Source organism: Sulfurimonas sp. (assembly GCF_028694605.1).
GTDB lineage: Bacteria > Campylobacterota > Campylobacteria > Campylobacterales > Sulfurimonadaceae > Sulfurimonas.
Genome location: NZ_JAQVKP010000013.1, coordinates 1 through 57,671, shown reverse-complemented (window position 1 = coordinate 57,671; position 57,671 = coordinate 1). Strand labels below are relative to the sequence as shown.

At 39.8% G+C, this 57,671-nt stretch carries 57 protein-coding genes and 1 tRNA gene (1 of these 58 running past the window's edge); 43 read left to right on the top strand and 15 right to left on the bottom strand.

Annotation, left to right across the window (positions count from 1 at the left end; genetic code table 11):
• Nucleotides 1-444, bottom strand: the start of a protein-coding gene (locus tag PHY84_RS08970) for a hypothetical protein (RefSeq protein WP_299859044.1). Its footprint begins 603 nt before the window's first position; 444 of the gene's 1,047 nt are visible here — the first part of the coding sequence; its start codon is at nt 442-444; its stop codon lies beyond the left edge, outside the window.
• Between the two features lie 57 nt (nt 445-501).
• Between PHY84_RS08970 and PHY84_RS08965 the strand changes: the two genes are divergently transcribed.
• The 8 genes from PHY84_RS08965 to recG all read left to right on the top strand — a co-directional run bounded on the left by PHY84_RS08965 (nt 502) and on the right by recG (nt 8,383).
• Nucleotides 502-1,389 (top strand): DMT family transporter, encoded by an 888-nt coding sequence (locus PHY84_RS08965; RefSeq protein WP_299859043.1) that lies wholly within the window; start codon nt 502-504, stop codon nt 1,387-1,389.
• A 21-nt stretch (nt 1,390-1,410) separates the two neighbouring features.
• Nucleotides 1,411-2,232, top strand: coding sequence for a 3-deoxy-8-phosphooctulonate synthase (gene kdsA / locus PHY84_RS08960; protein ID WP_299859073.1), 822 nt, complete (start codon nt 1,411-1,413; stop codon nt 2,230-2,232).
• 3 nt (nt 2,233-2,235) lie between these two features.
• A complete protein-coding gene (locus PHY84_RS08955) occupies nt 2,236-2,484 on the top strand; it encodes a hypothetical protein (protein ID WP_299859042.1) in 249 nt (82 codons plus the stop codon).
• A 558-nt stretch (nt 2,485-3,042) separates the two neighbouring features.
• The gene (gene ribH / locus PHY84_RS08950) at nt 3,043-3,507 is read left to right on the top strand and encodes a 6,7-dimethyl-8-ribityllumazine synthase (protein WP_299859041.1); all 465 of its coding nucleotides are present in this window, start codon (nt 3,043-3,045) and stop codon (nt 3,505-3,507) included.
• Nucleotides 3,507-3,905 (top strand): transcription antitermination factor NusB, encoded by a 399-nt coding sequence (gene nusB / locus PHY84_RS08945; protein ID WP_299859040.1) that lies wholly within the window; start codon nt 3,507-3,509, stop codon nt 3,903-3,905. The genes ribH and nusB overlap by 1 nt, the downstream gene beginning before the upstream one ends.
• Nucleotides 3,906-4,955: a dehypoxanthine futalosine cyclase gene (locus tag PHY84_RS08940; protein WP_299859039.1), complete on the top strand. Its 1,050-nt coding sequence runs from the start codon at nt 3,906-3,908 to the stop codon at nt 4,953-4,955. It begins immediately after the preceding gene.
• A 47-nt stretch (nt 4,956-5,002) separates the two neighbouring features.
• The gene (locus PHY84_RS08935; RefSeq protein ID WP_299859038.1) at nt 5,003-6,241 is read left to right on the top strand and encodes a pitrilysin family protein; all 1,239 of its coding nucleotides are present in this window, start codon (nt 5,003-5,005) and stop codon (nt 6,239-6,241) included.
• 351 nt (nt 6,242-6,592) lie between these two features.
• Complete coding sequence (gene recG, locus PHY84_RS08930; RefSeq protein WP_299859037.1) at nt 6,593-8,383, top strand: ATP-dependent DNA helicase RecG; 1,791 nt, start codon at nt 6,593-6,595, stop codon at nt 8,381-8,383.
• Nucleotides 8,384-8,500: 117 nt separating this feature from the next.
• On the opposite strand, the gene raiA is transcribed toward recG, so the two are convergent.
• The 6 genes from raiA to fliW form a co-directional block, all read right to left on the bottom strand.
• A complete protein-coding gene (gene raiA, locus PHY84_RS08925; RefSeq protein ID WP_299859036.1) occupies nt 8,501-9,043 on the bottom strand; it encodes a ribosome-associated translation inhibitor RaiA in 543 nt (180 codons plus the stop codon).
• 97 nt (nt 9,044-9,140) lie between these two features.
• Nucleotides 9,141-9,593 (bottom strand): hypothetical protein, encoded by a 453-nt coding sequence (locus PHY84_RS08920; RefSeq protein WP_299859035.1) that lies wholly within the window; start codon nt 9,591-9,593, stop codon nt 9,141-9,143.
• On the bottom strand, nt 9,569-10,486 hold the full coding sequence (locus PHY84_RS08915; protein WP_299859034.1) for a type II secretion system protein: 918 nt from the start codon (nt 10,484-10,486) through the stop codon (nt 9,569-9,571). Before PHY84_RS08915 ends, PHY84_RS08920 begins: the two co-directional genes overlap by 25 nt.
• Nucleotides 10,486-11,100 carry a type II secretion system protein gene (locus tag PHY84_RS08910; RefSeq protein ID WP_299859033.1) on the bottom strand — a complete coding sequence of 205 codons (615 nt, stop codon included), beginning with the start codon at nt 11,098-11,100 and terminating at the stop codon, nt 10,486-10,488. The genes PHY84_RS08915 and PHY84_RS08910 overlap by 1 nt, the downstream gene beginning before the upstream one ends.
• Nucleotides 11,094-15,743 (bottom strand): Ig domain-containing protein, encoded by a 4,650-nt coding sequence (locus PHY84_RS08905; RefSeq protein WP_299859032.1) that lies wholly within the window; start codon nt 15,741-15,743, stop codon nt 11,094-11,096. Before PHY84_RS08905 ends, PHY84_RS08910 begins: the two co-directional genes overlap by 7 nt.
• A 226-nt stretch (nt 15,744-15,969) precedes the next feature.
• Nucleotides 15,970-16,350: a flagellar assembly protein FliW gene (gene fliW, locus PHY84_RS08900; protein ID WP_299859031.1), complete on the bottom strand. Its 381-nt coding sequence runs from the start codon at nt 16,348-16,350 to the stop codon at nt 15,970-15,972.
• Between the two features lie 121 nt (nt 16,351-16,471).
• Between fliW and bamD the strand changes: the two genes are divergently transcribed.
• Together bamD and lon are read left to right on the top strand one after the other, a co-directional pair.
• Nucleotides 16,472-17,398, top strand: a complete 927-nt coding sequence (bamD, locus tag PHY84_RS08895; RefSeq protein WP_299859030.1) for an outer membrane protein assembly factor BamD — start codon at nt 16,472-16,474, stop codon at nt 17,396-17,398.
• Between the two features lie 2 nt (nt 17,399-17,400).
• Entirely contained in the window at nt 17,401-19,812 is a 2,412-nt protein-coding gene (gene lon / locus PHY84_RS08890) for an endopeptidase La (protein WP_299859029.1), read from the top strand.
• Here the strand turns inward: lon and PHY84_RS08885 are convergent.
• From PHY84_RS08885 to PHY84_RS08860, 6 genes are all read right to left on the bottom strand, one after another.
• A complete protein-coding gene (locus PHY84_RS08885) occupies nt 19,809-20,183 on the bottom strand; it encodes a response regulator (RefSeq protein ID WP_299859028.1) in 375 nt (124 codons plus the stop codon). The genes lon and PHY84_RS08885 overlap by 4 nt on opposite strands.
• A gap of 9 nt (nt 20,184-20,192) precedes the next feature.
• Nucleotides 20,193-23,396, bottom strand: coding sequence for a nitrate- and nitrite sensing domain-containing protein (locus tag PHY84_RS08880; protein WP_299859027.1), 3,204 nt, complete (start codon nt 23,394-23,396; stop codon nt 20,193-20,195).
• Nucleotides 23,396-24,913 carry an Hpt domain-containing protein gene (locus PHY84_RS08875; protein WP_299859026.1) on the bottom strand — a complete coding sequence of 506 codons (1,518 nt, stop codon included), beginning with the start codon at nt 24,911-24,913 and terminating at the stop codon, nt 23,396-23,398. Before PHY84_RS08875 ends, PHY84_RS08880 begins: the two co-directional genes overlap by 1 nt.
• Before the next feature lie 12 nt (nt 24,914-24,925).
• Complete coding sequence (locus tag PHY84_RS08870; protein WP_299859025.1) at nt 24,926-25,333, bottom strand: PAS domain S-box protein; 408 nt, start codon at nt 25,331-25,333, stop codon at nt 24,926-24,928.
• A gap of 69 nt (nt 25,334-25,402) precedes the next feature.
• Nucleotides 25,403-27,205: an excinuclease ABC subunit UvrC gene (gene uvrC / locus PHY84_RS08865; protein WP_299859024.1), complete on the bottom strand. Its 1,803-nt coding sequence runs from the start codon at nt 27,203-27,205 to the stop codon at nt 25,403-25,405.
• Nucleotides 27,195-27,560, bottom strand: coding sequence for a hypothetical protein (locus PHY84_RS08860; protein ID WP_299859023.1), 366 nt, complete (start codon nt 27,558-27,560; stop codon nt 27,195-27,197). Before PHY84_RS08860 ends, uvrC begins: the two co-directional genes overlap by 11 nt.
• 57 nt (nt 27,561-27,617) lie before the next feature.
• Here PHY84_RS08860 and PHY84_RS08855 point away from each other — a divergent pair, with 57 nt between their 5' ends.
• The 12 genes from PHY84_RS08855 to PHY84_RS08800 all read left to right on the top strand — a co-directional run bounded on the left by PHY84_RS08855 (nt 27,618) and on the right by PHY84_RS08800 (nt 40,657).
• Complete coding sequence (locus PHY84_RS08855) at nt 27,618-27,812, top strand: hypothetical protein (RefSeq protein WP_299859022.1); 195 nt, start codon at nt 27,618-27,620, stop codon at nt 27,810-27,812.
• Nucleotides 27,809-29,260: an L-aspartate oxidase gene (gene nadB, locus PHY84_RS08850; RefSeq protein WP_299859021.1), complete on the top strand. Its 1,452-nt coding sequence runs from the start codon at nt 27,809-27,811 to the stop codon at nt 29,258-29,260. The genes PHY84_RS08855 and nadB overlap by 4 nt, the downstream gene beginning before the upstream one ends.
• Nucleotides 29,253-30,641, top strand: a complete 1,389-nt coding sequence (nhaD, locus tag PHY84_RS08845) for a sodium:proton antiporter NhaD (RefSeq protein ID WP_299859020.1) — start codon at nt 29,253-29,255, stop codon at nt 30,639-30,641. The genes nadB and nhaD overlap by 8 nt, the downstream gene beginning before the upstream one ends.
• 175 nt (nt 30,642-30,816) lie before the next feature.
• On the top strand, nt 30,817-32,367 hold the full coding sequence (gene guaA, locus PHY84_RS08840; RefSeq protein WP_299859019.1) for a glutamine-hydrolyzing GMP synthase: 1,551 nt from the start codon (nt 30,817-30,819) through the stop codon (nt 32,365-32,367).
• A gap of 11 nt (nt 32,368-32,378) precedes the next feature.
• Nucleotides 32,379-33,011, top strand: a complete 633-nt coding sequence (locus PHY84_RS08835) for a uroporphyrinogen-III synthase (RefSeq protein ID WP_299859018.1) — start codon at nt 32,379-32,381, stop codon at nt 33,009-33,011.
• A 300-nt stretch (nt 33,012-33,311) separates the two neighbouring features.
• Nucleotides 33,312-34,577 (top strand): phosphoribosylamine--glycine ligase, encoded by a 1,266-nt coding sequence (gene purD, locus PHY84_RS08830; RefSeq protein WP_299859017.1) that lies wholly within the window; start codon nt 33,312-33,314, stop codon nt 34,575-34,577.
• An 11-nt stretch (nt 34,578-34,588) separates the two neighbouring features.
• Nucleotides 34,589-35,038 (top strand): RDD family protein, encoded by a 450-nt coding sequence (locus PHY84_RS08825; RefSeq protein ID WP_299859016.1) that lies wholly within the window; start codon nt 34,589-34,591, stop codon nt 35,036-35,038.
• Complete coding sequence (locus tag PHY84_RS08820; protein ID WP_299859015.1) at nt 35,031-37,244, top strand: LPS-assembly protein LptD; 2,214 nt, start codon at nt 35,031-35,033, stop codon at nt 37,242-37,244. Before PHY84_RS08825 ends, PHY84_RS08820 begins: the two co-directional genes overlap by 8 nt.
• 4 nt (nt 37,245-37,248) lie before the next feature.
• Nucleotides 37,249-37,911, top strand: coding sequence for a phosphoribosyltransferase (locus tag PHY84_RS08815; protein ID WP_299859014.1), 663 nt, complete (start codon nt 37,249-37,251; stop codon nt 37,909-37,911).
• Complete coding sequence (locus PHY84_RS08810) at nt 37,901-40,066, top strand: polyribonucleotide nucleotidyltransferase (RefSeq protein WP_299859013.1); 2,166 nt, start codon at nt 37,901-37,903, stop codon at nt 40,064-40,066. The genes PHY84_RS08815 and PHY84_RS08810 overlap by 11 nt, the downstream gene beginning before the upstream one ends.
• Nucleotides 40,067-40,210: 144 nt before the next feature.
• Nucleotides 40,211-40,525, top strand: coding sequence for a F0F1 ATP synthase subunit C (locus PHY84_RS08805; protein WP_299859012.1), 315 nt, complete (start codon nt 40,211-40,213; stop codon nt 40,523-40,525).
• Between the two features lie 47 nt (nt 40,526-40,572).
• Nucleotides 40,573-40,657: transfer RNA gene (locus PHY84_RS08800), tRNA-Leu, on the top strand.
• A 42-nt stretch (nt 40,658-40,699) separates the two neighbouring features.
• On the opposite strand, the gene PHY84_RS08795 is transcribed toward PHY84_RS08800, so the two are convergent.
• The gene (locus PHY84_RS08795) at nt 40,700-41,056 is read right to left on the bottom strand and encodes a cupin domain-containing protein (protein ID WP_299859011.1); all 357 of its coding nucleotides are present in this window, start codon (nt 41,054-41,056) and stop codon (nt 40,700-40,702) included.
• Between the two features lie 61 nt (nt 41,057-41,117).
• On the opposite strand from PHY84_RS08795, the gene cysK reads away from it, so the two are divergent.
• From cysK to PHY84_RS08780, 3 genes are read left to right on the top strand one after another with little or no spacing between them, the layout of a single operon-like run.
• Nucleotides 41,118-42,041, top strand: a complete 924-nt coding sequence (gene cysK, locus PHY84_RS08790; RefSeq protein WP_299859010.1) for a cysteine synthase A — start codon at nt 41,118-41,120, stop codon at nt 42,039-42,041.
• Entirely contained in the window at nt 42,034-42,624 is a 591-nt protein-coding gene (locus PHY84_RS08785) for an aminotransferase class IV family protein (protein ID WP_299859009.1), read from the top strand. Before cysK ends, PHY84_RS08785 begins: the two co-directional genes overlap by 8 nt.
• Entirely contained in the window at nt 42,618-43,076 is a 459-nt protein-coding gene (locus PHY84_RS08780) for a hypothetical protein (RefSeq protein ID WP_299859008.1), read from the top strand. The genes PHY84_RS08785 and PHY84_RS08780 overlap by 7 nt, the downstream gene beginning before the upstream one ends.
• Nucleotides 43,077-43,136: 60 nt before the next feature.
• Here the strand turns inward: PHY84_RS08780 and PHY84_RS08775 are convergent, their stop codons facing one another.
• Nucleotides 43,137-44,039 carry a LysR family transcriptional regulator gene (locus PHY84_RS08775; RefSeq protein WP_299859007.1) on the bottom strand — a complete coding sequence of 301 codons (903 nt, stop codon included), beginning with the start codon at nt 44,037-44,039 and terminating at the stop codon, nt 43,137-43,139.
• A gap of 127 nt (nt 44,040-44,166) precedes the next feature.
• Here PHY84_RS08775 and PHY84_RS08770 point away from each other — a divergent pair, with 127 nt between their 5' ends.
• The 18 genes from PHY84_RS08770 to rplS all read left to right on the top strand — a co-directional run bounded on the left by PHY84_RS08770 (nt 44,167) and on the right by rplS (nt 57,304).
• Nucleotides 44,167-46,215: a UvrD-helicase domain-containing protein gene (locus tag PHY84_RS08770; protein WP_299859006.1), complete on the top strand. Its 2,049-nt coding sequence runs from the start codon at nt 44,167-44,169 to the stop codon at nt 46,213-46,215.
• On the top strand, nt 46,212-47,033 hold the full coding sequence (gene truB / locus PHY84_RS08765) for a tRNA pseudouridine(55) synthase TruB (protein WP_299859005.1): 822 nt from the start codon (nt 46,212-46,214) through the stop codon (nt 47,031-47,033). The genes PHY84_RS08770 and truB overlap by 4 nt, the downstream gene beginning before the upstream one ends.
• On the top strand, nt 47,027-47,257 hold the full coding sequence (gene csrA / locus PHY84_RS08760; protein WP_299859004.1) for a carbon storage regulator CsrA: 231 nt from the start codon (nt 47,027-47,029) through the stop codon (nt 47,255-47,257). The genes truB and csrA overlap by 7 nt, the downstream gene beginning before the upstream one ends.
• An 8-nt stretch (nt 47,258-47,265) precedes the next feature.
• Nucleotides 47,266-48,069 carry a 4-(cytidine 5'-diphospho)-2-C-methyl-D-erythritol kinase gene (locus PHY84_RS08755; RefSeq protein WP_299859003.1) on the top strand — a complete coding sequence of 268 codons (804 nt, stop codon included), beginning with the start codon at nt 47,266-47,268 and terminating at the stop codon, nt 48,067-48,069.
• Complete coding sequence (gene smpB / locus PHY84_RS08750) at nt 48,062-48,514, top strand: SsrA-binding protein SmpB (RefSeq protein ID WP_299859002.1); 453 nt, start codon at nt 48,062-48,064, stop codon at nt 48,512-48,514. The genes PHY84_RS08755 and smpB overlap by 8 nt, the downstream gene beginning before the upstream one ends.
• Nucleotides 48,514-49,380: a M23 family metallopeptidase gene (locus tag PHY84_RS08745; RefSeq protein WP_299859001.1), complete on the top strand. Its 867-nt coding sequence runs from the start codon at nt 48,514-48,516 to the stop codon at nt 49,378-49,380. Before smpB ends, PHY84_RS08745 begins: the two co-directional genes overlap by 1 nt.
• On the top strand, nt 49,377-49,949 hold the full coding sequence (locus tag PHY84_RS08740; protein WP_299859000.1) for a tetratricopeptide repeat protein: 573 nt from the start codon (nt 49,377-49,379) through the stop codon (nt 49,947-49,949). The genes PHY84_RS08745 and PHY84_RS08740 overlap by 4 nt, the downstream gene beginning before the upstream one ends.
• A complete protein-coding gene (locus PHY84_RS08735) occupies nt 49,949-50,671 on the top strand; it encodes a Nif3-like dinuclear metal center hexameric protein (protein WP_299858999.1) in 723 nt (240 codons plus the stop codon). The genes PHY84_RS08740 and PHY84_RS08735 overlap by 1 nt, the downstream gene beginning before the upstream one ends.
• A 36-nt stretch (nt 50,672-50,707) precedes the next feature.
• Complete coding sequence (locus PHY84_RS08730; protein WP_299858998.1) at nt 50,708-51,421, top strand: zinc ribbon domain-containing protein; 714 nt, start codon at nt 50,708-50,710, stop codon at nt 51,419-51,421.
• Between the two features lie 2 nt (nt 51,422-51,423).
• Nucleotides 51,424-52,629, top strand: a complete 1,206-nt coding sequence (gene waaA / locus PHY84_RS08725) for a lipid IV(A) 3-deoxy-D-manno-octulosonic acid transferase (protein WP_299858997.1) — start codon at nt 51,424-51,426, stop codon at nt 52,627-52,629.
• A gap of 90 nt (nt 52,630-52,719) precedes the next feature.
• A complete protein-coding gene (locus PHY84_RS08720) occupies nt 52,720-53,454 on the top strand; it encodes an RNA pseudouridine synthase (protein ID WP_299858996.1) in 735 nt (244 codons plus the stop codon).
• A gap of 7 nt (nt 53,455-53,461) precedes the next feature.
• Nucleotides 53,462-53,716 (top strand): GIY-YIG nuclease family protein, encoded by a 255-nt coding sequence (locus PHY84_RS08715; protein WP_299859071.1) that lies wholly within the window; start codon nt 53,462-53,464, stop codon nt 53,714-53,716.
• A gap of 78 nt (nt 53,717-53,794) precedes the next feature.
• Nucleotides 53,795-55,141, top strand: a complete 1,347-nt coding sequence (ffh, locus tag PHY84_RS08710; protein WP_299858995.1) for a signal recognition particle protein — start codon at nt 53,795-53,797, stop codon at nt 55,139-55,141.
• 118 nt (nt 55,142-55,259) lie between these two features.
• Nucleotides 55,260-55,490 carry a 30S ribosomal protein S16 gene (gene rpsP / locus PHY84_RS08705; RefSeq protein WP_011372086.1) on the top strand — a complete coding sequence of 77 codons (231 nt, stop codon included), beginning with the start codon at nt 55,260-55,262 and terminating at the stop codon, nt 55,488-55,490.
• A gap of 1 nt (nt 55,491) precedes the next feature.
• On the top strand, nt 55,492-55,731 hold the full coding sequence (locus PHY84_RS08700; RefSeq protein WP_299858994.1) for a KH domain-containing protein: 240 nt from the start codon (nt 55,492-55,494) through the stop codon (nt 55,729-55,731).
• Nucleotides 55,712-56,251: a ribosome maturation factor RimM gene (rimM, locus tag PHY84_RS08695; RefSeq protein WP_299858993.1), complete on the top strand. Its 540-nt coding sequence runs from the start codon at nt 55,712-55,714 to the stop codon at nt 56,249-56,251. The genes PHY84_RS08700 and rimM overlap by 20 nt, the downstream gene beginning before the upstream one ends.
• Nucleotides 56,251-56,955 carry a tRNA (guanosine(37)-N1)-methyltransferase TrmD gene (gene trmD, locus PHY84_RS08690; RefSeq protein WP_299858992.1) on the top strand — a complete coding sequence of 235 codons (705 nt, stop codon included), beginning with the start codon at nt 56,251-56,253 and terminating at the stop codon, nt 56,953-56,955. Before rimM ends, trmD begins: the two co-directional genes overlap by 1 nt.
• The gene (gene rplS / locus PHY84_RS08685; protein WP_299858991.1) at nt 56,945-57,304 is read left to right on the top strand and encodes a 50S ribosomal protein L19; all 360 of its coding nucleotides are present in this window, start codon (nt 56,945-56,947) and stop codon (nt 57,302-57,304) included. Before trmD ends, rplS begins: the two co-directional genes overlap by 11 nt.
• The last annotated feature ends 367 nt before the right edge of the window (nt 57,305-57,671 follow it).

Sequence of the window (57,671 nt, the reverse complement as noted above, 5' to 3'; positions counted from 1 at the left end):
GTTCTGCTCAACATCATCAATGTAAAGCTGAAAATCTCTTTTTGTTCTACTTAGCGGTATATGCGCCCTGATTTTATAGTAAAAATCAGCAGACTCTTTCGTCTGAAAGAGAGAGCCAAGGCGAATACGAAGAAAACCTTTTTGTGTTTCATCCATATACTTTTCACTCTTAAAAAAGAGATCTACTGATTCATTTGCCTGTAAAAACTCATTATCGAGCTTTTTTTCAAGCGCATCACAGGAGAGAGGTTCGTCAGGTTCGTTTATCCAGCCGCTAATGGTTTTATCAATATCGCTGATAAAATCGACAACACCGCTTGAGAGCGCCTCTTGTTTTTTGTCTATGTAGTCAATAAAACCGTTATTTGACGCACCACTTTGCGCAAAGAGCGAAGAGGAGAATAAAAAAAGGGAACCAATCAGAGCAATCGTGCGTAGAAACATAACTTTCTCCTTTGGTATAATTATAACAAATTTAAAAAGGTTGGTGCGCTTTTAGGAATGAAACGATTAGAAAAATTGAATAATGGTGTAAAATACATGCTTCTTGCTTCATTTATTTTTGCCATAATGGGTGCATTTGCAAAACTTGCCTCAGAATATATGAGTTCGCTTGAGGTGGTCTTTTTTAGAAATATTTTTGGTGTCGCCTTTATAGGGTATGCGCTTTACAAAACCCCGATGATACAAAGTGGCGGCAGACCTTATTTGCTCTTTTTTAGAGGGTTGATGGGCTTTTTGGCGCTTTTGACATACTTCTATAACATTGCACACATCCCTCTTGGGGATGCCGTAACCTACTCAAAAACCGCTCCTATTTTTACCGCCGTTTTTGCATCGCTTTTTTTACATGAAAAGCTTTCTTTTAAATCTTGGCTCGCTGTTTTTGTGGGTTTTATCGGTATCGTTCTTATCGCAAAACCAACGGGCATTGGGTTTAGTAAGTATGATTTGCTTGGGATTTTCAGCGGCATTGGTGCGGCACTTGCCTATACCTCCATCCGTGAGCTTAAAAACTACTATGATACGAGAATGATAGTGCTCTCTTTTACACTAGTCGGCACGCTTGGACCGATTTTGCTTTTTGTTTTTTCACACTATTTTTATATTGAAGAGCTTGATTTTATGTTAGGAAAATTCGTTATGCCTAGCGGAATCGTCTGGTTTTATGTCATCTCTCTTGGGGTTTTAGGTACACTTTCGCAGTACTATATGACAAAAGCGTATGGTGAGACAAAAGCCGGAATAGTCGGGGCGGTAAGCTACTCCAACATCGTTTTTGCCATAGTTGTAGGTCTGTTTCTTGGCGATGGATTTCCTAGTCTTATGACTACTTGTGGTATAGTTTTGATAGTCGCAGCGGGAATCATGGTGGCAAAAGCGAAATAATATTATATTCGTTATGCTATAATCACTTCTTATTTTTTTAAAGGCAAATATATGAAACTGCTCGCTGGTCCTTGTGTTATTGAGAGTGAAGAGAATATTTTTAAAATCGCCAAAGCACTAGAAGTTTATCAAAATGACCCAACCATAGATTTTTACTTTAAATCTTCCTTTGACAAAGCAAACCGCACATCGCTCGATAGTTTTCGCGGTCTTGGCATGGAAGAGGGGCTTAGGATTTTGCAAAAAGTCAAAGATGATTTTGGCTACAAAGTAGTTACCGATGTGCATGAGTCGTATCAAGTCGCACCCGTTGCCGAAGTTGTCGATATGCTCCAAATCCCCGCTTTTTTATGCCGTCAGACAGATTTGCTTGTGGCATGTGCAAAAACCACAAAAGAGGTAAATATCAAAAAAGGGCAGTTTATAAACCCGCCCGATATGCGCTACTCCGTTGCAAAAGTTCTTAAAACACGCGGTTGTGATGAGGTGAGTTATGAGGCTTCCAAAAAACATGGAATTTATCTGTGTGAGCGAGGAAGCTCTTTTGGTTACGGAAACATCGTGGTTGATATGCGCTCACTTGTTATCATGAGAGAGTTTGCACCGACTATTTTTGATGCGACGCACTCTGTTCAGGCACCGGGTGCGCTTGGCGGAAAAACAGGCGGAGACAGAAAAATGGTGCCTTATCTTGCAAGTGCGGCGGCAGCTGTTGGCGTGGACGGTTTCTTTTTTGAGACCCACTTTGACCCAAGTGTTGCTCTGAGTGATGGACCAAACATGATAAAACTTGATGAGTTGGAAGTTCTTGTCGCTAGAATTAAAAAAATTGGGGAGATTTGAAAAATGATTACTTTGACTATCGAAGATAAGCAGATTGAGCATATATTTTTAGATGAGTTTCATAGCAACAAAGAGAAGTTTTTTGAATTTATAAAACTTAGTTTTGATAGCAATAAGACAAAAAATAAAACTTATGACGAAGATTGGTCTTACTTGGAAGATGAGATACAAGAAGGACTGGATTCTGGGATTTGCGAACAAACTCATGATGAAATATTTGATAAATTAATTAAAAAATATGCTTCCAATTAAATATACCAAGAGAGCAGAAGTTGATTTAGATAAAATTTTTTATAATATATTTCAAGATAAACAATCCGTGGCAATTGAGTATGTTAAGGGCACCTCTAAAAACTCTAGCCGTCTTCAGAGGGAATCAAAAAAGATGAGATGATGCAAAATCTTTTTTGAGCCTTAGCCAACGCTAAGGCGATAAAAAGTTTTGCGGCATATCGCTTTTTTGAACCCTCCCGCAGGGCGATAGAGCCAAGTCCACACTCTGCGTTGCCTCTTTTTGCCTTAGCCTTAGCTAGGGCTGCAAAGAGCCGCCTTGATTGTGAACTTGGCTCTATCGCTGAAGATGGCTAGAGTTTTTAGAGGTGCCCTTAATAAAATGAGAGAATTTATAAGGCTATTACAAACAAATCCTTCTCTTGGATTTGATTGTAAAAAGAAAAATATTGATAAGAATTGTAGAATATTAGTTTTTGATAACTATAACATTTATTACACTATTTTTCATGATTCCATTAGAATTGCTAAAATTGTAAATTCAAAACAAAATACAAAACTATAAAAAAGGAAAAAAAGATGAATCTAATCGAAGGCAAATTAAGAGTAGTAAACGGCAAAAAAGTTGCTATAGTGAGTACAAGATGGAACCATTTTGTTGTGGATAGACTTGTAGAGGGTGCAAAGGACGCATTTGCAAGACACGGTGGAGACGATGTAGATTTGACACATGTGTTGGCTCCGGGTGCGTTTGAGCTTCCGATGGTAATAGATCAGTTGCTCTCAAGCGGCAAGTATGATGCGGTATGCGCTTTGGGTGCCGTTATAAGAGGTTCTACTCCGCATTTTGACTATGTTTCGGCTGAGGCTACAAAAGGAATCGCAACTGTTAGTTTAAAGTATAAAAAACCTGTCTCTTTTGGGCTTTTAACGACTGACACTATCGAGCAGGCAATCGAGAGAGCAGGAACAAAAGCAGGCAACAAAGGGTTTGAAGCGATGACGGTAGTAATCGAACTTTTAGATCTTTACGAGAATCTGTAATGGCGACAAGACATCAAGCAAGAATGGCAGTTGTAAGCCTGCTTTACGCATTTGACTTAGGCAATGGAAACATTGCAGAGCATACGGATGAGATTTTAGAAGAGAAAAAGATTCGTAACAAACAAAAAGATTTCGCACTCACTCTTTACGAGGGCGTTATGCAAAATATAAAAGTTGTCGATGAAGCTATCGTCAAACACTTAAAAGAGTGGGATTTTGAGAGGCTGGGAGCCATCGAGAGAGCAACCCTTAGACTTGCTACTTATGAGATACTTTACGGTGAACTTGATTCGGCGGTGGTTATAAACGAAGCGGTTGAAATCACAAAAGCATTTGGCACTGAACAGTCTCCAAAGTTTATAAACGGTGTGCTTGACGCAATCTCTAAAGATAAGTAAATGAAACGATTAACAAAAGAAGAGGCTCTTCATCTCATAAAGCATGCGGATCTAAAAGAGCTTGGACGCATGGCAACGGCTCGTAAAAAAGAGCTTCATCCTGATGGTGTTACTACATTTGTGGTGGATAGAAACATCAACTACACTAACATCTGCTGGGTGGATTGCAAGTTTTGTGCATTTTACAGACACGAAAAAGATGCAGATGCTTATGTGCTTACATTTGATGAGATTGATGCAAAGATAGACGAACTCCTTGAAATTGGCGGAACGCAGATACTTTTTCAAGGCGGAGTTCATCCAAAGCTAAAGATCGAGTGGTATGAAGATTTAGTTGAGCATATCCATACAAAGTACCCGACCATAACTATTCACGGATTTTCTTCTATCGAGATAGATTTTATCGCAAAAGTCTCTCACATAAGTGTTGAAGAGGTTCTGACAAGACTTCACGCAAAGGGTTTGGCTTCTATCCCGGGGGCGGGTGCGGAGATACTATCTGATAAAGTGCGTGATATTATCGCACCGAGAAAGATAGACAGTGAAGTATGGATTGATGTTCATCGCAAAGCGCATAAACTCGGCATTATGTCAACGGCTACGATGATGTATGGGACTATTGAGAGCGATGAGGATATCGTAGATCATTTTGAGATGGTGCGTAAACTTCAAGATGAGACGCTCGGTTTTAGAGCTTTTATCATGTGGAGTTTTCAGAGCGAAAATACCGAACTTTTACGCCTCTTCCCCGATATGGAAAAACCATCATCCAACCGCTACTTAAGACTTCTTGCCGTTGCTAGACTATATCTTGACAATGTGCCGAATATCCAAAGTTCGTGGGTGACGCAGGGTCCTTACATCGGACAGATGGCTTTGATGTTTGGAGCAAACGATTTAGGCTCAACCATGATGGAAGAAAATGTTGTAAGTTCTGCCGGTGCGGCATATAAAATGGCGAAGAGTGAGATGGTGCACCTCATAAAAGATATAGGTGAGATTCCTGCCGTGCGCAATACTGCTTATGAGATTTTAGAGAAATTTGCATAGTAATGAAAAAGATACTTACAACACTACTTATTTTAGGAAATATACTAATGGCAGCAACGATTGATGAGATAAAAACAAAAGATGTAAACGTTCCGCTTATTTTTGAACAAGACAAAAGATTGCCCATCGTCACTATGCAGTTTATCTTCAAAAACAGCGGCAGTGTAGCAGATACAACCAAAGCCGGTCTTGCAAAACTGAGTGCAAAAGTACTCAACGAGGGTACAAAAACATTAGGTTCAAGTGCATTTGCAGAGGCGTTAGAGAACAAGGCGATTCATATCTCTGCTTCTATAGGCAAAGAGACTTTGGTTTTGGAGCTTGGATGTCTTAAAGAGGAGTTGGATGAGGGGCTTGGCTATTTTGAGATGCTTCTAAAAGATCCAAACTTTACAAAAGATGTTCTTGAGAAGGTAAAAACAACCACGCTCGGCTCTTTGGCAAACAAAGAGAGTGATTTTGACTATATTGCTTCGAATGAATTAAATGCTATTTTATTTGAAGGCAGTGTACTTGCAAATCCTTCTTCAGGAACGACTCAGAGCGTAAAAAGCATAGAACTTAAGGATGTGGAAGCATTTATAAAGGCAAATCTTGTCTCTTCAAAACTTATCGTTGCTTTTGGCGGTGATGCTGAGGTTGATGAGGTAAAGCACAAAGTGGCAAAAATACTCAAGTCTATTCCTATTGGAGAAGACGGTGAAGTAAAACGCTATGAAGTTACAAGTGAACCCAAAGAAAAAACCGTCCAAAAAGAGACGCAACAAGCGTATGTTTACTTTGGTTCGCCGTACAATGTAACCATCGGTTCTGAGGATTACTATAAGGCAAAAGTTGCCACTTTTATATTAGGCTCAGGTGGTTTTGGCTCAAGACTTATGGAAGAAGTGCGCGTTAAAAGAGGATTGGCGTACTCTGCATACGCAAGAATGGATGTTACAAAATCAAGCAGTTGCCTCAGCGGACATCTCCAAACAAAGCTAGAATCTCTTGAAGAGGCAAAAAAAACAGTCAAAGAAGTTATGGCAGAGTTTGTAAAAAAAGGCGTAAAAAAAGAGGAGCTTGAGCAGACCAAAAAGTTTTTGCTTGGAAGTGAGCCTTTAAGGGTGGAGACCATGAGCCAACGCCTCAATAGAACCTTTATGGAGTACTATAACGGACATAAACTTGGCTATGCACAAGAGGAGCTAGAGCGCATTAAAAATCTCAAGCTTGAGGAACTAAACGAGTTTATACAAGCGCACAAAGAGATTTTAGATATGAGTTTTGCGATAGTCACGAAGTAAATTATATGTCAATTTGTCATATTTTTTAAAAAGTTTTTTGATTTTTCATATAATGTTGCTGTCGCCACCTAAAAAGGTGGGACAAAAATTACCAATAGGAGGCTAAGATGAAATATCTTAACTATACCCTGAGGGTTCTAACTATCACTTACATCATAGTTAAACTCTTCAAGGAGTTGAGTTAGAGGTTCGCCCCTCTAGCTCTCCTTTGGTAATTATAGCAAAAAAAGGGAAAATTATGGAAAATTTAGCAGATACACTCCTTACTCTTATCATCGTTGTTATGGTTTTTATGGTTGGCAATCTTCACTCAAGAGTGAAAAAACTAGAAGATAGTTTAGGCAAATAGTTATGAAACTCTCAAAAGAGCAAGAGCAAAAGTTTCAAAAGCTTGGTGTTGGCAGCTACTGTGAACTTGCTCTTTTTATCCCCTCCTCTTATGAAGATTTGAGACTTTTTGACAAACTTCGTCCACACACCATGCAGCTCATAGATGCAACGGTAGAGAGTGTTTATAAAGCCCCAAATTCTCTTCAAGTTACATTTTTTGCCCACAATTTCGGACATAGTATCACAGGCGTACTTTTTCGCCCAAAGCCATACATGCTGCATCAGTTTAGAGTCGGTGAGAGGGACTGTTACTACGGTATGATAGAGTGTAAGAGCGGTCAATGCACCATAAATATGCCCAAAAAAGTAACAAATATCGGAGCTATAACGCCAAAGTACAAATCGCCTCTAAGAAGCGATGTTATGCTCCGCCTTATCCAAACACTGCTTACCAAAGAAAACCTGCTTGAAGAGGGGTTGAGGGAGGAGGCGGCGGAGACGCTTTTAGCTCTTCATTTTCCAACATCAAAAGTACCGGAACTCAAAAATCTCGACCAAAAAATCGTAAATGCACTTAAATATACAGAACTGTTTTTCTATATGAAGCAGTTGGCAAAAACAAGAAGATATTTTGATGCACACTCATCTTCGCGGCGTTGCTATAAGGAGTGGGCTAAAGGTCTGCCTTTTGTGTTGAGTGACGAACAGTCCAAAGCCATAGATGACATAAAAACCGACTTTGCCAAAGACGTTGCAGCTAGGCGTATGATAGTCGGCGATGTGGGAAGCGGCAAGACGATGGTTATCCTTGCTTCTGCTTTTATGATGCACCATGAACGCTCTATTCTTATGGCTCCCACGACCATTTTGGCGCAACAGCTCTTTGAAGAGGCGAAAAAATATCTGCCATCACTTAAAATCGTACTTGTTACCAACAAAACAAAAGCGATAGATTTGAATGCGTACGACTTTCTCATAGGTACGCACGCTCTGCTTTACAGGGAACTCCCACATGCCTCTCTTGTGATGGTGGATGAGCAGCATAGATTTGGAACAGCGCAGAGAAATCTGCTGGAGAAGTTGGTAAGCAGCGGCGAGAAAAAACCCCACTTCCTGCAGTTCTCCGCTACTCCCATCCCAAGAACACAGGCTATGATTGAGACGGCACACATAGATGTTTCACTTATTACAACAACACCTTTTAAAAAAGACATAACAAGTAGCGTAATACGAAAAGATGATTTTAAAGATTTGCTAGAGCATATAAAAAGCGAGATAAATAGCGGTAATCAAGTTTTGCTAGTTTATCCGCTAGTAGAGCAAAGCGAAGTTTTAGAGTATCAAAGTATTGATGAAGCAAGAGGATTTTGGGAAAAGAGATTTGGCAATGTTTTCGTTACACATGGAAAAGATAAGGAAAAAGAGGAAGTTTTGCTGGAGTTTGCTAAAGGAGGAGATATTCTAATAGCTACAACCGTTGTCGAAGTCGGAATATCTTTGCCTAAACTTAGCACGGTTGTAGTCGTTGGTGCAGAGAGACTAGGACTCTCCACTCTGCATCAACTCCGTGGGCGTGTCAGCCGTACAGGACTCAAAGGCTACTGTTTTTTATACACTAACCAAACTAGATCTGAGCGTCTTGATATGTTTGTCCAAACAAAGAGCGGATTTGACATCGCAAATCTTGATTTGAAATTTAGAAAAAGCGGTGATTTGCTAAAAGGACACAACCAAAGCGGAAGCGAGTTCAAATGGATTGATTTGGCGGAAGACGAGGAGATAGTCAAAGAGGTGAAGAAGGATTTGAAATAACCGTAATCAAAAATATTTATGTTTTTTTATTCATACTTTGGTTTTGGTTTCCAACTCCACTGTGTTGAGCATCAGGGGCTGATTACCCCTGATGAGTCGCTATTACTTTTTCAGCTTTTAGTAAAGCCCAAACTTCCCGTCATTTCTTTTATAAAGAACACGAGTTTTCCCGTCGTTGTCTATGAAGATTTCAAAGAGCTTTTTGTTCTCTTTTAGGTCGTTTAGGACATCTTCCACTTCTCTTGGCTTGTATAGTTCGAGTGCGACCGGGACTATCTCATCTTCCATTGCTTCGCTTAGTTCGTGAAGATTGATGCTTTCATTTGCTTGGCTTTTTGCGTCATTGATACCGTCTTTATGATGCCCATTGTCTTTGTCATGCATACGGCGCATAGCCTTTTGCGCTCTTGAAGTTGCTAAATCTATGGCTGCATAGAGGTCTTGATCGCCTTGTTCTATGACGATAGAGTTTTTATGTGCAAGGTTGATAACAAACTCTACTCTTGAATGCTCCTTACCCTTTTTGGTCTGTGCTGAAGCAATGATGCTTACCGAGATGATGTCCATATTGTATTTGCTAAGTGTTTCGATGGAGGCTTGCATATGTGCTTTGATAGCATCTGTAAGTTCTATGTGGCGCCCGGTTAGTGATATATTCATGAGAAATCCTTTAGTGTAGGTGACTAACAAATCCTTTCATGCTGTGAAAGTATGAAAGAGAATTATTATAGCACTAAATGGTTTATGTTTTTAAAATTTAGAGTTTTTGGATGGTTCTTCTGAAATAGCGGATTGGTTCGGTTGATAAGCTTGTGTCATTTAAACTCACGGTAACATCCATTAAAACAGAGCCGTTTTGCTCTTGAGTTTGTATGTTGTTTATGTACTCGGTACAGCCGCCAACATCACTTGTAAATATATATTGCATAGTAACATTTACATCAAAAGTATCTAGTGTTGTGTTGAATGTGTTTGGACACCCGTTTTGTGCAATGCTTAAAAGCGCCAACTCTGCTCCGCTTTTTGCATGAAGAGCAGCTTGCTCATAGAGATACAAATCCACCGTTCTTTTTGTTGTCTCAGTTGTAAGCGAGAGCGAGAGTGCCATAATGGTTGAGATGATTACTATGACAATTATTGCCGTTATCATAGCAAATCCCGAACGCTTTTTATGAGGATTTGTTCTTAAAATACTGTTTTTTCTTTGCATAATGAATAATCCTCCATCAAATCAGAATTTACACATACTTGTATCTTCACAATCGAACCTGCGGCTCTAAATCTAAAGGTACTTACATTGTCCATTAGTTTTACAGCTGTTCCGTGCTGTAAATAGTTTTCACCCTTCCACGGCTGATAATCATAGTAGAGCATTAGAGTACCTGTTTTTGTGCCTGCATTATAATCTCTTATTCCAACCGCATAGGCTGTCCAAGCAAGTTGATAGTATTCATAAACATTAACGCCCGTTAGGTTGTTGTCATTACCATTATCACCTCTAACCGGAATAAAAAGATTTTCTTCCCCAGCAACGGTACTTCTTCTTATTGGGTGCATCACTCCATTTTGAGTGTTGATTGCGCTTAAGTTGCCATCCCACCCATACCCGGTTCTGATATCGCTGTCAGAACCAACAAAGTAGAGTGCAGCATCATTAATTGTCGTAGCACCAGGAGACAAGGCACCAACAAGGGTATTTAATGTTGCTGTGTCGGTAGCTGGAGAGACAAGCGTGGTTGCAGTTGAGGGATCTAAATCTATGATTCCGCTCCAAAGAGGTGTTGTTGCAGCACTTCCCCTAAGACCGTCTGCGTCATAACCAACCCACTCTAATATCGGAGCCGTAAAATCAGTATTGCCGGCAAGGGCTTGAAAACTATCATCTGTTTGTCTTGCAATAACAGAGTCCTTTATGCGGTACTGGAGCCTTGAGGCTACAGACTCAACAGCTGCCGTACTTTGAGACTGGAGCTCATTGTTTACCTTTGAGAAGATGAAGCTATTGTATGCCTGAAATAGCAGCTCAATACCATACTTTGACAAAATCCCCATGATAACTATAACAAAGATAAGCTCTATAAGTGTAAAAGCAGATTTACGCATCAAAATCTCCTCTTGTAGTAGTCTATCTCGCCGATATTTGCACTCTGGATTCTAAGTCTAGTGAGTAGTGTTGCCCCGTCATCTTGATAGATTGAAGCAGTGAGTACTTTTATATTGTTATCTGCTCCGGGCGCAATGGTTACTTGGCTTTGATACTCTTGTTTATATCCTGAAGCCTCCGCAGCACTTGTATCAAACAGGTCACCTATGGCGGCATTAACTGCATTATTTACGCTAAGTCCGGCAACATAGCCAGTGTTATTTTCTACACCCGTTGCATTGCTATCTAAGCATCTTCTATGATACGGCTGATTTATATGCCCAGGTCTCAATCTATCTGCATTGCACGCACCATCCACTTCAATAACTCGCTCCAACCTACTAAGGGCAGCGTCTTGCATAGAGTTATTGTCCCAATAGTATGAGCTTGCACCCATCAATTCAGCAGAAGCGGCAAATATAGCCTCTTGCACTATGTTGTCTTCCACACTCCTAGCCGTGGTTTGAATCATTATAGGAATAGACATAACGACTATCGATATAACTACGATGGCAAATATAAGCTCTATAAGCGTAAACGCAAATCTGCCAAGAGCGGTTTTTCTTCCTACCACATGATTCTCCTATTTGTTGTTACCCCTGGAGTTTTTGTAGTAGTGTTGGTCTCATGCTCACCGCTCCAGCCGCCTTGAGTGTCAAACTCAACTTGAAACTCATTTCTCGTAGCTGTCGGGTCGCTTTCGTTGTAAATCAACCAAGGAGAAGCTTCGTTTTGCATTGTCGTTTTGTATGGGTAGCCTTTAGTACCATTATAGTTCAAAGTAGTAACAGAAGGGTTGCCGACAGGGTTGTCTGTTGCTGTTACAATATCAGCGGCAGTGTTAGCCCCACCTATTTGCAGTACTATCCCAACGTTTCCGTCATCTGCTATATCATGCCCTTCATTCCAAAACCATCTCGTATCGTCAATTCTTCTTGAATTAAGACCGCTTGGCAAAAAGTTTTTATTACATACATTTCCGCCTTGGTTTCCAAAACAAAAAGATTCAAAGTAGATATTTGCAGGTTTGTTGTTGCACTTAATGTCAACGGTAGGGCAGTCGCTATACCTCTGTCTTGAAGCATGTGTGCGACCATAAACAAATGTAACTGTAGAGTTTGTGGTTAGGTTCGCATCTGGGGTATGGTTTGAGTTTCCATGAGCAACAGAAGAACAGTTTGCAGCACTTTGGCAACCCGCCTGAAGATTTTGTAGCCCCAAAGTTATTGGGTTGACCGCCACATTTGTATTTCTTCCAAAGTTTATAGATAAGTTAGCATCTAAAAGCCCATTCCTATTTTTCAAGAATGCATCTTGAGGTATGGTTACAATAGGAAAAGATGTTGCGGTTATTGGATTTGCAACAGTAGCATTAGTGTCTCTCCATATAAGCGGAGCGGTTGTATTTAACTCTTGCAAACGGTAAACCAATGGCGACATAGTAGTGTTAACATCTGCTGGAAATGTAAGATTTACATCAATGTTTACAGGCTCTGCATAACAGTTGGCAACAAAGTTACTCAAGCTAGCATTATCATCACCCTCCGCTATTATTTGACCTGAGTAGCGAAGAGACATTCTTTCATCATCCGTTGAACCGTTGATATCGTTGATGTAGAGCCAAGCAGATGGATTGTTTATGGCTGAATTTGTATGATTAAGACCTGTAGTCATACTAATTCCGGAGACATCAAAGTGATCAGGTCTGAAAGTTAAGTTGTAGTCATTGTATTGTGCAGTCGGAGAGCTTAGTTTTGTGTGGTTTGAAGATATTTGACAACCAACCATGTTGTCATAGTAGTTTCCACCTGAGACATAAAGAGGCACTGCACTTCCGTTTGCACAGTCATTTCCTGCAATCCAATTTATATTGTTGTCATGATGTAGCATTGGAGCTTGGTCAACGAAAGTCCATAGAGAATCTCTCATTTTAAGCTCATATCTACCAACATTTGAATGAGTTCTGTCTTGAGCGATAATTCTTCCATTAGCAAAGTAAAAATCTAAAATAGGAGTTGTTGTATCATTGCACCCAGTAACTACCCGTCCGTTTGGTTCCCATGATAATGATACATTTCTGTCTGTGGTCGAACTGTTAAACCAAACAGAGTATCCCGGCGTAAAAGAGCCATCGCTATGATTGGTTGCGTTTACATCAAACCTATAAAGATAACCGGCTGCTATGTTGGCATCAGAAGAGAGTGAAGCTGAATTTAGCGGGTCTGTAATTTTTATGTTAAAACCTTCCGGTTTTATAGAGAAGTTGTCACGAGAGCAAACGCTTTTTGTCTTGAGACCATATATACACTCCATGCAAGTTCTAACTTCCGAAGGTGTCATCCCAGACTCATAAGAAACACCATTATCTCCGCAATATTGGGGAATCATATCTTGACTATTAGGGTTATTATCCATGTCAACGGCACATACGCCACCGCCATATGATGGGAAATTTGAAAGATGATAGTGCGGACCGTTAGCTCCATCAAGTCTATCAAAAATAATGCTTCCATTGTCATCTGCAAGATTATAACTCACTCTATATGCCACATTCTCTCTTACTTGTCCAAAAAAGTCGTCAAGTGTTACGCCTTCATTTAAGCCGGTATTGAAGTTTGCCGAAGTAAGTGTAGCGGCTGTTACATTCTGGTCAACATCTCCAAGTTCAAGCCAAGCTCTTGGAGTAAAAGCGCTGTTTGGATCATCACAAGACGACTCTGTATCAAGATATCCGCTAACATCAATAAGCTCTACGGCAACCATACCGCTAATGCCTTTAACTCTGTCAAGCTGAGTTGGATCAAACGAAACAACTTTGATGTCCACAGGGCGACCGGCAACCTGAGTCGGAAGGTTATATATAACATTGGTTGCTCCCTCTAAAGGAGCCCCCGGGTTTAGTCCGCTATCCACAACATTAAATATCCATTCAACGGGATTATAGACAGTCGGTGTGGGCACACATCTTTCTATATGCTCATCTAATTTTAGATTTGGCATAGAATACGTTACATTGTCAAGGGTATAGTCGTAAGAGACATACATATTTAGAGGGACATCAATCTGCCCAGATACAAGAGGATTTAGTTTAAAAGCCGCAAAAACAGACTCGTTATAGCCTAAAACTGCTGTTGAAGTAATCCAGTTAAACTTCAAATCTGATGTAGTATTCATCAATATGTCACCTGCTGCTACATCGACATAATAATATGATTCAGGCAGTGTTTTTTTTAGCTCCAACTGAGCATCTGTATAAAACTGCAATTGGTTGGTGCTGTCCATTTCATCAATAAATAGAGTTAAATTTTTTGCTTCTGAGCCAGACTCTCTGTTTCTAAACATGATTTGCGCACTAAGCGGCTCATTGTTTAGTAAGTATCCATGTATATGCGCTGTTGGGGATGCGTCATGAGGAAAAAAACGATTGTTTTGTGAAAATGCATAGTCATAGCATATATCCGGAGCATAAAGGTCTGTTGAAAAAATAGCAACTGATGGCATAAAAGTGTCACCTGTAGTCGTAAACTTCATCCATGCCGTACGCTCCTCGTTTCCTATCAGACCTAGTCCGCCACCTGCCGTTCCCACATTGTAGGTATGTATGTCTATACCGCTGTTGTTTGTTAAATTTGGGGAACGAGTTCCACTTACATCTATCCTAGAATTAAAAGTACCAAGCTCTGTATAGTTAACTTGGCTACCGCCTTTCATCCAGTATTTGTCGCCTACAATATTTGCATCACCTTCTCCGGTGAATGCATACACTTTAGAATTGACAAGAGCCGGAGCTTTTGGGGTATAAAAACCGGTTACGCTTATCTCTACTATCTCATTTGGATCTGCGAAGTCGTCATTATCTAAGTCTGCTACGACCTTGTAGCCATCAAAAATCGTCACGTCTTTAAGCTGTGCAACTGGATCTGAGTCTTCATAGATAACGGCGAGCACCCACGCACCATATGCTCCAAGTCCGTCACTCGGATTTTTGTTATCAGTCTCCCCCGTTTCTGTATAGAAGTTGCTTATATAATAAGTTCCTGCTCCGCTATTTTTTACAAACTCAGTTACATCTGCTCCAGCGGAGTAAATTTTTACATAATTGTTTGATGTTGTTTCGGCAAAATCGCCAAAATCGGCAGATATAGATGTAAAGGCACCGCTGCTTCCTTGTCTAATTGAGATAGTTTTTGCATCTGTTTTTTGTGTGCTGCTCCAAGCAGTCGAAGAAGAGGTTGCACTCAAGCGCCCTTGCCAGTATAGTCTTGCATATCTAACCGTGGCATTAGCCGGAAGCACCAGTGTCGAGTAGGAGTTTGTTGCCATTTGCAGATTCGTATAGTTGTTATATGTTCCAGTCGGTTCAATACATTCTCCGGACATGTTTTTTTCACACAAAACAGTGTTGCCAATAACAACGACATCTCCGCGCAATTTTAGATTTTTGCGAAGAGAGAAATCTCTTCCGCCCGTCGAGTCGGCAGGTGCGGCAGAAACTGTGATAGTAAAGCTGTCCGAGTTTGAGTCTCCATCATTGTCTGTTGCAACTACACTTAGGGTTGTTGATGCCGTTACCGCCATTGGGGTACCGCTTAAAATACCGGTTGTGCTATTAAAACTTAAACCTGTAGGAAGAGTTCCGGTTAGCGAATACGAGGTAATGGCATCCCCATTTGTAGGTGTGACATACGAAGCGATACTTAAAGAGAGTGGAGTACCAACTGTAGCTGCCTGGTTTGGGATATCTCCTATGATAGGAGGTGTTTGCGCCGCCACTGTGAATGTTATCGGAAGGCTATAATTTGTAGTGGCGTTGTTTTTCTCTCGTTTAATACGGATATAAACTGTAGTTGAAGAGGTAATGTTAATAGCCGCCGGAGATGAGTAGCTCGTCCCATTGTTGAGAACTTGATTGCCGCCACAAGATTGAGTGGAAATGTATAAATCAGTGTTATATGTGGAAGTATAACCTGTTATAGCGAGTGTTCCATCTGTACCAGGCGTAAAGTAGTAGTAATCGTTATCGTCATCTGTCCCAAATCCATCATAGAGAGAACCTGTCTCAGTATGACTTGTTGTTGCGCTTACACCATGCAGCTCACTTATTTGTTCCCCATTACAGCTACCATTTGAGTTATTATCTGCCAATCCATAAGTAGCAAGCAGTATTAAAACCCCAAAGATACTAAACATCTTTCTCATAAACTCAAAATTTTTCATCCTACTCTCCTTAAGGGGTGGCGCTATCTTTGTATCTCAAATATAACCGCTTCCATTTAAAAATCCCTCAACTTCCTCATAAAACCGAGAGGATTTACACGCTTTGTCTTTACATTATACTACCAGATGTGCTTAAAAAGTGCTGAATGAGTTTTCTTGTGAAGTTTGAGAAAATGGGTGTTTTGGTTTAGATTGCGCGAGGCAATCTAGAAAATAAAGAAGAAGTTTATTTTTTCAAATAAACGGAAATCTTCTCAGCAACGCCGTATTTTGTGGATTCTGAGAGGATTATTTGTGCGGCTTTTTGGGTGTCTGTGTTAAAAACCATCGGTCCTATAAAGTTAACAAGTGATTCCTCAATGGGGTTTTGGATAAGTAAGATGTTTAAAACTAAGATATTTGATTTTTCATCTACGCCGAGGAGTTCTTGTGTCCTATTTGGAATCTCAAAATCGTACTCTCTGAGGGCAAAAGGGTTGATAAGCGTGAAAGAGATATTTGAATCCTCTGCTGAAATCATCCTCATAAAGTTGTCGTCAATCTTTTCAAGCGATATCTGCTTGACGCCTTCAAAGCCTAAAATAGGTGCACAAATATCAAATTTCATCAAAACTCCTCTTCTTTTTTGTCAATTGTAACACTTAAAGCATAAAATATACCTAGTTTAATGCGCGTTATACATCTTTTGGATAGAATAACACCTTATCTATGAATTAGGATTTTATATAATGGCATTGAAAAACTACGCACTTACGGTTATTGCGGCACTTGTACTGCTTTTTACCAGTTGCTCCAAAGATACCGTTGAAGAGTATAACAAACCGGCAGCATACTGGTACTCAAAAATAGTTCAGCAGGTCTCTAAGGGTGACTTGGAAAAAGCGGATACTTACTATAGCTCACTTCAAGGGGAACATATCGGTTCACCTCTGCTTCCCGAGGCAACAATGATTCTTGCTTTGGCACATATGCAACACGAAGAGTATCTCCTGAGTGAACATTTTTTGGATGAGTATATCAAGCGTTACGCAACGCCAAACGAGAAAGAGGATGCGGAGTTTTTAAAGATTAAAGCCAAGTACAAAGCTCTTCCGCATCCAAGACGCGATCAGGTGCTTATAGATGAGGCTATAACGCAAGGTGAGGCGTTTAAGCAAAACTATCCTAACTCTATGTATTATGAAGTCGTTAACACAATGCTTGTGCGTCTTTACCTTGCACAATTTGTTTTAAACGAGGAGATATCAGACCTCTATGATAGACTTGACAAGCCAAGAAGTGCACAGTTTTACAGAGATGTAAATCCTCAGTATTGGATTGTATCAGAAGAACTTGACAGGGCAAAAATACCTTGGTATAGAGCGTGGTTTGAGGGAGACGGCAAAGAGAGCTGGTATGGTTTTATGGTGCCCGATACGCAAAGTGTCGTATCAAGAAACTCTATCAAAGCGCAGGATGATAATGAGTCGGTCGTGATAAAATCAGTGGTAATTAAAAAAGAGAAGAGTACGCAAAAGAACTCTAACTGGTATGATTTTTTAAATCCGTTTGCAAACAAAAAAGAAGCCAAACCAAAAACAAAAGAAGAGAGCGGCTCAAGTTGGTATGATTTTTTAAATCCATTCTCTTCTAGTGCCGCAAAGGGAGAAAAGTAGTTATGAAGCTAAGTGATTATAGTAATTTTCCCGCAAATATACCTGTTATTGCAGAAGATGAAATTTTCTTATATCCTTTTATGATTGCGCCGCTTTTTTTAAGTGATGAGAGCAACATAAAAGCAGCTGCAAAAGCCATTGAAGAGGGTTCTTTGGTGATTGTGTGTCCTACAAAACCATCTCATGAGGGAGAGAGAAGCTATGAAGCGCTTTATGATGCAGGTGTTGTAGGCTCTGTTATGCGTAAAGTGGCACTTCCGGATGGAAGAGTAAAAGTTCTTTTTCAAGGTCTTGCACGCGCAAAAACTTACGCAAAGGTAAGCGAAAATCCGCTTATTGCAACGGTTAACATCATAGAAGCAACTAGTGTCAACTCCATAAAGATTGATGCGATTTTGGAGATACTGCGTGAAAAAGTGAGAAAGCTTGCTGCCGTAAGCAACTATTTTCCACCTGATTTGCTTCGTACCATAGAGGAGAACCACGACCATAACCGCATCATTGATCTTATCTGCTCCACTGTTAAGCTCAAAAAAGAGCAGGCGTATGCACTCTTTGTTGAGTCAAATACGGAAAAGAGATTTTTAGAGCTTATAGAGCATATCATTGATGAGATAGAGGCAAACAAACTCCAAAAAGAGATTCGCTCCAAGGTGCATACGCACATAGAAAAGGTAAACAAAGAGTACTTTTTAAAAGAGCAGCTCAAACAGATTCAAAAAGAGCTTGGAAGCGATACTTCAAGAGAAGAGGAGCTTGAAGAGTATAGAAAAAAACTTGAAGCAAAAAAAGAGAAGATGAGTGCAGAGGCGTACAAGGAAGTGAGCAAACAAATAGAGCGCTACTCCCGCATGCATCCCGACTCATCCGATGCTTCTATGACGCAGACATATCTTGACTGGGCATTAGAGATTCCATTTGGAGATGAGAGCAAAAAAGAGCTAAAAATAAGTGAAGTGGAAGCACAGCTTAACAAAGACCATTTTTCGCTTGAGAAACCAAAAGAGAGAATCGCAGAGTTTTTTGCCGTCAAAGAGCTAATGGAGCTGCGAGGCATCAAAAACAATTCCGGTGCGATTTTATGTTTTTGGGGACCTCCGGGGGTGGGCAAAACATCGCTTGCCAACTCTATAGCCGAAGCGCTTAAGCGCCCCCTTGTTCGTGTAGCGCTTGGAGGATTAGAAGATGTCAATGAGCTGCGGGGACATAGAAGAACTTATGTGGGCGCTATGCCTGGACGCATTGTGCAGGGGCTTATCAGTGCTAAAAAGATGAATCCCGTGGTTGTGCTAGATGAGATTGACAAAGTGGCAAGAAGTGGGCGTGGTGACCCAACCGCTGCACTTTTGGAGATACTTGACCCTGAGCAAAACAGTGAGTTTCGGGACTACTATCTCAACTTTAACATTGACCTCTCTAAAGTTATCTTTATAGCAACAGCAAATGATGTAGGCAATATCCCCGCACCTTTGCGCGATAGAATGGAGTTTATCGGTATCAGCTCCTACACGCCGCAAGAGAAGTATGAGATAGCTTTAAGATATCTTCTGCCGCAAGAGCTTAAAAAGCATGGCTTAAAAAAATCAGAAGTTACTATCTCAAAAGTTGCACTCAAAGAGCTTATCCATAGCTATACACGTGAAGCAGGTGTGCGTAACCTTCGCCGCCGCATCGCTAACATGGCAAGAAAAGTTGCACGTGAGATTTTAGAGCATCCTGAGGTATCAAAAATCTCTCTAACGGTAAAAAATCTCAAAGACTATTTTGATAAAACAGTTTTTGAGATAGAAAAAACAGACAAAATTCCCGTGGTTGGGGTTGTGAATGGTTTGGCATGGACCGCTGTCGGCGGTGATGTACTCAAAATTGAGAGTATTCGCATAAAGGGCAAAGGAAGTATGCAGCTAACCGGAAGTTTGGGCGATGTGATGAAAGAGTCGGCGCATATAGCTTATAGTGTTGTCAAAACGCTTATCGATACGAAAAAGCTTAAAATTGATACGAAAAATCTCCCGCTTTCGCCAAAAGAGATAGAAGATAAGGCGAAAGTTGATATAAGCGAGGTTTATAAGCGCTATGATTTGCATATTCATGTACCAGACGGTGCAACACCAAAAGATGGTCCTAGTGCAGGTATCGCCCTTGTAAGTGTTATTGCATCAATATTGAGCGGTAGAAAAGTGCGTTCAGAAATCGCTATGACCGGAGAGGTGTCACTGAGTGGTGATGTACTGCCAATCGGAGGTTTAAGAGAGAAGCTTATAGCAGCACATAAGGCGGAGATGAGTAAAGTACTTATCCCGATAAAAAATTATGAGAGAGACTTGGAAGATATCCCGGATGAAGTTAAAGAGTCTTTAGAAATCATTCCGGTAAGCAGAATCGAAGAGGTTATAAGTCACATTCTTGTCTAAACAAGAAGTGACTCTATCTTTTCGTTAAGTTCAGTGCTTCTGATGGGCTTCATCAAGAAGCTGTTTGCCCCAAGTTCAAGAGCTTCTGTCTTTTTTGTTTCATCAGTTGTAAGAACTATAATCGGAGTTTGCTTGATGTTCTCATCCAAACGCACAACTCTAAGAACTTCCAAGCCATTCATAATAGGCATGATGATATCCAACAGAACAAGGTCGATGTCGTTTCTTGATTTGATAAAGCCGATTGCATCAGCTCCATTTTTCGCTTCAATTACCTCTTTAACATTTGGGTTTTTTGTAAGCATTGATTTTAAAAGCTTTAAATTTATCAAATCATCATCGACTGCAAGTATAGTAAGCTCTTTTGACATTTAGTTTCCTTATTTGGCATGTTTTTCAAAAATGGATTTTAGCATATCTCTAGTAACAACGTTGTCTATAATCTCATCCACTTTTTCTATATACTGAGTGCTGTTTTTCTGCACCGAATCATCTACTAGCACGATATGTGACTTAAGACCGTTGGAGGCACTGAGATGTCTTATTGTTGCTGCGGTTGCGTCAACGTCAAGATTGTTGTACTCTTTATCAAAGAGAACTACTTTGTAAGAGTAGTTGCTGATAAGTTCTTGAAAGTCAACGAGTGAAGATGCAACCTCGTACGTTAAGCCATCCACAGACTCAATTACTTTTGTATAAAGTTTTGTTTCAAAGCTGCTTTTCTTCGCTATAAGCACATCGGCTCTATATTCCGTTGCTGTCGTATGGTGCTGTGCAGCTTCATTAATTTTTTCTATTAGAGTCTCTTCTATGCTTGTTTCGTGTAAAGTTTTATCATTCGGAGTAGCTATTAAATCATCTGCTTCAACGATAAAGTCAGAAAGGAACAAGTTAAGCACGGAGATAATTTCTGTTCGCACAAGAGGTTTTGTCGTATATTCATCAAGTCCGGCGGCTAAAAATCTCTCTCTATCCCCTTTAAGTGCATTTGCTGTAAGTGCGACAATAGGAGTGTGAGGCTGTCTGTAGTCTTGCTCCCACTCTAAAATCTCTGCAGTAGCTTCCACCCCGTCTAAAAATGGCATTTGTATATCCATGAAGATAAGATCAAACTTTCCATCTTTTCTCTTTTGAAACGCATCAAGACCATTGTTTGCTATGGTTACGCTAAGTCCTAAATCCTCTAATGTTCTTTGGATAAGTTTTTGGTTGATAACATTATCCTCTGCTACCAGTACATTCGCAACAAACTTTGATTTGTTAAGGTCAAATTTCTTGCGAGCTCTTTTTTTGGCAACTTGTATTACAGCATATGATGCAATATAGTTTTCAAGCGCCTGTTTGATTTTAGAGGCGTGGATAGGTTCATAAAGTATCTTAAAGATATCCAGTCCGAGGGAATCTATCCGCTTCATAAGATTTGATTTTGTTAGAACGATGAGACGCTGTGGAAGCTTTGAGAATTCACGTAATGTCTCTTCATTTGTATAGTCATAATCGACAAAGAGAAGATTGTAAGTTGTATCTTGAGAGAGAAGGTTTATTTTAGATATATCTGTAAATGTTGTGTGCGCAACTCCATAATAGTCAAGATATTCTCTTAGGTACTTGTCTTGTTTTTTAATTTTGTAGGAATCGCTCAAAATAAGCGCTTTTAACGTATTAAAATTACCCTGTGAGCTCTCACTTAGTGTCTCCACTTCATCAAAATCAAGCACAAAGAAGAAAGTCGTACCTTCGCCTACCGTACTCTCAAGGTCGAGCTTGCCACCCATCAGCTCAACAAAATTACTAGATATTGTAAGTCCAAGACCGGTTCCGCCATATTTACGCGTAATGGAAGTGTCAGCCTGAGAAAATGCTTCAAAGATTTTGGATTTTTGTTCACTTGTTACGCCTATACCGCTATCTTGAATTTCAAACTTAACTCTTGTTTTGCCAGCTTTTTCTGATGCGAGTTTTCTGATACTGACGTTGATAGAACCGCCATTGTTTGTAAACTTAACCGCATTGGAGAGTAGGTTGATGATAACCTCTTTAAGTTTGGTTGGGTCGCCTTTGAGAGGAAACTCAAGACTTGGATCGATAAAGCATCCAAGATTAATATGTTTTTCGCTCGCACGGACAGCATAAACTTCAACTGCACTCTCAAATTCTAAGATAGGGTTAAATGCAATGTTTTCAATTTCAAGTTTGTTGCTCTCAATTTTTGAGAGGTCAAGGATGTTATTGATAATCTCAAGAAGATTTTCCGAACTTTTTTCGATGATATCGACAAACTCGCTCTGCTCTTCTTGAAGTCCTGAATCTTTGAGAAGTTCAGTAAATCCGACAATTCCATTAAGAGGTGTTCGAATCTCATGTGACATATTTGCCAAGAACATGGATTTTGCCTCACTTGCTTCTTGTGCAGAAATTTTATCTTTTTTAGTCTGCTCAATAATATCCTCAAGAAGTTGGTAGGCTAAGTTTGTACCTTCTGCCGTATGAAGGTTGATTTTTTTCCCTTTTGAGTCATAGTCACCTGTAACTGTTTCTAAAACGTGTTCAAGACTTTTGATGTTTTTTGCAATCTCGTTAGCTAGTATGTATCCCAAAACTGCAAGAATAATTGAAATAAACCACACCGTAAAAGTAACGATTAGAACTTGAAGCGATTCATCCTGTATTTTTTTTGATCGTTTGTTCATTATGCTTGAAAGCAAATCTTCTGCTTGAGCGATAATGTTGATTTTCTCAGAGAGCATTGTAAACCAGACTCCGGAGGTAATCTCATATTCACCACTTTTTGCAGCTGAGATAATGGCAGTTCTCTCATTGTTAATCTCTTCAAAAAGTTCTTGAGCTTCTTCGTTTTTGAAAATTTTGTCCAACTCTTTTATAAGCTCTTTGTCTTGAGCTTCTTTGTAGTTGATTGCATCAGCCCTACCGATAAGAGAAAGCCACTTGCTTAAATCCTCACCCTCAAGTACCGTCGAGTGAGAGAGGATATATGCCATGTGCGCTCTCTCTATCCCTGAAGCTTCTTTCGCATTTGCCATTGCAATATAAATAGAGTAGAGCCCACTTACCTCTTTATCTATCTGGTTTTCTGTAATTTGAGTAAGTTGCTTAATGAAAACTGACTGTGCCGCAATATAAGCGTCCATTAACTCCTTAGGTCCAATGCTGGCGACATCTACAAGCGGTCTTACGGCTCTTATCTTAGCAACGGTTGCGATGACGGTATCAACCTCACTCGTTGATTTGTTACTGCTTTTGGAATCTATATGGAACGTTTTGCTGCCTTGGGCAAACTGGAGAAAACTCTCCACTTTTTGATCAACAACTTTTCTCTGTTCCTGAAGTGATTTGAGGATATTTTCCGTCTTGTTTCCGAGATACATTGCGCTCATACCACGCTCACGAGCAACGTTATGAATAATTTCATTAAGCTTTCCGTTTTGCTCTAATCTGTTTTGGAGATGCTGCGCTGCGTTGAACCCTAAAAACGATGTATAAACATAATAACTCGTTATTGCAAAAAGTATGACAATAGGAAGAAGACTGATAAGTCTTAATCTGTTTTTTAGTCCCAGCTGCATTATTTACCTTCTGTTTTTGATATAAGTGTTAAAGTAGCGATTGTTTGTGCCACTAAATCTTTGATTTGCTCATCATCTTTGGCATTGATGATGCCCTCTAAATATGTATCGAACTCATGAATTCTCATATTGTCACTCATCCCTTTAATTTTGATAGCAGCACTTTTACTGCCGGACAAATCGCCTTTTTGTATTGCTTTGTCCATCTCTTTTATTATCTCGCTTGTTTCAGCAAGATAGTCTTCAAAAAGCTCATTAAAACTCTCTAAATCCAAGCCTATTTCATGGGCTATTTTCTTTTTGTCATAATGAATGACAACTTTAGGACTTTCATCTTTTTCAAGGGACTCTTCGTGTACCGATAAATCTACACTGTTTGCATCTTCAGAGAGTGTGGAAGAGCTGAAAAAATCATCATCCGCCAGCTCAGGGATTTCTATTGTATCAGGGACATCTGCATCGTTGATTTGATTTAACTGTGTTGTAAGCGGCTCATCTTTAAAAGATAAAATAAGAGTATCTGTCTCTGCTGTTTCAATTGGCGCTTTTTCAATGACAACATCAGAAGTTTCGTTTTTTGAGAGCTTATTGATAATTTTATAAAATCTGTCAAGGTTTGTTTTTATCTCATACTCGTCATGGGATGTGTTGATAATTTTCAGTGCATCAAGCGCATCTTCAATTCTAAGGTTTGCCGCAACCCCTTTTAGTTTGTGGGATTGGGATTTAAGAGCATCCATGTTTCCGTTGGCAAGAGAGCTGTAGAGATCATTTTTAAAGCTGTTTGCCTGAGCGATAAAGTCTTGGACGAACTCTTCTACCAAATCAAGCGGCAGTCCTAAATCATGTGATGCAACATTTGGGTCAAAAATATAGCTGTCAAAAGGGTTCTCTTCGGCAAGCGCTTGCTTTACTTCAGGCAACGGCTCTTTTCTGCTCTCTTGAGCAGGGAGTTCCGGCTTTAGAACAACGGGCGTTTCTGCCAGTAAATCATCTATTTCAATCTTAATGTTACGTGGTTTGTTTTGTATTTCAGGTGTCGGTTCATAGGTTGTGTCTTCATAAGAATCTTTGATGATATTTGGGCTAAGGCTCTCATAAACTGGCTCTTTTTTAAGTGGAGTTACATTTCGAGGTGTGACTTTTTGCATTGGTGCAGTAGCAATGATTTGTGCTTCTTGCGCACCGGAGAGCGGTCTGAGGTTTATAAGTTCGACGATGAAAGCTTTTTGCGCAGGATTGTCGGCAAGGTAGATTGTTTTTATAGCAATGTTTGCAGTAAATTTCTTGTCTCTTGCGCCGATAATCGCTTTTGCATCCATACCGCTGTCGTTACACGCTATATAGTCAATCCAGTGAACATGCTTGAAGTTATGGATATAACCTGGTGTTTTAGTAAAAAGATCCGCAAAATCTGCGGCTTCCGTACGCATATCTGCTATACTAGAGAATCCGATGGCTTTAAGGCTAGATTCGTCTATCCCTACAAACTCTTTTTTATGATTATAAATTAGCATTGGTGCCCTTTGTTAGCGATTATCGCTATTTTGTTGCAATTTTTCATTTTCTTGAATATTTTTTCTCGGAGAAGGTTTACTGACAGAGATGTACCCTGTCATCTGATCTTGTTTGTTGAAAATAGGGGCAATTTCAATATCTATCCAGTAGTAGAGTCCATCTTTGCGTAGATTTTTAAGCATACCGTTATAAACTTGCCCACTTTTTAAAGTGTTCCACATCTTCTCAAAAATAGACTCATGTGTATCGGGATGTTTTGTTATGTTGATGTTACTGCCTAGAAGTTCCCCTAGTGTATAGCCGGAGACTTCACAAAACTTTCTGTTGGCAAAAGTAATATTCCCACTCAAATCAGTCTGAACGATGGCTACTTTTCCCTCAAAAAGGTACTCCTCATTTTTTGGTACAACTTTACTCATGAAAACCTCTGTTTATTGTCAAAAATCACAAAATCCGCTAAATATAGCATTAATAGTTTAAAAAAAAACTTATAAGTAGCTATCTTTTATTATATTTGCATCTTTTATGTTTAAAACGCAACTTATCTCTTGGATGCTAGCTTCGCGGAGTGCTTCAAACGTCCCAAAATGATTGAGAAGTTTGATGATTTTGGCTTGTGATATCCCTTTGAGGGTGAGAAGTTTGCTTTCTTGATCATGTTTTAATTTTGTTTTTTTATGGAAATTGAGAGCGCATCTATGTGCTTCATCCCTTAGTTTTTGTACAAAATGAAGTCTCTTGTCGCTCTCTTGAAGTTTCAAAATGCTCTCTTTTGAGTGCAAGATATCTTTTGCCTTTCCCTTTGCACGGTGTGCCTTAGCATCAACTTTCTCTTTTGCGATGGCGATAACATCTAAAAAAAGTCCATGTGACTCTAGAATTTCAAGGGCAAGATGAAGCAGTGTTGCTCCGCCATCAAGTACCCACAAATCCGGCGGCGGATTTTTTTCAAAACCCTCACACCTCCTTGTGAGCATTTCACGCATTTGTCCATACTCATCCTTTGCGCTTAGATGATAGATGCGATAGCTTTTTTTATCAAATGCTCCGTTGGCATAGACTGCCATAGCGCCGACTGTTGCCATGCCTGACATATGTGAGTTGTCAAAAATCTCGATACGCTCCGGTGTCCTTTGAAATCCAAAAAGATTCTTTATTTCTTCTTCAATACCGTTCTTTTTGTATGCAAACTCTTTTTTTAGAAGTTCGGCTGCATTGAGCAGTGCTAAGTCGATAAGCTGTTTTTTCTTACCCGTTTTTGGAATGTGAACGGTAGCTTTTTTTTCAAAAAGAGCAGTGAGATGTTCTTGTAAAATCTCTTTGCCCTCAAAATCAGAGGCTACTAAAATAGGCGCAATGATAGGCGGTTTGCCGTGTGCATAAAATTCCATTAGAGCCCGAGAGTAGAGTTCATCGGCATCGCATCCCTCATGTAGTGCGATAGTGTCATGAGAGGAGGAGATGATTTTTCCATCACGCATAAAGATACGAACAACGGCAGCTTTTGCCTCTGTATGGGCTATGGCGAAAATATCGTAGTTTTCTTTGCTTGCAAAATCTATCTCGCTTTTTACCTCGGAACGGCTTATACGCTCGCATCTGTCACGAATCTCTTTTGCCTCTTCAAAACGCAAATTCTCTGCATAAAAGAGCATCTTTTCTTCAAGTTTTTTAAGGAGTGTTTTTTTATTTTGGATAAGTTCTGCGGCAAAATCAATCTCTTTTTGATAACGTTCTTGCGGGATTTCTAATTCACAAGGACCAAGGCATTTGCCTATCTGATGGTAGAGACAAAGTTTTTTTGATGCGAGAGAACCTTTTTTTTGTACAAGAGAGCAGAGTTCATAGACAGAGTCCAAGATATCGCGCGCTCCAACGGAGTAGGGACCGTAATACTTTATGGTTGAGGATTTGATAATCTTTCTTGTTATCTCAAAACGGGGATACTTTTGCCCATAATCGATGTAAATGTATGGGTAGGTTTTATCATCACGAAGCAAAATATTGTACTTTGGCACCAACTGCTTAATAAGAGAGTTTTCAAGAATAAGCGCATCGTGTTCAGAGTTGACAACGATATAGTTAAGTGAGACGGTTTGCGAAATCATCTTTGAGATTCTGCTTGAGAGATTTGGATTTACTCTTAGTTTGGGACTAAAGTAGAAGTAGCTTTTTACTCTTTTTGCTAAACTTTTTGCTTTTCCTACATATAAAAGCCGTCCGTTTATATCAAAGTATTGGTAAATTCCGGCGGAGTCGGGAAGCTGTTTTATGCTCTCTTCAAGTGTCATTGTTTTTTATCTCTTTGATGATTTTTTGGATGCTTAACGCAATTGCATGAAGTTTTTCATCTTCTATAGGTATCTCAAAATTGCCGTTTGAACGCTCTTTGTAAACCTCTTTTCTTAACTTTGGCTCTTGCGATGATTTTCTTGGCGTATGTGTAACAAAAGCTCTAATGTCGTTAAAAAGAGGTGTATCTTCTTCCATGCACTCCGGCGGCATGTAGAATTTTAAAGCGCTTTTAATAGTTTGTATATTATTATCAAACTCTTGTTTCCCAGCGGGGTGATTGAATACAAAAAAAAGTGTTTTGTTCTTGATATAGGTGAAGTTAATCATTTTCTGAACCGGCGGTGTAAACATAGATTGGACTCTTTGCATGCATTTATGCCAAGAGAGTCTGGAAAATTGAGGTTGACTTTGAAGAGAATCTATAATCTGAGCAGCGTTTTTCATGGAGTAATTATAGCAATCTTTTTGCTTAATCTAAGCGGATGCGGGTATAAAGCCGACCCTTACTATCAGGAGAGAGCACCAAATGGTGATGATAATATCAAGTTTATTATCAAAAAGCCAAAGATTGATAATAATGAAAGCGAAACTGCACAAAAATGAAATATGATGTCATTGTAGTGGGAGCCGGCGTAGCGGGGCTTTATGCCGCCATGCATCTGCCTCGTGATAAAAAAGTCCTCATTATCAACAAAAGAGAGACTTTTAAGTGCAACAGTTTTTACGCACAGGGCGGTATCGCTCTGGCTATTGACGCAGAAGATATCCCTTCTCATGTCAAAGATACACTTGATGCGGGAGCCGGTCTTTGCGATGAAATGGCAGTAAGGGTTCTTAGTGAGAACTCAAAGGCGATTATAGATGATTTGATAGCGCGCGGCTTTGAGTTTGACAGAGACAAAGACGGCAAACTTCTCTACACCAAAGAAGCAGCTCACTCCAAAGAGAGGATTCTTCATGCGGGAGGCGATGCAACGGGTCGCTATATGCACTACTTTTTACTACAGCAAAATCCTCACCCGATGCTAACAGATGCCAGAGTAGTAGATTTGCTTATAAAAGATGGCGAATGTTACGGCGTAACGGTTCTTGACCATAGAGAGAGCCGCAATATTTATGCGGATAATGTCATCATTGCAAGCGGCGGAGTAGGTTCTTTGTATGCTTATCATACCAATGCGCCTTGTATCAGTGCCGACATGCAGGGGCTTTGCGTGATGAAGGGGATAGAACTTGCAGATATGGAGATGATGCAGTTTCATCCGACTGTTTTTGTGGATAACAACTCTGCGCAAAAACTGCTTCTTACTGAGGCTCTAAGAGGTGAAGGGGCTACGGTTGAAGATGAGAACGGAAGAAGATTTCTTTTTGATTATGACGAAAGAGGCGAACTTGCTTCACGAGACATCGTAAGCAAAGCGATTTACGATCACCATAAAAAAACAGGGATGCAGACTTACCTGTCATTTAAAAATTTTGAGCATGTTTATTTTACAAAACGCTTTCCAAATCTATATAAAAATCTTCAAGACTTAGGTTTTGATGTGCCAAAGCAGCGCGTTCCGATATCTCCGGCATTTCACTATGCTATAGGTGGGATTAAAACAGATATTAATGGTGCAGTGCCAAGCGTAAAATCTCTTTATGCCGTAGGTGAGGTTGCTTCCACAAAAGTACACGGAGCAAACAGACTTGCCTCTAACTCGCTCTTAGAGGGTCTTGTTTTTGGAAAAAGAGCGGTTGCACATCTTTTGAGTAAAAAAGAGCAAAAAAAGAGTGTTGTGTTTGAAGTCGCTGATGAGGTGATGAGCTACAAAGAGGATAAGGAGAAGAAAAATCTGCTTCGCCGTATTATGTGGGAGGATGTCTCCATTGTTCGAACAAAAAGCGGTTTAAAGAGTGCATTAGAGCAGATTAATGCTCTTTTGAATGAAAAAATTGGTAAACTACTCAAATTTCGTTTGCTTAGCGCAAGAGAGATTGTCCTTGCTGCATTAGCGAGAGACGAGTCTGTCGGGGTACATTTTATACAAAAGGATGAAAATGATTAGGTTGTTGATACTGTTGTTTCTTGGATTTGGGTTTGCCTACGCAAGCGGTGGGAGTTCGGATGGAGGCGCTATACCGGATTTGACGTTTACATGGGTGGGAATCGCTTCTCTTGTTATATTTGTTATCGGCTACTATTTTGTTGCCGCGGAGGAGAAGTACCATATAGATAAAGCCAAACCGGCTCTATTTACCGGGACATTTTTGTTTATACTCGTAGCATTTTACTATGCCGTGAACAGTATGGATATGAACCTAGTTCATACGCAGGTTGAGCATATTATATTAGAAATTGCAGAGATTTTCTTCTTCTTGTTCGTTGCTATGACTTTTATCGAATCAATGATTCATATGGGTGTCTTTGACAGACTAAAATACAACCTTGTCTCTAAAGGGTACAGCTATAAAAAGCTTTTTTGGGCAACGGGGCTATTGGCATTTTTTATCTCTCCTGTTGCAGACAACCTAACAACAGCACTTATACTTTCTACTGTTCTTATCACCATTGAGCGCAACAAGGCCTCTTTCTTGGTTCCCGGAGCTATCAATATAGTCGTAGCTGCAAATGCCGGCGGTGCATGGAGTCCTTTTGGAGATATCACTACCCTTATGGCATGGGCAGCGGGCAAAGGTGAGTTTATTGACTTCCTATTCCTATTCCCCGCTTCAATCGGAGGTTTTCTTGTAACGGGATATCTCTTAAGTAGATTTGTACCGGATGAGACACCGTTTTTTGATGCGACTACCGAGAAAAAGCCTGAGATGATGCATGGTGCTCAAGTAGTTATCGGACTTGGAGTATTTACCATCGTATGTGCGGTTTTATCACATCAAGTGTTGCATTTGCCTGCAATGTGGGGTATGCTCTTTGGTCTCTCTCTGCTTAAGCTTTATGCCTACAGACTTAAAAAAGTGCATAATTCTCACTTCAATATCTTTCACTCCATCGCAAAGATTGAGAACAATACGCTTCTCTTCTTCTTCGGTATCTTGGCAGCGGTCGGAGCGCTCTACTTTGTGGGCTGGCTTGGACTTGCGGCGGTGGTCTATGATCCGGCGGTTCTTGGTCCTACATGGTCAAACATAGGAGTTGGTTTTCTCTCTGCTATAGTAGATAACGTTCCTGTCATGTCGGCGATTCTAAAGGCTAACCCTGATATGGGACTTGACCAGTGGATGCTGGTAACAATGACTGCCGGAGTAGGCGGTTCGCTTATCTCTTTTGGTTCGGCAGCGGGTGTCGGCGTTATGGGCAAACTCCCGGGAATCTATACGTTTGGTTCGCATATGAAGTACGCATGGACTATTTTAGTAGGTTATTTTGCTTCGCTTGCTATCTGGTATGTTCAGTTTGAAGTGCTTGGACTTTACATCAAACATTAAACAAAATTAGTGTATCCTTTTGCTATCAAAGGGGTACGCACCCTTCTTTATGCTAACTCAGACACTTTAAGTTTTATTGTTTTGGCCTCTTTGAGGCAAGCTTTAGTGCCATAGCGGCTAGCGTAGCCAAAGGAATCACTTCCTTTGGCGTTCAAATTAAATAAAAGGCAATCAAATGACAAATGTTAGCATCATAGTTTTAGATTTCGGTTCTCAATACACCCAGCTTATAGCTCGCCGTCTGCGTGAAGATAGAGTATATTGTGAAATTCTTCCTTACTATACCAAAGCAGAAGATATCAAGGCAAAAAATCCGCAAGGTGTTATTTTAAGCGGAGGACCATCTTCTGTTTATAACAAAGATGCTTATGAGGTAGATCAAGAGGTCTATAAGATGGGTATCCCGGTTCTTGGTATCTGTTACGGTATGCAGAGAATTGCAGTTGACTTTGGGGGCAGCGTTATCCGCTCATCACATCATGAGTACGGCAAAGCCGAACTGACTATAAATAATTATGAGAACAATTGTTCACCACTCTTAAAAGATTGTGATGACGGCAGAATTGTATGGATGAGCCACAGTGACAAGGTGGATGTACTTCCTGAAGGGTTTACCCCGATTGCCACATCTCCCAACTCTCCTTATGCTGCGATTGCCGATGAGACAAGACGCATCTATGCGATGCAGTACCATCCAGAGGTTCAACACTCCGAAGAGGGCTATTTGATGCTTCGCAACTTTGCAAGAACTATCTGTGGCGTAACCGAGAAGTGGAAGATGGAACACTTCTTGAAAGAGCAGATTAAAAAAATCCGCGAAAAAGTCGGAAGCGGCAAAGTTCTTTGCGGGCTAAGTGGCGGTGTTGACAGTTCCGTTGTTGCGGCAATGCTTTACGAAGCAATCGGCGATCAGCTTGTTCCTGTTTTTGTTGACAACGGGTTGCTTAGAAAAGGCGAGAGAGAGCAGGTTGAAGAGGTGTTTAAAATCAACCTCAAAGTTCCTCTTGTAGTTGTTGATGCAAGAGAGAGTTTTTTAAGTAAGCTTGCAGGAGTAAGCGATCCTGAGAAAAAACGCAAAATTATCGGGCATACATTTATAGAAGAGTTTGAAAAAGAGGCTAAAAAACATGACGGCATCAAGTTTTTGGCTCAAGGCACACTCTACCCTGATGTTATCGAGTCTGTTTCGGTAAACGGTCCTTCAGAGGTTATAAAATCTCACCATAATGTAGGCGGATTGCCTGATTGGATGGATTTTGAACTAATCGAACCATTGCGCGAACTCTTTAAAGACGAAGTACGCAAAATAGGTCTGGAGCTTGGACTTCCTGAGTCGATGATTAACCGTCACCCGTTCCCTGGACCCGGACTTGCTATCCGTATTATGGGAGATGTGAATCAGCCGGACTTGGATCTTTTAAGAGAAGCGGATGTTATTTTGCTTGATGAGCTAAAAGCAAGCGGCTACTATGCAAAAACTTGGCAGGCATTTGCAGTTCTGTTAAATGTAAAGTCAGTCGGTGTTATGGGCGATAATCGTACTTATGACAACACTGTTTGTGTAAGAGTTGTTGAAGCAGTTGACGGGATGACTGCAACATTTGCTCATCTTCCGCACGACCTTTTAGAGAGAATCAGCAGAAGAATCATCAATGAAGTTGACGGGATTAACCGCGTGGTGTATGATATCTCTTCAAAGCCGCCAGCTACGATAGAGTGGGAGTAAAGCTCTTCAATATGCCAAAAAAAATCTACCTCTTTGCCACTTCCAAAAGTGAGCATGCCATCAATGTAAAATCTTTAGATGTCAGGTTTTTAAAGCCTGATATCGACTTTTCCGGATATGACCATCTAATTATCACATCAAAACAGACGGTAAAAGCATTGGAACAGTATGAAAAATCCGATTTTATCAATATTTCTGCACTCTGCGTATCTGTTAAGACGGCAAATACATATAAAGAGTTTGGCGGCAAAATCCTAGCTATCGGTGATGGTTATGGAGATAGCCTGACAAAATATATACAAGAGTACCCAAAAGAGACAAAGTGGCTCTATCTTAGAGCGGAACTTATAGCTTCTGATTTTGTTCAAAAAAGCAGAGATGAAGGGTATCTTATAGATGAAGAGATCCTTTATGTGAGCGAGTGTTCGCAAGAGATTTTAGATGTAAGAGTAAATGACAACTCTGCTCTTATCTTTACCTCTCCCTCATCAATTGAGTGCTTTTTGAAAAACAATTCTATCCATCCAGATGCTAAAGTTATAGTAATCGGTAAAACAACGGCTAATCTTTTGCCGGATGGAGTAAAATATACAATTAGCGAAAATACCTCAATAGAGAGCTGCATTGAACTAGCCCTAAAGTAGTGTTTTATAAAATATTTTGTATAATGTTTTTAGTAGTCTGGGCAGTTCGACCTATCGCATCATGAGGGTTCTACATTTTCACATAGCGAACTAGTAGCGTTCTTGTGTGTCGGTGCTATCGTTTGAGATATGTTAACTCTGTCGAGATAATGCCGCCGTTATAGAGCCTCGCTTCGCCCAAATACGGCTTTTTAGAACCAAGCCAAACGCGAAACGGCTGCTCGGGCTATTTATTGAAAAGTATTTGTTGAATGTATTTCGATATTTTGAACAGATTTTTGAACTGATTTGGGAGTTTTTATGAAAATTTTGATTATCGGCAACGGTGGGAGAGAGTACTCTATCGCTCGTGCAATTTTAAATGAAAAAGAGGTGCATGAACTCTTTTTTATGCCCGGAAACGGTGCGACTTCTTCTATGGGGACAAATCTCAATATAAAAGATTATAACGCTTTGGCAGAGTTTGTCAAAGAAAATGGCATTGAGCTTACTATTGTAGGACCTGAGGCTCCGCTTGTTGATGGCGTGGTCGATATCTTTAAGGCACAAGGGCTTGTTATCTTTGGACCAAGCAAAGAGGCGGCACAGCTAGAAGGCTCAAAAGTCTATATGAAAAACTTTTTGGCAAAGTACAACATCCCGACTGCACGTTATATTGAGACTGATTCTATCGAAAAAGCATTTAAGTTTACCGAGACACTAACTGCACCTATCGTTGTAAAAGCAGATGGGCTTTGCGGGGGCAAGGGTGTTATCATTGCGCAAACTCACGATGAGGCAAAAATTGCAATCTCTGAAATGCTTAGCGGAAAGAGTTTTGGAGATGCGGGGCGTAAGGTAATCGTAGAAGAGTACCTTGACGGGTACGAACTCTCTATGTTTGCGGTTTGTGATGGCAAGGATTATATCCTTCTTCCGGCGGCACAGGACCATAAAAGACTAAAAGATAATGATGAGGGACCAAATACCGGCGGAATGGGCGCTTATGCGCCAACGCCTTTGGTTGATGAGACACTCTACCAAAAAGTAAGAGAGCGTATTATCCGTCCAACGCTAGATGGGATGCAGCAAGAGGGCGCTCCATTTGAGGGTGTGCTTTTTATCGGTATTATGGTAGTCAAAGGTGAGCCGATAACGTTGGAGTTTAATGTTCGTTTTGGTGACCCGGAGTGTGAGATACTTATGCCGCTTATGACTTCAAGTGTAAGTGATATGTTTTACAAAGCTGCTACAAAAAGACTCGGCGAGATAAAAGTGGAGTTTTCAAAGCAGTATGCCGTGGGCATTGTAATGGCAAGTGCAAACTATCCTTATGGAAATTCAACTCCTGCCGAGATTATCGTTGATGATGTCTGCCACACCGAGATTGAGGCATATACTCATATCTCTTATGCGGGTGTGAGCAGAGTGGATGGTAAACTCTATGCAGATGGTGGAAGAGTTCTTGTCTGCGTAGGTCTGGGCGACACCATCAAAGAGGCAAGAGACAGAGCATATATGCGATGTGGGCAGGTTCATTTTGCAGGTAAAAAACTGCGCACAGATATAGCGTACCAAGCGCTATAAAAAGAGGGTAAGTGAACGAAGAGATTCAAGATAGAATGCACCGTGAGGGGATGTATCTCGCATCGATAAAAAAACGATCTTTTGCCTTTTTTATCGATGAGATGCTACTCTCTTTGTTGCTTATCTTAGCGCTTGGCGACTCTTTTTTTGAGGCAAAAACAGTTGAAGAGATGATTCTTCTCACCAATCAATTCGTTTTGGAGTATATGGCAGTAAAAGTGATTTATCAAGCCTTTTTTGTGATGCAGTATGGTGCGACGGTGGGAAAAATTCTTGTAAAAATTAGAGTTGTGGAGATGAAGACATTGCAGACGCCAAATGTTGTTGTAGCGCTCAATCGTGCAGTTGTTCGTGTGTTGAGCGAGATGCTCTTTTATCTTGGATTTTTATGGGGGGCTTTAGACCCGCTCAGACAAGCTTGGCATGACAAAAGTGCCAAAACATTGGTTGTCGATGTCTAGGGCAGTTCTTTTCTTGCTCTTTTTTACAGCAAGTATATGGGCAGAGGATGCAAAAGTAGAGGTGTTTGCCACTACAATGGATACAAAAGAGAACATCGTTACGGCAGACGGAGATGTGGTTGTTATCTATCAAGATTATCAATTAAGTGCGAAAAAAGCACGTTATGATAGAAATAGCGGTGATTTGGAACTTTTTGGAAATATTGCGGCAAGCCAAGGGGAGAACATCAAACTTCTTGGCGAATACGCTAAGTTAAATATAGCAAACAAAGAGCGAACATTCCAACCGTTTTTTATGCTGGAGAAAACATCGGATGTTTGGCTCAGTGGTGATAAAGGGTATGCAAAAGATACGGATGTTGAAGTGACATCTGGCGTTATGAGCGGATGTGACCCAAACAACCCGCTTTGGAAGATGGAGTTCACATCCTCAGAGTATAACACGGATACAATGTGGTTAAACCTCTACAATGCAAGAATTTATCTCTATGATATCCCTGTTTTTTATACCCCTTATTTTGGTTACTCGCTTGATACAACACGAAGAACCGGCGTACTGCCTCCGATGGTTGGTTACTCAACAAAAGAGGGATTATACTATGAACAAGCACTCTTTATAGCAGAACAAAACTGGTGGGATTTGGAGCTAAAACCTCAAATAAGAACAAGCAGAGGTAATGGTCTTTACTCAACTTTTCGTTTTGTTGACAGTAAAACATCAAAAGGCTCTCTTACTACAGGCTACTTTAAAGAGAAACAGAGCTATTTTAGCGATAGCCAACTTGCAAATGATGAGCATTACGGTTTTAACTTCTTATATCAAAATGATGATTTTATCAACCAATGGTTTGGGGCAACGCTTAAGGGGCAGTCCGGTATCTATGCTGATATAGTCAATATGAACGACGTTGATTATATCAACCTCTCGACAAATGACACAACTCAAAATACTACAACAAGACAGCTTCTCTCAAGGGTCAATCTTTTTTACAACAGAGATGATGACTATATGGGAGCGTATCTGAAGCACTACAAAGATTTGACGCTTGATAGCAATGAAAAGACTATTCAAAATCTTCCGGCGCTTCATTATCATACATACTTGGACTCATGGCTAGATAATCATCTCACATACAGTACGGATATTCAAAGCAATAACTATTACAGACAAAGAGGTGTGGGCGCAGTACAAACGGATTTGAATATCCCTGTAACGCTTCAAACATCGCTATTTGATGAGTTTTTAAATGTTGCATATACTTCCCATTTTTACGCACAGCATACTGATTTTAACGGTGAAAACAGTGTACAAAACAGCTCTTTGGAGTATGACAGCGGTCTTTTTGGCAGAAACTATCATCAGTTTAACGTATCAACACAGTTATCTCGTGCATTTGATACTTTCACGCACGTCATAGAGCTTGGAACACAATACCAGTCAGACGGTTTAGAGTTTCAAGATGGGTACTATGATGAGCAAATGGAACTCTTTACGCCTCAGCAAAGAGATGACTATTGTTCTTATGCAACAAATACAACAGACCCGGAGTATGCGGCTCGATGTGAATTTTATAATATTGCCAGTGTAGAGAAAAGATTGCAGCTCTATTTTTCGCACTATCTTTATGATATTTTAGGAAAGCAGATTCTCTACCATAGAGTTAGTCAAAATATTTCTTATAATAACAATGTTGCCGATGAGATAGAGAATGAGCTTGACTATCAGATAACGGATAATATAAATTTTTACAACAACATGATTTATAACTATGATGAAAGTGATTTTTCTAAAAATTTCAATCAGATATTATATAGGACTGCAAGTTTTGATTTAGCACTTTCGCATATGTATAAAGATAGTTTTGTGCCATATACAGAAACAACTTCGCCAATCACAAGCTACTTGACTTCAAGCATTAACTACAAATACGACAATCACTATTCCTATAGTTTTAGACATAGTTATGATTTGGAGAGAAGTCAAAAAAGAGGCTTTGAGATAGGGTTTTTATACCAAAAAAGATGTTGGGATTTTGGACTTAGATATGTTGAAAGCAACAGACCTATTCTGAATTTAAGCGGTATATCCGACTCTATTTACGACAGATATATATATTTAACCCTACGACTTAAACCTATTATGTCGCCAAATAGCAATGCGTCAGGTTTTGCATATAGACTTCCAGATAAGTCAAAGAGTAACTAAGCGTATGGGAAAATATAAAAATATTTTAAAAAATCGTGAGGACGCTGCAAAAAAGCTATATGACGTTATTCCGATGCAAAAGCTCAAAGATGAAAACTGGAAGCTCATCGCGGTATCTAAGGGAGGGTTGGAACTTGCTTATCATATCCGTGGCAAATACAAAAACAGTATAGATTTTCTTTTCTCAGAAGCGATTTTAGCTCCAAATAACCATGAGTGTGAGATAGCAAGAGTTTGTGAAGGAGAAGAGATAGTTATAAATGAAAACCTCGTTACCGCTTTTGGTGTCAAGTATGACTATATCTATGGCGAGGCGCATAGAAAACATGAAGAGAAGATTTTAAGCTACATCTATCAGTATAGAAAAGGTCGCCCTTTTACATCAATGGAAAATAAGATAGTTATGCTTATTGATGAGGGAAGCGAGACAGGGCTAAAGTTTCTCACCGCATTAAAAGCCATTTTAGCTATGAAACCAAAAGCAATCTACATAGCAGCTCCTGTTATACCCACGGATGTGCTTGAGTTTTTGGAGCCGTTTGCAGATAATGTGTTTTATCTGCACAAGATAGATGATTATGTTGAAACATCTCTTTATTATGAAGAGTTGGAGAAGATAGACGAAGAGCGAATAGAAAAAATACTAGGAGAAAAAAGTGAAATATGATGCAAAAGTAGATTTAAAAAACAAAGAAGAAGAATACTCCTTTAATGAAGTAGCAAAACAGTCCAACGGTGCGGCATGGCTCAAATGTGGAGATACGGTACTGCTTGCAACTGTGGTTATTGATGAGACAGAGGTTGTAAAGGATGACTTTCTTCCCCTTACCGTGCAGTACATCGAAAAAACATATGCGGCTGGTAAAATTCCCGGCGGATTTTTTAAGCGTGAAACAAAACCGAGTGATTTTGAAACTCTCACTTCACGTATTGTGGACAGATCTTTGCGCCCGCTTTTTCCAAAAGGTTTTGGGCATCCGACACAGATAACGATTTTAGCATTCAGTGTTGATAAAGAGGCGGACCTTCAAGTTTTAGCACTAAATGCCGCTTCGGCTGCACTTTTTGTGAGTGATATAGACATAAACACATCTGTATCTGCCATTAGAGCCGTAAAAATTGATGGGGAGCTTGTTTTAAATCCAACGCTTTCGCAGCTAAACAACGCAACACTTGATCTTTATCTCTCAGGCTCAAAAGAGGATCTTTTAATGATAGAGATGCGCAGTGTCGGCTCAGAGCAGGTTGATACGGCTTTTGTTATAGACCCATTGTTAGACCCGACACTAAGTGCGCCGCTTATAACAAAACAAGTCTCTAACGCTATTGCAGAAGATGAATTGGTTGCTATCCTTGAAAAAGCACAACAACTTCTTTTTGAAAACAATACAAAATATGAAAATTCTTTTACCCCGTTTAAAAAAGAGACAAATGAGATAGAGTACAAAGCGCATGTAGTTAATGAAGAGATGGTTGTGTATGTTCGTACACACCATTTTGAAGATATCAAAGCGGCAATGAACCAGATGGCAAAATCTGAACGTTCAACTGCACTTAGAGCGCTTAGAAAAAAAATTATGCTCAAGCAGGAACATTGGGATGAGGTTACGCTTAAAGATGCGATTGAGAAGGTTAAGCGCGAACAGGTGCGAAGCCAAATACTAAACGAGAGAGTACGTGCCGATGGCAGAGCGCTCAATCAAATCAGACCAATATCCATAAGTACAAATATACTTCCAAAAGCGCACTCTTCTTGTCTCTTCACTCGCGGACAGACGCAAGCACTCGTGGTTCTCACACTTGGCGGACCAAAAGATGCACAGATGTTTGAAATGCTTACAGATGATGGTGTACAAAACGAAAACTTTATGGTGCACTACAATTTCCCGGGATTTAGCGTTGGCGAAGCATCGCCGATAACAGGTGTAAAAAGAAGGGAATTGGGTCATGGAAATCTTGCAAAAAGAGCGCTGGAGCCTATAGTCGATACTAAAGGAAGAACTATCCGTCTTGTCTCAGAGATTTTAGAGTCTAACGGCTCATCTTCAATGGCAACGGTTTGCGGCGGCTATATGGCACTGCGTGCAGCAGAGATTGAGACAAGCGACGTGGTTGCAGGTATTGCTATGGGAATGGTAAGCGAAGGTAACAAATACGCTATCCTCTCCGACATTATGGGGCTTGAGGATCATGACGGGGATTTGGACTTTAAAGTAACAGGTTCAAAAGAGGGTATCACTGCTATGCAGATGGATATCAAACTGGGCGGTATCAGTCTTGAGGTTCTAAAAGAGGCGCTCTATCAAGCTAAAGAGGGTAGAGCGCATATCATTGATATAATGCTTGAAGCAGAAAAAGAGATAAAACTTAATGACGGTGTTTTGCCAAGCAGTGACTTTTTTCACATCAATCCAAGTTTTATCGGCGATATTATAGGACAGGCTGGAAAAACTATTCGTGAGATAATCGAGAAGTTTGAAGTGGCTATTGATATAGACAAAAAAGATGGTAAAGTAAAAGTAACAGGCAAGAGCAAAAGCCGTGTTAAAGCTGCAAGAGAGCATATCGAGGGGATTGCCAATACACCAAAAGCTCCTAAAATAGAGTATAAAGTAGGCGACACTTATAAAGGAGTTGTCAAAAAGATAGTTGACTTTGGAGCATTTATAGAGCTTCCTGACGGAACGGATGGGTTGGTTCACATTTCTAAGATATCTGACCAAAGAGTAGAGAAGGTGAGTGATATCTTAAAAGAGGGACAAGAGGTAAAAGTAGAAGTTTTAGAGTTCAAAGGCAACAAGATTTCTTTGGGAATCGTGTAGATTAAACTTACTTTTAGCAGTTTGTGTGTATTATTCGCCATCAAATTTCAGTAGGGAAATCCTTGCATTTATGTATGGGTTGCTACACCAAAAGTGTGGTTACGTAAGCCGAAAAAATTTGTAATATTTTTAACGGAGAAACTTATGAAAAAAATTCTTTTCTTAATGGTTGCACTTGCTACAGCTGCTCTTGCATCTGATGGTGATGTTGCGAACCAAACACTTAAAGCGTACTCAATGATCGCTGCAGGTCTTGGTCTTGGTCTTGCTGCGCTTGGTGGAGCTATCGGTATGGGTCATACTGCTGCTGCAACAATTGCTGGAACTGCAAGAAACCCAGGTTTAGGTGCAAAACTTATGACTACGATGTTTATCGCTCTTGCGATGATCGAAGCTCAAGTTATCTATGCACTTGTTATTGCTCTAATCGCTCTTTACGCTAACCCATACCTAGGGTAGGCACTCTTTTGCCGGAGAACTCTCCGGCAAAATCTTCTTAACAAAACGCGGACGTGGTGGAACGGTAGACACACTACCTTGAGGTGGTAGCGCATTACGTGTGTGGGGGTTCAAATCCCCCCGTCCGCACCATCTTTTCTAAGTCATAATCAAAACTCAACTCAACTTGCAAAATCAGTTAATAAGCGTAATACAATCCTCTTTCTTTGGAACCAAACATAAAAAGCTGTATGCTTCATCCCCTATAGTTTTGTAACTATGTGCTACACCTGCCGGGATAAGAAAGATATCTCCCTTTTTTGCTTCAATCATCGTATCGCCAATCTGTACTGTTGCGTGTCCTGCAAGCACATACTGTTCATGTTCTACACTGTTTGTATGAAGTGGCATGTGTCCGCCGGCTTCTATGATAAAGTTGCGCATCGCAAAGTTTGGTGATTCATCCGGAGATAAAAGCATCTTCATTGACACACCCTTTCCTGCCTTTTGTGCCACCGCTTCAACAGAGTCAATCTCTTTGTGTAAGTACATTTCATACCCTTTTCTTATAAATTTTTGGGTAGCATAACATAAAATTGTTTGGAGATTATTTATGAAAATTGCAAAAAACATCACTGAACTTATCGGTAACACTCCTTTGGTCAGGCTAAACAAAGCTTCTGAGGTCACGGGGGCAAACATCATCGCCAAATGTGAGTTTATGAACCCGACAAGTTCTGTAAAGGACAGAATCGGTTTTAACATGATAAGAAGAGCCATAGAAGCGGGCAAAATCACAAAAGACAGCACTATTATCGAGCCGACAAGCGGAAATACGGGCATAGCGTTGGCGGCAAACTGTGCGGCACTTGATCTCAAACTTATACTTACAATGCCAGAATCAATGAGTATTGAGAGAAGAAAACTTCTTAAAGCCTTTGGAGCCGAGCTTGTCTTGACCCCTGCCGCACTTGGGATGAGTGGTGCTATACAAAGAGCAAAAGAGCTAGAGAGTCAAATTCCAAATTCAATCGTTTTGCAGCAATTTGAAAACCCTCACAATCCTGAGATTCATGAGCTTACAACCGCTAAAGAGATACTTAGTGATACTGATGGGAATGTTGATGCGTTTGTTGCGGCTGTCGGAACAGGCGGAACACTCAGCGGCACGGCAAAAGTTTTAAAAGAGCAGATAGAGCATATCAGTGTCTTTGCTGTTGAGCCTGCAAGTTCTGCGGTTTTATCGGGAGAGTGTGCAGGAGCACACGCAATCCAAGGCATAGGTGCCGGATTTGTTCCAAAAACACTGGATGTCTCTATCTATGGCGAAGTTATCAAAGTGAGCAATGAAGATGCAATCAGTACGGCAAAAAAGTTGGCACAAGAAGAGGGGTTGCTTGTGGGCATTTCTGCAGGTGCGAATGTCTATGCTGCAATGCAAATCGCCTTACGTGAAGAGTTTAGAGGCAAAACGGTGCTTACTATTCTTTGTGACACGGGAGAGCGCTATCTTAGCACGGAACTCTTTAGTGAATAACACTTTTTTAGAGACTATCAAAGTACTTAATGGCGAAATTTTTAATCTCTCTTATCATCAGGCAAGGTATCAGAGAGTTTTAAAACATTTTGGTATAGATAAAGTACAGGATTTAGGTTGTTTTGTTGCGCCACCACAAAAAGGGCTATTTAGATGCCGCCTTGTTTACGATACAAAAGGGTTTATCGAGACTACCTACCACCAATATCAAAAAAGAGAGATAAATTCGCTCAAAATTCTTTATGATGATAGTGTTGAGTATGCTATAAAGTACACCAACCGAGAGAAACTTGATGCTCTTTTTGCACAAAGAGAAGAGGGGGATGATGTACTTATCGTAAAAAACGGTCTTATTACAGACACAACTATCGCAAATATCGCATTTTTTGATGGCAAACGATGGCTTACTCCTGCTTTGCCCCTTTTGCAAGGAACAACAAGAGAGAGATTTTTAAAGGAGGGAAAAATATTTGAAGAAGAGATACGCATCCAAGACATAGAGCGATTTAAGCAAGTTGCTCTGATGAATGCAATGATAGATTTTGCTATAATTACGAAAAATCCAAAGGAGCTGTTTTGCTAGATAGTATCATTGAAGATAAAAAATTTGCAAATGTTATGCAGAAAAATATAGAGAATTTGTTGATTTATCTCTTTGAGCGAGAGCAGTATTTTGGGATTCTTTGCAAGATAGAGCATATCACATTTGATCCGCCGCTTCCAAAAGAGATTAGTGCAGAGTTTCGTTCTATGACACTCTTTTTTCTAGCGGGATACACGTTTGAGACAGCAAATATTATTGATAATGACTTGGTCTTTGAGGCAGGGTTTGGAACAGAAAATTTTGGAAGTATAGTTACCGTACCACTGAGAGCGATTGTGCAGATAATCGTTGATGAGACACCGCTCCTTATAAACTTGGCAAATTATAAAAAAGAGATAAAGGTAGCAAAACAGCTTGATAACGGAGGCATTGAAAATTCAATGGCATCCTTTTTATCAAATCCTGAAAATTCTAAATTTTTAAAAAAATAGTATTAATACAAAATACAACTAACTATACATATCGTATGTATAGTCAAGCCTTGTTTGGTATTAAACTTTTGTAAGTGATAGAAGATAGTTTACGACATTATCTACAAAAGCGTCATGCTTTCTGTCTTTAAGGTAGGCTATATAGAAATGACGCTCTATTTTAAAGTTTTTAAGCCTAGCTTCAAAAAGTTTTCCCGTCGCAAGCTCGGCAGCGATAACGTGTCTTGACATAACAGACACAACAGGTCTCTCTGCAGTAGCATCTGCGTGTATAATCGACTCTTTTATGGCAGTTGGGCTGCTTAAAATTCCTAAAACATTAAAATTACTGCACTGCACACCCATCTCGTCAAAAGCTTCGCTTGTCAGTTTGCGCGTATGTGAGTGTTCATCACGGCAAATCCAGTCAAATCCCATCAAGTCCTCTGCACTGAGATGCTTTTTAAGCTGCTGGTTAGAAAAAACAACAAGCTCATCCGTAACCCACTCTCTGTAAACAATCCCATCTCTAAAAACAGGAGACTCTATAAGCGCAACATCTATTTTCTTATCTTCCAGCTGGTCGATGATTTCGCATGAAATACCGACGTTCATATAGACATTGTTGTTGATTCTGCTCTTAATTTCACCTAGATAATTCGGCAAGATGTAGTTCCCGATGGCATTGGAAGAACCCATTACAAAGGTAAAATCTTTATTGATAATTTTCAAAATCTCTTTTTCGCTGTTTGCTATGGCTTTTTCAAGTCTCAGAGCGATTCTAAAGAGTTCCTCTCCCTCTTTGGTAAGCAAAATACCATTCTTTTTTCTATCTACTATTTTTGTATCAAGGTAGTCTTCGATAAATTTTATCTGTTGAGTAACGGCTGGTTGAGAGATACCAAGCTTTGCTGATGCTTTGGAGAAACTCTTTTCTTTTATGACCATGAGAAAAGTTTGTAATTTCGCAAAATCTTTTAACATAATAATTCCTATAAGTTTAGATAATAAACGAAAGTATAACCCATTATTATAATTAAAGCAATAGTTTCGTAATAATTTATCTCTTTTAGGCTATAATAAACTAAATCAATGAAAATAGTGATGAGGCATGGAAAAAATATTTGAAAAACTAAACGAATCTCAGGCAAGTGCAGTTAAGCAAAGTGAGGGTCCCGTTTTGATTTTGGCTGGTGCCGGGAGTGGAAAAACAACAACAATCGTCTCCCGTCTGGCTTATCTTGTCGGTGTGTTAGGTATTCCTGCTTCAAATACGCTTACTCTTACATTTACCAACAAAGCGGCCAAAGAGATGCGTGAGCGTGCTTTTCATCTGATGCAAAATCCATCTTCACCACCGCTTTTGTGCACATTCCATAAGTTTGGGCTTCTTTTTTTAAAGTTTCATATCCATCTTCTAAAGAGACAAAATAATTTTGTTGTTATTGATACAGATGATAAAAAACGTATTATTAAAAAGATAAACAGTGAGATTGCTACACAACTTATCGCAAGCGAGATATCACGTTATAAAAATTCACTTATGTCTCCTGATGATGCCTATAAACAGGCAGAGTTTTTTAACTATCAGCAGATTGCAAAGATTTATGAAGAGTATGAGAACTATCTTTTAGAGAACAATCTTGTTGACTTTGATGATTTGCTTGCTCTTACTTTTAAACTTTTAGATGAAAATCCGGAGCTTGCCCGCACTACCTCTCAGAAGTACCAGTATATTATGGTGGATGAGTATCAAGATACAAACGAGTTGCAGCTCAAGCTCCTCCAAAAACTCTGTAGCGTACACAATAATATTTGTGTTGTGGGTGATGATGACCAGAGTATATATGGGTGGCGTGGGGCGCATATCAGAAATATTATGGAGTTTGACCAAGATTTTCAAAACACTGCTGTTTTTAAGCTTGAAGAGAACTACCGCTCACGTGAACCGATTTTAAAGGTGGCAAATGCGCTTATTGAGCATAACCGCTCACGTCTCGGTAAAAAACTTATCTCTACACGCGGCGGCGGGGAAGATATAACGATTTTAAACTCTAGTGACGAAAACGAAGAAGCAAGAAAAATAGCTCAAAAAATCACAAAGCTTCTTGATTCGGGGGTAAAGGCGCAGGATATTGCAGTTCTTTACCGTGTTAATGTTCTTAGCCGCTCCATCGAAGAGGGACTTAATCGTGCAAGAATCGCCTATAAGCTTGTCGGAGGGTTGCGTTTTTATGATAGAGCAGAGGTGAAAGACCTTATAAGCTACATAAGGGTTATCACAAATGTTCATGATGATTTTTCACTCAAACGTATCCTTAACAAACCAAAAAGAGGGCTTGGAAAAGCGAGTGTAGATAAACTAGAACTTGCTGCACATGCAGCCCAACTCTCTGTTTTTGAGTATATAAAAAGTAGCTCTTTGTCTGATTTGGAGGGTTTGGTTAAGAGTAAAAATGCAAAAACATTGAAAAAGTTTATCCAAGATATTCAAGATATTGCAAAGTTGGCGGACGAGTCCACCTACAGTTTTATCGACACATTGGAAGATACTTTCCATCTCAAAGAGATTTATGCAGGGATGCCCGATGAGGCGGAGAGAATTTTAAATATGGATGAGTTTTACGGACTTTTTAGAGAATTTGTAAAAAATACGCCCGAAGCCTCTTTGGACGAGTTTTTAAATGAGCTTACTCTGCAGAGCGAACAAGACCAAGTAGAGGGGGAAAGTATCTATATGATGAGCATCCACGCTTCAAAAGGGTTGGAGTTTAACCATATCTTTATTATTGGACTTGAAGAGGGATTCTTGCCTCTCATCGGAGACGGAAGCGACCTTGAAGAGGAGCGACGTTTGGGTTATGTTGCTTTTACAAGAGCCAAAGAGACACTCACGCTCTCTCATGTCGATAGCAGATTTTACAAGGGAAGAAGAAGCGATTTGCAAAAAAGCAGATTTTTCAATGAAGCTGGACTATGTGAGGGTTCTTTGATAGTAGAGAAAAACACTGCCTTTAAAAAAGGTGATTTGGTGCGTCATAAAGTATTTGGAACCGGGCGTGTCAACGGTGTAAGCAAGTCCGGTCAGGAGTTTAAACTCAGCATCAATTTTGCAGGAACAAAAAAAGATATTTTGGCATCCTTTGTTGAGCGTCTATGAATCGCCTCTTTGTTGCGTATAAGCCATCAGGCATAAGTTCAAATCTTTTTTTATCGAAGCTCAAAAGAAAGTATCAAACAAAAAAAGCCGGTTTTTCAGGGACGCTTGACCCTTTTGCAAAAGGTGTTTTGATAGTGGGTATGGGGAGTTACACAAAACTGTTTCGTTTTTTAGACAAAACACCAAAGCGTTACCGTGCAACACTCTGGCTGGGTGCCAAGTCAGATACGCTTGATAGCGAGATGATAGAAGAAATCACCATAGCGCCGGAGTTTGAAGAGGCAGAGATTGCAAAGGTTATTAAGTCGCTTGAGGGAGAGCTTGAGTATGAACCGCCCATCTTTAGTGCAAAACAGATAAACGGACAAAGAGCTTATGATTTGGCACGTGCTGGCAAAGAGTTTACCTTAGAAAAGATACACTCAACAGTCTATGAGACCAAACTTATCCACTATGCACACCCGTTTGTGACATTTGAAGCGACCGTTTCAGAGGGGACATATATCCGTTCTTTGGGGCTAATTACGGCAAAGAGGCTTGGTTTGTCCTATGGAAGCCTCAGTGCTTTGGAGCGGCTCAACGAGGGACAATTTTGCTATGAAGATGAAAAACCGCTTGATATAAGAGCATCTTTTGGCATCCGGCAAAATTTTTATCATGGCGACAGCGATAACCTAAAATATGGAAGAGTTCTTGCTTTGGAGGATTTAGAGATACAGGCGGATGGGTACTATTGGCTTGATAGCGGTAGTTTTTTATCGGTTATAAACATAGAAAATGCGCAAGTACATTATGAATTAGGCAGGGTTGAATGTTAGTCTTATCAAGAAAGCTGGATGAATCGATTGTAATCGGAGATGATATAGTTGTTAAAGTGATATCAGTGGATAAAGGGGTAGTCAAACTCGGCATTGATGCGCCAAAAAATCTCTCCATTGTCAGAAGTGAACTCTTAGAGGATGTCAAAGAGTCAAACAGAGCAGCCTCAAAAGAGATAGAACTCTCAGACCTTACCTCTCTTGGTGCAATTCTAAAAAAATAGGCAACACAATGAAGCACTACAAAGCCTATGCAAAGGTAAATATTTTTTTAAAAATCACCGGTATAAGGGGCGGTTACCATGAGATTATCTCCCGTTTTATGCGTGTGGATTCGCTTTATGACGAACTCTCTTTTATGCCAAAACAGAGCGGTGAGGATTTTGAAATAATAGGCTCTTTCTCATGTGAGACAAAACAAAACACCATCTATAAAGCGTATGTGGCACTTTTGGACTCTTTGAAACCTGAACAAGCACACTCCCTAGAGCAGCTAATGCAAAAGTATGGTGTTGCGGTGGTCAAAAACATACCGGCATTTGCAGGACTTGGCGGCGGAAGCAGTGACGCAGCTACATTTCTAAAAATGTGCAACGAGGTTTTGCATCTGGGATTAAGCCAAAACACCCTCGCTTCCATAGGCGTAAAAGTAGGAGCAGATGTTGCGTTTTTTGTCTATGGTTACAAAAGCGCCAACGTTAGCGGCATAGGAGAGGTAGTAGAGGAATTTAAGGAAGAGCCCCTTGATATCGAGGTTTTTACACCAAGCATAGAGATAAGTACGCCAAAAGTCTATGGAGTTTATAGAGAAAGTTTTTATAATCCGATAGATGGTTTTAAAGTAAAGCGACTAAAAAAGACCACATCTTTAGAGATACTTAAAAATATGAGTGCCCATGAGGCAAATGATCTTTTCAAGCCTGCACTGGAAGTATATAAAGAGCTAAAAAATCACTATAAACAAGGATATTATTTCAGTGGCAGCGGAAGCAGTTTTTTTAGAGCAAGAGAGAGGATAGTAGAAAAAAATGGGTGAAACAATAGCAAAAAATAAAAAAGCCTATTTTGATTACTTTTTGGAAGAGAAGTTTGAGGCGGGGATTGTTCTTAAAGGGAGCGAGATTAAAGCCATAAGAGCTGGACGTGTAAACCTGAAAGACAGTTTTATCCGTTTTGTGCAGAGCGAAGCATTTCTTTTCAATGCACATATAGGCAGACTTGAAACAACACACCACTTCTACTCGCACGAGGAGCGGGGAAGCAGAAAACTTCTTTTGCGTAAAAAACAGATAGCAAGAATGATTAAGGCTGTTGAGAAAGAGGGCTATACGGTTGTTCCTCTGGAACTCTACTTTAACGACAGAAATCTTGTCAAGATTCAAATCGCCATAGCAAAAGGAAAGCAGCTTCACGACAAGAGAAATGACCTTAAAGAAAAAGATATGAAGCGCGATATAGAGCGTTCATTAAAAGATTATTGATGCGTTTGTTGTTTCTTTTTGGCTTTTTATTCTCATACATGTTTGCATTGGATGTCGTGATGCCTCAAAAAGAGATTGCAAATGGAAAAACAGCTCTTTTGGAGTTTGTGGAGCAAAAAGGGGTAACATACGAGAGCGCGGTACTGGAGCAGAAAAAATATACTATTTTTAAGCATCCAAGCAAAAACGGGCAATATTATGTTTTAATTCCTATAGGCTACGAAACAAAGCCGCAAAAAAAAGAGGTAGAGATTTTTTATAAAGAAAACGGTGTGCAAAAAACCAAAATAGTTGTGCTGGACATCCAAGACGGAAAATATGAAAAAGAGACGCTCCAAGTAGATGGTTCCAAAGTGACTTTAAGCCAAAAGGACAAGGCAAGAACCGAGAGAGAGTATGCAGAGGCGATGGAGATTTACAAAAAAGCAACCCCAAAAACTCTTGTCTCTTCTGATTTTATTGTCCCATTAGATAGTAAAATTACAAGTGATTTTGGAAAAGCACGGGTTTATAACGGTTTGCTGAAAAGTTATCACGGCGGGACGGATTTTAGAGCAGCGGTCGGTACACCGATTACCGCTGCAAACGACGGAAAAGTTGTTTTGGTGCAAGATAGATTTTATTCAGGACAAAGCGTTATTATAGACCATGGACAGGGAGTCTATACATGCTATTTTCACATGAGCAAATTTCACGTCAAAGAGTCACAGAATGTTAAAAAAGGCGATGTTATAGGACTTTCAGGGTCAAGCGGAAGAGTAAGCGGACCGCATCTGCACTTTGGCATACGCATCGGCGGCGAGCAGGTTGACCCGCTCCATTTTATAGCACTTGCAAATGAAAATTTAGTAAAAGGCAAACAATGACACTATTTCAAATACTTATGCTGGGAGCTTCTGCATTTTTTGCATTTAAAGTGTATGAACATATACAAACTTTAAAAGACCCATCAGCGTCACCGCATGGAGACTCTTCTTCATCGCAGTTTGACCCTGAGGTGTTAGTGCAAAGAGCCGATGAGGAGTTTGAAGCAGGCAATATGCAAAAAGCGTTTGACCTTCTCAAAGAGGCAAATGCAAAAAGAGCACAAGATAGTGACGTGCTTTTTAAAATGGGCTACATTTTACAGCAGCTTGAGCAAAATGAAGAGGCGCTTGGTTACTACAAAGAGGCTCTTGAGATGGATAAGGAGAATGAGTTTATCCACAATGCTATCGCAAGCATCTATAGAGCCAAAGGCGAATTTGTCTCCGCAAGAATGCATTTAAGCGCCTCTTTGGCACTTGACAACAAAAATGCCGCCACTTATTATAATTACGGAAATCTTTTGGTTGATATGAAACACCTAAATGAGGCAAAAGAGATGTATAAAACAGCCTTAGAGATAAATCCGGACTTTAAAGAGGCTCAAGACGAGTTGGAGAAACTAGGCTGATGAAACTCTCTGAAATATATACATTTTTAGATAGCTTGTCGCCATTTGAGCTTCAAGAAAAGTGGGATAACTCAGGTTTGTTGCTCGGTGACTTTAGCCAAGATATCCAAAAAATCGTTCTTAGCATTGATGTGGATGAAGCACTTATTGACTCCATGGAGGAGAACTCCCTTCTTATAACACACCATCCGCTTATCTTTGGCGGACTAAGACAACTTCAATTTAACCAATATCCGGCAAACTTCATTCAAAAAATGATACAAAAAAATATCTCAAATATTTCCATGCACACAAATTTTGACCAAACACATCTAAACGATTATGTAGCAACTCAAATTTTGGGGTATGAGATTGTACAAAAAGAGGGGTTTGTTGCTTATATGGACGTTGAGGAAGATTTTGACACTTTTGCCGCCAAAGTAGCAACCGCATTTTCGCTTCCTCATGCAAAATGTGTAAAAAATGCACAGTGGATACATAGAGCAGCTCTTACAACAGGTTCGGGGGGCTCTCTTTTGAAGTTCGTCAAAGCAGACTGTTTTTTGACGGGAGATATAAAATACCATGATGCCATGGAGGCAAAAAGCATAAATCTTTCCATGATTGATATCGGGCATTTTGAGAGTGAGAGGTATTTTGCGGAGATTTTGCTTAAACATTTGAAAAATTTAGGTTTAGAAGCTATAATTTCATCATCAAAAAACCCTTTTACTTATATTTAAGAAAATCGGTACAACTATTTAATCCAAAGGAGATTAATGAACTTACACCTAAAACAGCTAATTGACCTATCCCACATAGACAAAGCTATCGATGCTTTTGAGCCGCAAATCGAGGAAGCTAACTACAAACTTGAAGCAGCATTGGCAAAGAAAAAGAGTATCGATTCAGATATCGAAAACTTAACAAGCGAAATCAGAGATGAAGAGATTAAAAAGAAGAAAAACGAAATTCATCTTGCAGAACTCTCTCAAAAACTTGTAGATAACTCAAAAAAAAGCGGTGATGTCAAGACTGAACGTGAGATGAAATCACTTCAACTTGAAGAAGAGATTGCAAAAGAGCAGGTTGCTTTTGCAAATGAGGAGATTGAGAGACTTGAGAGAATTGTAGAGTTAAAAACTGCTCAAGTTCAAGCAGCAAAAAAAGTGTTAGAAGAGCTTGATGCAAACTTGGCATCTATCAAAGCTGAAGTAGATGAAAAACTTGAAGTGATTAACCAGTCGCGCCAAGATGTTTTTCAAAAAAAAGAGAAACTTATTTCTGAGATGAACCAAAAAGGATTGGCGTTTTATCAAAAGATTCGCAGATGGGCGAAAAATTCAACGGTAGTGCCTGTTGAAGATCAAGCTTGTATGGGTTGCCATATGCTTATCAGCGATAAGATTTACGCGGATGTTATCAAAGCTGAAGAGATTACGACTTGCCCGCACTGTGGGCGTATTCTCTATGTGGAAACTGACAAAGAATAGGCTTGAAGCCATTTACTCTTCTCTATTTTATCTTAAGCGCACTGCTCTATTTTGTAGCTTTGCCGCTTTTGGTTTTTCTCTCGTTTAAACAAAAATACAAAGAGTCCATTCCCGCTCGTTTTTTTCTCTTTAACAATCCAAGATTTAAAAATGACGGCGGTATCTGGTTTCATGTTTGCTCACTCGGAGAAGCAAGAGCTTTAAAACCGATTTTGGAACTTCTAAATGAGCATGAGATAAAAATAACGACCATAACGCATACGGGACAAGCGGAAGCAAAAAGATACAGTGCAGAGGTTAGGTATCTGCCTTATGAGATGTTTTTGCCGTTTTGGGCTAAAAAGCATGATGTTTTGGTTGTTTTAGAGGCTGAGTTTTGGTATATGTTGTTTGTGGTTGCAAAAGCAAAAGGCGCAAGAGTTATACTTTTAAATGCTCGTATCTCTGAGAAGAGCGTAAAAAAGTATCTTCAATTTGCATGGTTTTATCAAAAAATCCTCTCCGATGTTGAGATGGTATATGCGCAAAGCGAAGCAGATAAAAACCGTTTTTTGGCGCTTGGAGCTAAAAATATAGAGGTAATCGGAAATATCAAGCTCGCAGGCAAAATTTCCAAAACAAAAGAGTATCAAAAGCCGCAAGAAGAGCTTATCGTCGCAGGCAGCACACATGATGGCGAAGAAGAGAGTATTTTAAAATCATTTGTAGAGTACAAAAAGCAGAGTGATGCAAAGCTCTTTATTGTTCCAAGACATCCGGAGCGCTTTGAAGCCGTGTATGAGCTTATGAAAAAATATGCCCAGACAAACTCTTTGTCTCTAAGCCGTTTTTCTCAAGATAGAGAGTTTAAAACAGACATGGTTTTGGTGGATGTCATGGGGGAGTTGAACAATATCTATGCCATCAGCGATATAGCGATTTTAGGCGGCGCTTTTAGAGAGGATGTAGGCGGACACAACCCTCTTGAACCGGCTCATTTTGGATGTAAAATTATTACTGGCAAACACTTTTTTCATCAGAAAGAGCTTTTTAGATATGTGCATCATGTTCAATATGTCGAGCCAGATGGGATTCATAAAGCACTTATGAAATGTAAAGAGTTGCCGCCGAGTATGGTTGAAGAAAAAATTGACCTAGAACCTGTTATAGAAAGACTAAAAATCCAAATCTACCCCTTTAGGGGTTGGCTTCAGTGCCCGAGCGGCTAGCGTAAATGTCGGAATTACTTCCGACATTGTTCAAAATAAATGGAGGGATTCCTTCATTTTTTGTAAAAAAATTAAGGAAATAAAAATATTATGGCACTAGAAAAAGCATATAAACTTTTAGCAGCACAAGAGGGAATCTCAAATTCGGAAGCAAAGTCAATGATTGACCGAGGGTTAGTCTATGCCGCAAATAAAAAAGTGATGATTGCCCGCGGCGATATCGACACAAAGACGATTTTTAAAGTGGAGAAAGTAGAAAAGATAAAACCTCTTTTTGAAAATGATGATTTGATTGTCGTGGACAAACCGGCTCATGTTAACTCTGACGAGATAGAGAGACAGTTTAAGCCGGCACAACTTTTGCATAGACTAGACCGTGAAACAAGCGGAGTTTTGATGCTTGTAAAAAACGAAGAGTTTAGAGAAAAAGCGATACAAGAGTTCAAAAGAGACAGAGTTTACAAAGAGTACATCGCATGGGTTGAGGGGATTTTAAGCGAGCCTGTTGACATCGACAAGCCCATACTTACCACCAAGAAAAACAACCGTGCATCATCAAATGTATCCTCAAAAGGAAAACCTGCAAGAACAGAGGTTTTTCCGGACATAGTAAGCGCAAACAAGACAAAAGTGAAGTGTATTATCCATCATGGAAGAACGCATCAGATAAGAACGCACTTAAGATATATAGAACATCCCATTGTCGGTGATGAGCAGTACGGCGGCAGACGAGCAAAACGGGTTATGCTTCATGCATATAAAGTAAGGCTTTTAGGCATGGAGTTTATAGCGCCCGAACCAAAGGCATTTATCCATTTTGAATAACAAGCAGATGTGGTATGTCTATATTTTAAGATGTGGCGATGACACGCTCTACACGGGAATTACTACAGATTTAGACAGAAGGGTTTATGAGCATAACAACTCTCCAAAAGCGGCGAAATATACACGCATCAGAAGACCGCTGGAGTTAATCTACTTTGAGTCTTGCGAACATAAAAGCAGAGCATCTAAGCGAGAGTATGAGATAAAGCGTCTCTCAAGAACTGAAAAACTTTTTCTCGCAAGCTCTATGCTAAATTTATGATAAAAGCATACTTAAAGTAACTTTCAGCTAAAATTCGCAACTTTTTACATCCAAAGATAATTTAAAAGAGGAGGGCTCATGTTTGATATATTGACCGATTCGTTTACAAATGCTATTAAGAAGATTCGTTTTCATGATGATGACAAAGCTCTCGCTAAGGCTCTTGATGAGCTGAAGAAGTCTCTTTTAAAAGCAGATGTAAACCATAAAGTTGTAAGAGACTTGATAGCAAAAGTTCAAGTAGAGACTAAGAAAAACGGTATCGGCAAAGACCAGTTTTTATCCGCTTTGCGGGGGGCTCTTTATGAACTTTTAGAAATTGGAGGAAATAGAGGATTTGTTTTTGCTTCAAAACCTCCAACCGTTATTTTGATGACAGGACTTCAAGGTTCTGGAAAAACTACTACTACAGGTAAGTTGGCAAACTACCTAAAAAACAGACAAAAAAAAGTCATGGTTGTAGCAGCTGACCTTCAGCGTTTGGCGGCAGTAGAGCAGCTTCGCCAAATTACTGCTCAGGTAGGTGTCGAGCTTTATGAAGATGAGAGCAGTAAAAATCCTGTAGAAGTTGTAAAAGCCGCACTTCAAAAAGCACATAACGGTATCTATGACGTTGTTCTCATAGATACCGCAGGACGTTTGGCGATAGACAATGCGCTTATGGAAGAGCTAGAAGCAGTCAAAAAAGCGGCAAATCCAAGTGAAATATTTTACGTTGCAGACTCTTTAACAGGGCAAGATGCAATCAAGACAGCAGCGACTTTTAAAGAGAAGATTGGAATTGACGGCGTTATTTTAAGCAAATATGACGGCGATTCAAAAGGCGGCGTTGCACTCGGATTATCATCGCAAGTTCAAGTTCCGCTCCGTTTCATCGGTAGTGGCGAGAAGATGGAAGATTTAGAAGTTTTCCTGCCTGAGCGTGTAGTAAATCGTCTTATGGGCTTTGGAGATATCGAAGGACTTGCTGAGAAAACAGCTTCTGCAATTGATGAAAAACAGGCTAAAAAACTTACTTCTAAAATTAAAAAAGGTGAGTTTAATTTCAACGACTTTTTGGAACAAATGGAAAGCATGAAGAAGATGGGAAGTATGAAATCCCTCTTAGGTATGATTCCGGGCATGGGTAATATGTCCAAAGCGCTCAAAGATTTGGATCTTGAAAACTCAAGTGAGCTAAAAAATATCAAAGCGATGGTCTCCTCTATGACAATGAAAGAGAGAGAAAATCCAGACTTGCTAAATAACTCGCGCAAGCTAAGGATTGCAAAAGGGTGCGGACTTACTCAAGTTGAGATTAATCGCATGATTAAACAGTTCAAAAATGCCGGTAAGATGGCAAAACGCTTCTCAGGCAAAAGCGGTATGAAAGAGCTTCAGTCGATGATGGGACAGATGGGCGGAGCAGGGGCGTTAAGAAGATAGCTTCTGTTAAGTGAATGCAAATCTGTAGGCTTTTGGAAGCTTATAGATTTGCATTCAAAATGCAAAATTTAACATATACAGCAAGTTGAAATATGACTTGCGCAGAGAAGGACAAAACATGGCAACAGTAATTCGCCTCACTAGAATGGGAAGAAAAAAACAACCTTTTTACCGTATTGCGGTAACAGACTCACGCAAAAGAAGAGACGGCGGTTGGATAGAGTTAATTGGACATCACAATCCAATGGTAGCAGAAAAAACAACAGTTGTTGATAATGAAAGATTAGATTACTGGTTAAGCGTTGGTGCTAAAATGAGTGATCGTGTTAAAAAGATAACAGGTCGCTAAGATGATAGCTGATTTTGTCGCACAATTTGCAAGACTTATAGCATCCTACCCTGATGATGTAAGAGTTGAGGTAAAAGAGGGCGATGAAACAACAGAGATTCTTCTCTATGCCAATCAAGCCGATATCGGTAAATTGATTGGCAAAGAGGGCAAGATGATTGGTGCGATTAAAACCGTTATCTCTGGCTGCAAAGCAAAAGACGGCATGAGTTACCGTATCAATGTCGAAGCAACAAAGTAAATTACTTCACATAGCCACAATCGGCAAAACTGTCGGTTTAAAGGGCGATATGAAGCTCCACATTAACAGTGATTTTCCGGAACAATTCAAAAAAGGCGCATCTTTTTTTCTTAATGAAAATCAGAGTCTAACTATTGGCGACATCAACCATGAGAGAGGCATTGTCAGATTTGTCGGTTACGCTTCGCCTGAAGATGCTAAAAAACTTACAAACAAACACCTTTACACAACTATTGAAAGAACAAGAGTAGAGTGTCATTTAAAAGATGGCGAATATTTTTGGTTTGATATTGAGGGTTGCAAAGTAGTTGAAGATGGAGAGATTTTAGGTGTTGTTGATGAAGTTGACAGAATCGGAATCACAAATTATCTTTGTATTGTAACTGATGAAGAGTTGGTAAACAAAGGTTTTGCAAAAAGTTTTCTTTTGCCTTTCAACAAGCCCTTTACGCTGAGTACTGACATCCAAGCAAAAATCATAATCGTTAGCGGTGGTATGGATATTTTAGAAGCTTCCTAATGAAATTTACATTTGTGACACTATTTCAAAATATAGTTGAGGGATATTTTAAAGACTCTATTTTAAAAAGAGCAATCCAAAAAGATATACTCCATATAGAGTATTTAAATCCAAGAGATTTTAGCAGTTCAAGACATAACAAAGTTGACGATACTGCTGTTGGCGGCGGTGCCGGAATGGTTATGAATCCACAACCGCTATTTGAATCACTGCGTAAATTAAAAAATACAGATGCGGATGTTCATATTGTTTTTTTAACTCCGGTTGCAAAGCCATTTAAACAAAATGATGCCAAGAGATTGGCACAAAAATCCCATATAGCGTTTGTGAGCGGAAGATACGAGGGTATTGACGAGAGAGTTGTTGAAATGTACGCCGATGAAGTTTTTAGCATTGGGGACTACATTTTAACAGGAGGAGAACTTGCTTCTTTAGTTCTTTGTGACGCAATCGCAAGAAATGTAGAAGGCGTTTTAGGAAATAGTGACTCATTGAGCGTTGAGAGCTTTGAGACGAACCTTTTAGAAGCACCATCTTTCTCGAAACCGGAAAATTATGAAAACATTTGTGTTCCATCAGAATACTTAAAGGGAAATCATAGTAAAATTCGCTCACTAAAATTAGCTCTATCTGAATGCAAGACTAAATTCTTCAGACCTGAGCAGCTTTTAAAGCATAGAACAAGGAAATCTTATGAGAAATAAGTACATAGAAAACTTTGAAAAAGCACAGACTGCCGGAAAAAATATTCCTGACTTTCGTGCTGGTGATACTGTTCGTTTAGCAGTAACAATTAAAGAAGGTGACAAAACCCGTGTACAAAATTACGAGGGTATTTGTATAGCAAAAAGAGGTCAAGGCACAGCTCAAACTATTACAGTTCGCAAAATAGGTGCTAACAGCATTGGAATTGAAAGAATTTTCCCAATGTACAGTGACTCTATTAATGAAATCACAGTGGTTCGCCGTGGACGTGTACGTCGTGCAAAACTATTTTATCTACGCGACCTTGCTGGTAAAGCGGCTCGTATTAAAGAACTTAGAAGAAAATAATCTTCTAAGTTTCACTCTCTTTCGTTTCTCTTCCAAGTAACCACTTTTCTAAATCTAAACAATACAAACCGCAAAGCCCTCTATTTTTAGTTGACAGAATTTTATTAGCCCATTTACCTATAAATACAATACCTATATTTATCTGCCCATTCAACAATCAAAGATGCTTGCAAAGAAATAATTTAGGTCTATTTCCACAAATTTAATTTCTTGTTAAATCCCACCTCATTTTAAGCCCCCTCTAAGAATCATTTCCCTATAATTCCCATCCACAAACACAGAGACCTAAAGTTTAGGTTTCAAGAGGCTTTGTAACGAAGTTTCAGGGTAGTTTGAGATCATTGAAAACTAAGCAAGTAAACAGACT

Coding starts and splice junctions, on each gene's coding strand:
- recG (WP_299859037.1), top strand. CDS start 6,593: ATGAAACTCTCAAAAGAGCAAGAGCAAAAGTTTCAAAAGCTTGGTGTT.
- PHY84_RS08955 (WP_299859042.1), top strand. CDS start 2,236: ATGATTACTTTGACTATCGAAGATAAGCAGATTGAGCATATATTTTTA.
- PHY84_RS08715 (WP_299859071.1), top strand. CDS start 53,462: ATGTGGTATGTCTATATTTTAAGATGTGGCGATGACACGCTCTACACG.
- PHY84_RS08885 (WP_299859028.1), bottom strand. CDS start 20,183: ATGTCAAAAGAGCTTACTATACTTGCAGTCGATGATGATTTGATAAAT.
- PHY84_RS08720 (WP_299858996.1), top strand. CDS start 52,720: ATGGCACTAGAAAAAGCATATAAACTTTTAGCAGCACAAGAGGGAATC.
- PHY84_RS08755 (WP_299859003.1), top strand. CDS start 47,266: ATGAAGCACTACAAAGCCTATGCAAAGGTAAATATTTTTTTAAAAATC.
- fliW (WP_299859031.1), bottom strand. CDS start 16,350: ATGAAATTTGATATTTGTGCACCTATTTTAGGCTTTGAAGGCGTCAAG.
- raiA (WP_299859036.1), bottom strand. CDS start 9,043: ATGAATATATCACTAACCGGGCGCCACATAGAACTTACAGATGCTATC.
- PHY84_RS08860 (WP_299859023.1), bottom strand. CDS start 27,560: ATGTTTACACCGCCGGTTCAGAAAATGATTAACTTCACCTATATCAAG.
- PHY84_RS08815 (WP_299859014.1), top strand. CDS start 37,249: ATGGGAAAATATAAAAATATTTTAAAAAATCGTGAGGACGCTGCAAAA.
- PHY84_RS08730 (WP_299858998.1), top strand. CDS start 50,708: ATGAACTTACACCTAAAACAGCTAATTGACCTATCCCACATAGACAAA.
- ffh (WP_299858995.1), top strand. CDS start 53,795: ATGTTTGATATATTGACCGATTCGTTTACAAATGCTATTAAGAAGATT.
- rimM (WP_299858993.1), top strand. CDS start 55,712: ATGTCGAAGCAACAAAGTAAATTACTTCACATAGCCACAATCGGCAAA.
- lon (WP_299859029.1), top strand. CDS start 17,401: ATGAAGCTAAGTGATTATAGTAATTTTCCCGCAAATATACCTGTTATT.
- smpB (WP_299859002.1), top strand. CDS start 48,062: ATGGGTGAAACAATAGCAAAAAATAAAAAAGCCTATTTTGATTACTTT.
- PHY84_RS08875 (WP_299859026.1), bottom strand. CDS start 24,913: ATGCTAATTTATAATCATAAAAAAGAGTTTGTAGGGATAGACGAATCT.
- PHY84_RS08940 (WP_299859039.1), top strand. CDS start 3,906: ATGAAACGATTAACAAAAGAAGAGGCTCTTCATCTCATAAAGCATGCG.
- PHY84_RS08965 (WP_299859043.1), top strand. CDS start 502: ATGAAACGATTAGAAAAATTGAATAATGGTGTAAAATACATGCTTCTT.
- PHY84_RS08735 (WP_299858999.1), top strand. CDS start 49,949: ATGAAACTCTCTGAAATATATACATTTTTAGATAGCTTGTCGCCATTT.
- nadB (WP_299859021.1), top strand. CDS start 27,809: ATGAAATATGATGTCATTGTAGTGGGAGCCGGCGTAGCGGGGCTTTAT.
- csrA (WP_299859004.1), top strand. CDS start 47,027: ATGTTAGTCTTATCAAGAAAGCTGGATGAATCGATTGTAATCGGAGAT.
- nusB (WP_299859040.1), top strand. CDS start 3,507: ATGGCGACAAGACATCAAGCAAGAATGGCAGTTGTAAGCCTGCTTTAC.
- PHY84_RS08795 (WP_299859011.1), bottom strand. CDS start 41,056: ATGTACTTACACAAAGAGATTGACTCTGTTGAAGCGGTGGCACAAAAG.
- PHY84_RS08880 (WP_299859027.1), bottom strand. CDS start 23,396: ATGCAGCTGGGACTAAAAAACAGATTAAGACTTATCAGTCTTCTTCCT.
- truB (WP_299859005.1), top strand. CDS start 46,212: ATGAATCGCCTCTTTGTTGCGTATAAGCCATCAGGCATAAGTTCAAAT.
- PHY84_RS08920 (WP_299859035.1), bottom strand. CDS start 9,593: ATGCAAAGAAAAAACAGTATTTTAAGAACAAATCCTCATAAAAAGCGT.
- PHY84_RS08740 (WP_299859000.1), top strand. CDS start 49,377: ATGACACTATTTCAAATACTTATGCTGGGAGCTTCTGCATTTTTTGCA.
- PHY84_RS08745 (WP_299859001.1), top strand. CDS start 48,514: ATGCGTTTGTTGTTTCTTTTTGGCTTTTTATTCTCATACATGTTTGCA.
- guaA (WP_299859019.1), top strand. CDS start 30,817: ATGACAAATGTTAGCATCATAGTTTTAGATTTCGGTTCTCAATACACC.
- PHY84_RS08775 (WP_299859007.1), bottom strand. CDS start 44,039: ATGTTAAAAGATTTTGCGAAATTACAAACTTTTCTCATGGTCATAAAA.
- nhaD (WP_299859020.1), top strand. CDS start 29,253: ATGATTAGGTTGTTGATACTGTTGTTTCTTGGATTTGGGTTTGCCTAC.
- PHY84_RS08935 (WP_299859038.1), top strand. CDS start 5,003: ATGGCAGCAACGATTGATGAGATAAAAACAAAAGATGTAAACGTTCCG.
- PHY84_RS08820 (WP_299859015.1), top strand. CDS start 35,031: ATGTCTAGGGCAGTTCTTTTCTTGCTCTTTTTTACAGCAAGTATATGG.
- PHY84_RS08835 (WP_299859018.1), top strand. CDS start 32,379: ATGCCAAAAAAAATCTACCTCTTTGCCACTTCCAAAAGTGAGCATGCC.
- PHY84_RS08905 (WP_299859032.1), bottom strand. CDS start 15,743: ATGAAAAATTTTGAGTTTATGAGAAAGATGTTTAGTATCTTTGGGGTT.
- purD (WP_299859017.1), top strand. CDS start 33,312: ATGAAAATTTTGATTATCGGCAACGGTGGGAGAGAGTACTCTATCGCT.
- cysK (WP_299859010.1), top strand. CDS start 41,118: ATGAAAATTGCAAAAAACATCACTGAACTTATCGGTAACACTCCTTTG.
- PHY84_RS08805 (WP_299859012.1), top strand. CDS start 40,211: ATGAAAAAAATTCTTTTCTTAATGGTTGCACTTGCTACAGCTGCTCTT.
- uvrC (WP_299859024.1), bottom strand. CDS start 27,205: ATGACACTTGAAGAGAGCATAAAACAGCTTCCCGACTCCGCCGGAATT.
- PHY84_RS08915 (WP_299859034.1), bottom strand. CDS start 10,486: ATGCGTAAATCTGCTTTTACACTTATAGAGCTTATCTTTGTTATAGTT.
- ribH (WP_299859041.1), top strand. CDS start 3,043: ATGAATCTAATCGAAGGCAAATTAAGAGTAGTAAACGGCAAAAAAGTT.
- bamD (WP_299859030.1), top strand. CDS start 16,472: ATGGCATTGAAAAACTACGCACTTACGGTTATTGCGGCACTTGTACTG.
- PHY84_RS08700 (WP_299858994.1), top strand. CDS start 55,492: ATGATAGCTGATTTTGTCGCACAATTTGCAAGACTTATAGCATCCTAC.
- rpsP (WP_011372086.1), top strand. CDS start 55,260: ATGGCAACAGTAATTCGCCTCACTAGAATGGGAAGAAAAAAACAACCT.
- trmD (WP_299858992.1), top strand. CDS start 56,251: ATGAAATTTACATTTGTGACACTATTTCAAAATATAGTTGAGGGATAT.
- PHY84_RS08770 (WP_299859006.1), top strand. CDS start 44,167: ATGGAAAAAATATTTGAAAAACTAAACGAATCTCAGGCAAGTGCAGTT.
- rplS (WP_299858991.1), top strand. CDS start 56,945: ATGAGAAATAAGTACATAGAAAACTTTGAAAAAGCACAGACTGCCGGA.
- PHY84_RS08870 (WP_299859025.1), bottom strand. CDS start 25,333: ATGAGTAAAGTTGTACCAAAAAATGAGGAGTACCTTTTTGAGGGAAAA.